Source organism: Pseudomonas indica NBRC 103045, from assembly GCF_002091635.1.
In the GTDB taxonomy this organism is placed as follows: Bacteria; Pseudomonadota; Gammaproteobacteria; order Pseudomonadales; family Pseudomonadaceae; genus Pseudomonas_M; species Pseudomonas_M indica.
The window spans coordinates 165,761-220,553 of the sequence record NZ_BDAC01000004.1; the positions used below are offsets into that span (position 1 = coordinate 165,761).

A 54,793-nucleotide genomic window follows, 5' to 3' on the forward strand; every position below is an offset into this window, starting at 1 on the left:
GTTCATCAGGCTGAGCAGCTCTTCCTCGCGCTCCTTCAGCTCGGCGGCGATCGCCTGGCGCTCGTTCATGCCCAGGGCGCCGTTGCCGGCCTGTACGGCCAGTTCGCGGACCCGGTCCATGACCACGCCGACGCTGTTCAGCACACTTTCTTCCTGGGTCAGACTGTTCTTCGCCGCCGTCAGGTTTCCGGCGTACTGGCCCAGTGCGGCCTGTTCCTGCTCCAGTTGCAGCAGGCGCACCGCCGCCACCGGGTCGTCCGCCGGGGTGAGAATCTTCTTGCCCGAACTGATCTGTTCCTGGGTCCGGGTGATGTTCGAATAGTTGCGCTGGATGCCGCTGACACCGTTGTTGAACGCCTGGATGGTCGAGATGCGCATGGCTGCTTACCGGAATGTACTGATCAGGGTATCGAACAAAGACCGCGCAACTTGAATGACCTGGGCCGAAGCGTTGTAGTACTGCTCGAACTGGATCAGCTTGGCCGCCTCTTCGTCCAGGCTCACGCCGGACAGCGAATCGCGGTTGTCCTGGGCCTGCTTGAGCAGCGCGGTGGTCGCTTCGCTGTCGACCCGCGATTGCGCGGTCAGGGTGCCGACCCGTTCGACCAGCTCGCCGTAGCCGTCGCTGAACGACGCCCCGGAGTTGGCGATCGGGTTGCCGGCGGTGTCGTAGCTCACGCCCACCACCGCCTTGTTCTGCAGGTCCACCAGTTTCAGGCCGTTGCGGTTGTCCGAGACCCCGCTCTGGTTGTAGGCCAGGGTGAAGGTGTCGCCGGTCGAGGGCACGCCGCTGACGGTGAATTCGTAGCTGTAGGTCTCGTTGCTCACCGGATCGGTGTAGTCCAGGCGCAGGTTGTTGGTCTGCCCGCTGGTCAGGCCGGTGGTCGAGGGCGACACGTAGCTGAGCGTGGCCCCCGCCGGCAGCGTGCCGGTCAGGGTGCCGCTGGTGCCGTCGTAGGTCAGGGTCAGGCCGCTGCTGCCGAACAGGCGGTCCAGGTCCGCCGTGAGAATCGGCGACGGGCCGCTGCTCAGGCTCGGCTGGCCGATGGCGCCGGTACCGCGGTTCTGGGTGTTGATGGCCGCGCGGGCCGAGGCGGCGAACGCCAGTTGGTCGGCCTGGTCGAGCACCTTCTCGATGCTCGCCGCGCCGCGCCGGGTGGGCATCAGGGTCACGCTGCTGCCGGCCGCCGGCGCAACGGCAAAGCTCACCGAGAAGCCCTCGTCGCCGATCACCAGCGGGTCCGCCGCGGTGCCGCTGCCGGTCACCGGGATCACTGCGTTGTCGGAAAGCCGGCGCACGCTGTAGTTGGTGCCGTCGTAATCCAGGCGGTAGTCGCTGGTGGTCAGCCGCGAAGTATCGTCGATGCGCACATCGGCGCCGGTGGGATAGCTGCGCAGGGCCATCAGGTCCGGCGAGTTGATGTCCTTGAACAGGTTGGTGCCGACGTTGCCCTTCAGATCGATGCCCTGGCCGAGCTGCTTGTTGACCTCATCGCTGATGGACAGCGCCAGGCGGCCGAGGGAGTTGAAGGTCGGGTCGAGGACTTCGCTGCGATAGCGCAGCAGACCGCCCATCTCGCCGCCGCTGATCTGCGAGGTGATCGACTGGCGCGAGCCGCCGCTGACGAACTCCACCTGCATGCGCAGCGGGTCCTGGGGGCTGGGGGTCACCGCCAGGGTGTTGGCCTTGGCGCCCACCACCAACGGCTGGCCGGTGCCGACGAAAACGTTCAGCGAGCCGCCATCCTGCTCCACCACCTGCACCCCGATCAGGGTGGACAACTGGCGCACCACCTCTTCACGGGCGTCGAGCAGGTCGTTGGGCTCCTGGCCGGTGGCCTTCATCGAGCTGATCGCATCGTTGTACTGGGCGACTGAGGTCGCCAGGCGGTTGACCTGGTCGGCGATCGAGCCCATTTGCTTGTTGATGTACTGGTTCTGCTGGTCGATGCGCTCGTAGACGGTGTTGAAGCGCTTGGCCAGACCCTCGGCCTCGGACAGCACCAGTTGCCGGGCCGGCACGTCGGCGGGCGACTCGACGGAGGTCTGCAGGGCGGCGAAGAATTTCTGCAGCGATGGGCTGATGCCGGTCACGCTGCCGGCCAGCAGCGCGTCCATCTGGTCGATCTGGCCCTTATAGGCGGCCACGTCGCTGGCCACCACGGTGTTGTTGCGCACCTGGGCGGTGAGGAATTCGCTGGCCAGGCGGCGCACGTCGTTCACCGTCGCGCCCGAGCCGATGTAGCCAGCACCGCTGAATTGCGGCACACGGGTGCCCTGGACGGTTTCCTGGCGCGAATAGCCGGCCGTGTTCACGTTACTGATGTTGTGACCGGTGACCGTCAGCGAGGTCTGGCTGGTACGCAGCCCGGACAGCCCGATGTTCAGCAAGTCAGCCATGATTCACTCAGCTCCTGGTGATGCCGCCGTCGGCAGCCGCGATGGTCTGGTAGGTCTGCATCTGCCGGGCGATCTGGGAAATCTTGCGGGCATACTGCGGGTCGGTGGCGTAACCGGCACGCTGCAGCTCACGCACGTACTGGTCGGAGTTGTCCGCGGCGTTCAGGGCCTTTTCGTAGCGGCCGTTGCTCTGCAGGAAGCTCACGTAATCGTTGAAGCTGTGCTCGAAGGAGTCGTAAGCGCGGAACGCCGCGACCTCCTTCACCGGCTTGCCGTTGTAGTACTCGCGGGTCACCACCCGTGCCGACTCGCCGTCCCAGCTGCCATGGGCCTTGATGCCGAACAGGTTGTGGCTGCTGGAACCATCCTGCTGGCGGATGATCGACTTGCCCCAGCCGGTTTCCAGCGCGGCCTGGGCCACCAGGTAGCGCGGGTCGACGCCGATCTTCGCGGCGGCCTTCTCCGCCATCGGCAGCATGGTGGCGACGAACTCCTCGGGCGAGGAGAACGCCGCCTTGCCGGGTGCCAGCGGCGGCTGGGCCAGGCGGCGGCCGGCGAAGGCATCGCTGCCGTTCACGCTCAGGCTCTTGTCCGCGGGCGCGGCGAATGCCTGGGCCGGAACCCAATCGGCGCCGGCCAGCGGCTGCCCTTCCGCGGCGGTGGCGGACGGCACGATGCCGGCCAGCAGGCGGTCGGTGAGCTTGCCCGGCAGCGCCAGGCGACGCTGGTTGAGCAGCGAGGAGTCGTCGCGCTTGCTGTCCACCGCCGGAAGGTTGACGTTCCTGGCCGAGGTGGCGGCCGTCGTCTCGCCGGTCTGGGCGAACGGATTGGGGCGTGCGTCGGCCTGCCGGGTCTTCGACAACTGGCGCACCAGCACGTCGGCCAGGCCGATGCCCTGTTCCTTGGACAGGGTCACGGCCAGCTGCTGGTCGTGCATGTCCTGGTAGGTCTTGGTCTCGCTGCTGTTCATGTAGTTGCCCTCGGCGAACACTTCGTTCGCCGAGCGCATGGCCTTGAGCATCTGGTTGAGGAACAGCGACTCGAACTCCTGGGCCACCTTGCGGATGTTGCCCTCGCTGTCACGGTCCTTCCCCACCTTCAACTGGTTGAGGCGGTTCAGGTCGGTGTAGGAGCCGCTGTCGGGCGTCGAGCCCGGGGCGAAGAGTCGAGTGTCCATGGCCGTTCCCTTAGATCACGATGAGGTCGGCCTGGAGGGCGCCGGCTTGCTTGAGCGCCTCGAGGATCGCCATCAGGTCGGACGGCGCGGCGCCTACCTGGTTCACGGCGCGGACGATCTCGTCGAGGGTGGTGCCCGGGCCGAACTTGAACATCGGCTTGGCCTCTTCCTCTGCACTCACGCGCGAACGCGGCACCACCGCCGTCTCGCCGCCGGACAGCGCTTCCGGCTGGCTGACGATGGGGTCTTCGGTGATGGTCACGGTCAGGCTGCCGTGGGTGACGGCGGCCGGCTGCACGCGCACGTTCTGGCCGATGACGATGGTCCCGGTGCGTGAGTTGATGATGACCTTGGCCACCGCCTGGCCGGCCTCGATCTCGAGGTTTTCCAGCACCGACAGGTAGTCCACGCGCTGGCTCGGGTCCAGCGGCGCGCTGACGCGCACCGAGCCGCCGTCGAGGGCCTGGGCCACGCCGGGGCCGAGCAGTTCGTTGAGCTTGTCGACGATGTTCTTCGCGGTGGTGAAGTCCGGGCGGTTGAGGTTCAGGGTCAGGTAGTTGCCCTGGTCGAAACCGCTCGGCACCGGCCGCTCGACGGTGGCACCGGAAGGAATGCGCCCGGCCGACGGGACGTTGACGGTGATCCGCGAGCCGTCGGCGCCCGAGGCATCGAAGCCGCCCACCACCAGGTTGCCCTGGGCGATGGCGTAGACGTTGCCGTCGATCCCCTTCAGCGGGGTCATCAGCAGGCTGCCGCCGCGCAGGCTCTTGGCGTTGCCGATGGAGGAAATGGTCACGTCGATGGTCTGGCCCGGCTTGGCGAACGGCGGCAGCTCGGCGTGCACGGACACCGCCGCGACGTTCTTCAACTGCACGTTGCCGGAACCGGCCGGCACCTTGATGCCGAACTGCGCCAGCATGTTGTTGAAGGTTTGCAGGGTGAACGGGGTCTGCGTGGTCTGGTCGCCGCTGCCGTTGAGGCCGACCACCAGGCCGTAGCCGATCAACTGGTTGGAGCGCACGCCCTGGATGCTCGCCAGGTCCTTCAGGCGCTCGGCCTGGGCCGGAACGGCGAAGGCCAGCGCCAGCAGCGCGGCGAAGGCCGCCACCGATTTCAGCAGGAGAGAAAATCCGGGCATTGTCATACTCCTGCTCAGAACGGCCACATCGGGCTCATGAAGAAGCGGTCCAGCCAGCCGGGCTGACTGGCGTCGGCGAAGGCGCCGGTACCGGAATAGGTGATGCGCGCGTCGGCGATGCGGGTCGACGGCACGGTGTTGTCGGTGCCGATGTCGTCGGCACGGACCAGGCCGGCGATGCGCACCAGCTCGTCGCCGGTGTTCAGGGTCATCCACTTCTCGCCGCGCACGGAGAGAATGCCGTTGGGCAGCACTTCGGCCACGGTAACGGTGATCGAACCCTGCAGGCTGTTGCTCTGCGCAGCCTGGCCGGAGCCATCGGTCTCGCGGGAGGCGTCGTATTCGGCGCCGAGGTTCATCGAGTTGCCGGTCAGCGGGTTGGCCATGGACACCGCGCCGCCGAGCAGCGAGGTCAGGCCGATGTTCGCGCTGCTGTCCTTCTGCAGCTTGGAGTTGGCGTTCTTGCTGGCCTGGGTCCGCTCGTTGAGGGTGATGGTGATGATGTCGCCCACCCGGTAAGCCTTGCGGTCGTCGTAGAGGTTGGTCTCGAAACCGGCCTGGTAGATGGCCCCGTTGTTCTGCGCAGCCGGCAGCGGCGTGCGCGGCAGCACCGGCGCGTAATAGGGGTCATTCGGCTTCGGCGGCGGCGACATGCAGCCGGTCAAGGCGGCACCGAGCAGCGGAAGGAGAATAATCAGCCGGTTCATCACCACGTACCTCACGGTGTTGCGTTGCATAAAGCGGGTAACCCGCCGAAATCCGATGGCCTTGTCAGGCCGGCCGGGCTTCACCCGGCAAAGGCGTTACAGGTTCTGCGAGACGAAGCCCAGCATCTGGTCGGCGGTGGAGATGACCTTGGAGTTCATCTCGTAGGCGCGCTGGGTGGTGATCATGTTCACCAGCTCCTCGACCACGCTGACGTTGGAGTTTTCCAGGGTGTTCTGCAGAGTGGTACCGAGGCCGTTGAGGCCCGGGGTACCGACCTGCGGCGCGCCGCTGGAGGCGGTCTCCAGGAACAGGTTGTTGCCGATCGCTTCCAGGCCCGCCGGGTTGATGAAGTCGGCGACCTGGATGTTGCCGAGAATCTGCGGCTGCGGGTTGCCGGTGGTGGTCACCGAGACGGTTCCGTCCTCGCCGACAGTGAAGGTCTTCACTTCGTTCGGCAGGACGATGGCCGGCTCCAGGGCGAACCCCTGGGAGGTGACGATCTGCCCGTCTGAGTTCAGGTGGAAGCTGCCGTCGCGGGTATAGGACACGGTGCCGTCCGGCATCAGGACCTGGAAGAAGCCGCGGCCGTTGATGGCCATGTCCAGCGGCTGCTCGGTGGTCTGCAGGCTGCCGGCGGTGAAGATCTTCTGGGTGCCGACGATGCGCACACCGGTACCCAACTGCAGGCCGGAGGGCAACTGGCTGTCCTGGCTGGACTGACCGCCCGGCTGGCGGCGGATCTGGTACAGCAGGTCCTCGAACTCGGCGCGGTCGCGCTTGAAGCCGGTGGTCGAGACGTTGGCCAGGTTGTTGGAAATGGTGGTCAGGTTCATGTCCTGGGCGGACAGACCGGTCTTGCTGACCCACAGTGCCGGAAGCATCGTCATTCTCCTCGGGCGCCGGAAACACGGCGCCTCGTGCTAGTCATCAGCTGATTTGCAAAACACGCGCCATGGCCGAGGAGTTGTCTTCGGCGGTACGCATCATCTTCACTTGCAGTTCGAATTGGCGGGACAGCGACAGGATCGCGGTCATCTCCTCGACGGCATTCACGTTGCTCGCCTCGAGGAAGCCGGAGGTCACCCGCACGTTGGCGTCGGCCTCCGCGGGCTGGCCGCCCTTGACCCGGATCAGGCCGTCGGTGCCCTTCTCCATCTGCTTGAGATCGGGATTGACCAGCTTCAGGCGGTCCACCTCGGCCATCACGTTCGGCGCTTCGCCGAGGGCACGGATGCTGATGGTGCCGTCCTGGCCGATCTCCACCTTCTGCTCCGGCGGCACGGCAATCGGCCCGGCATTGCCCATCACCGGCAAACCGTTGCCGGTGCGCAGCATGCCGAGGGCATCGATGCGCAGGCTGGCGGTACGCACATAGGCTTCGCCGCCGTCCGGCGCCTGTACCGCGAGCCAGCCTTCACCGCTGACCGCCACGTCGAGGTCGCGGCCGGTTTCCTGCAGGGTGCCGGGGGTGAAATCGGTTCCCGGCCGCTCGCTCATGGCGTACACGCGGGATGGATAGCTCTCGCCGAACACCGGCATCGAACGCGCCTGCTCGAAGTCGCGGCGGAATCCGTTGGTGGAAATGTTCGCCAGGTTGTTGGCGTGGGCCCGTTGGGCCAGGGTGTTCTGGCTGGCTCCGGTCATGGAGACGTACAGCATCTTGTCCATGGCAATCGCTCCGAGGGCTTTTTGACGCCCAACGTTTGGTTGCCATGGACAGAGCAAGCGCCGTGCCAATACCGAAATCAATCAACAAGTGATTGATAACAAAAGAAAAACAAAAAGAAGAAGGCCCCTGGCGAGGCCCTTTGAAAGGAGAGACGGCGGAGAACTGCCGCTTGCGGCAAAGGCGTTGCCGCCGGGTGCCATGCTGGCACTCCGGCGGCCCGGATCATCAACGCAGGTTGATGATGGTCTGGGTGATGGCGCTCTCGGTTTCGATGGTCTTGGCGTTGGCCTGGTAGTTGCGCTGGGCGACGATCAGGTTCACCAACTGGTCCGACAGCTCGACGTTGGAGTCTTCCAGCGCACCGGCCTGCAAGGCGCCCATGGTGCCGGAGCGCGGCGTGCCGATGACCGGCTCGCCGGACTGGAACGACTGCACCCAGGATGTCTTGCCCACCGGGGTCAGGCCCTGGACGTTGGCGAAGTTGGCCAGGACGATCTGCCCCTGCACCTTGGACTGGCCGTTGGTGTAACGGGCGAAGACCACGCCGGTGTCGTCGATTTCCAGGCCGGACAACTGGCCGGTGGTGTAGCCGTCCTGGCTGATGCTGCTGACCGCGAACGCACTGGCGAACTGGGTCGACTGGCGCATGTCCAGGCTGATCCCGCCGGCGTTGGCGGTGGCACCGTTGGCGCTCCAGACCGGCGGCGTCGCGCCGTTGGAAACGGCCGGCACCCAGTTGGTCAGGCTCAGCGTGCCGTCGGCATTCACCGTGAAATCGGTGGAACTCAGCGCGGTCAGGTCGAGCTGGCCGGCGGAGTTGAAGGTCAGGTCCACCGCGTAGGGCGTGGTGGAGGTCGGGTCGTTCGGATTGCGCCCGTCGATCAGCGTATTCATCGACCAGGTGTTGGCGCCGGTCTTGACGAAGTACTGGGTGAGCACGTGGGCGTTGCCCTGCGAGTCGTAGATATTCACCGAGGTCGACGAGTTGTAGGTGGTCGGGTCCGCCGGGTCGAACGGCGTGGTGGTCGGCACCGTGTTGGTGGAGTTCAGGTTGTAGGTCTGGGCGATCTGGGTGGTGGCCTTGGGCGCCTGGCTGCTGGTCTCGATGCGCAGGTCGCTGACCACGCCATTCTGCAGGTTGCCGTTGGCATCCACCGCATAGCCCTGCAGGCGGTAGCCGAAGTTGTTGACCACGTAACCTTCGCGGTCGGTTCCGAAGTAACCGGCGCGGGTATAGCTGACGTCGCCGTTGTTGCTGGTGACGAAGAAGCCGTTGCCGTTGATCGCCAGGTCCAGGGCGTTCTGGGTGTAGTTGATGTTGCCCTGGTTGAACAGTTGCGACACGTTGGACAGCAGCACGCCGCTGCCCTGCGGGTTGGAACCGGTCCCCAGCACCGACGCGGCATACACGTCGGAAAACTCGGCACGGGACTGCTTGAAGCCGGCGGTGCCCGCGTTGGAAATGTTGTTGCCGGTGACGTTAAGGTCACTGCTCGCCGCGCGCAGACCGCTCAGGCCGATGTTGAACGCCATGGAATGTCTCCTTGCCGGTACTGCCGGCGATTACTGACCGATGACCTGTACTTGGGAAAGTGCGACGCTGCCGAGCCCGGCGAGGTTGAGCATCAGCTCGCCGCCGTTCTGGCCCAGGGTGACGCTGTCGACGTTGGCCGGCAGCATGGTGTAGAGCCCCTTGGTCTCGTTGCCATACATCGCCTGCGCTTCGAACTTGTAGGTGCCGGGCGGCATCAGCTCGCCGCTGCTGTTCTTGCCGTCCCACATGAAGCTGACGTTGCCGGCGGCCTGCTCGCCGAGGTTGACCCGGTTCACCAGGGCGCCGCTGCTGTCGTAGACGTTGACGAACACGTTGCTGCTGCTCGTCGGCAGCACCAGGCTGGCCTTGAAGGTCTCGCTGGTGTCCACCACCGCTTTCTCGGTGGGCACGATCACCTTGCGACCAACCAGCGAGGACGCCTGCAGCGCCTGGGACGACTGGTAGCCGGAGAGGATCGACTCCATGCTGGTATTGAGTTTCTCCACCCCTTCCACGGTGCTGAACTGCGCCAGCTGGGCGATGAATTCGCCGTTTTCCTGGGGTTCGAGCGGGTTCTGGTTGTTCAACTGGGCCACCAACAGGTTGAGGAATTCGTTCTTGCCGAGTTCCTTGCTGGACGAGGTGTCGTTCTGGATCTGGTACTTGTCCAGAACCGAACTGGTCGCGCCGAGGCTGCTGCTTTCGATGCTCATCGTTTATCCCTCTCCGGCGCTCACTGACCCAGGGTCAGCACGCGCTGCATCATCTGCTTGGCGGTGTTCATCATTTCGACGTTGGTCTGGAAGGCACGGCTGGCGGAAATCATGTCCGCCATTTCCTCGACCACGTTGACGTTCGGGTAGTACACGTAGCCGTTGGCGTCGGCGGCCGGATGGTTCGGCTCGTAGCGCGGCGTGAGGCTGCTCTGGTCCTCGATCACGCCGAGCACCTGAACGCCGGCGCCGGACTGGTCCTGGTCGGCGAACAGCGAACCGCGATCACCACCCTCGGCGGCCTGCTGCTGGAACACGGTGGCAAACACCGGATGGCGGGCGCGGTAGGTCTGGTCGATGCTGGACGACACCGTCTCGGCGTTGGCGATGTTGCTGGAAATGGTGTTCAGGCGAGTGCTCTGGGCGCTCATGCCGGTACCGGCGATATGGAAAACACTGCTGAGTGACATGGCATGAATCTCCGTCATTCACCGCGAAGGGCGCTCATCAGCCCTTTGAACTTGCTGTTGAGAAAGGTGAAGCTGGCCTGGAACTGCACGGAGTTTTCCGCGTAGTTGGATTGTTCGAGCTGAAGGTCGACGGTGTTCTGGTCGATCGACGGCTGGGTCGGAATGCGATAGCGCAACGCCGGATCGCCCATGGGCACGCCTTCTGCAGCGATGTGCTGACTGTTGGTCCGGCTCAACCCGAGTGAGCCACCCTTGGCCTTGGCATTCTGCTCGGCGAGCACCGAGGCGAAGTCCAGGTCGCGCGCCTTGTAGTTCGGCGTATCGGCGTTGGCGATGTTGTTGGCCAGCACCTCGGCACGCTGCGAGCGGAAGCCGAGCGCTTTTTCATGGATGCCGAGGGCGTTGTCGAAGCTGATGCTCATGGTCGGGAACCTTGCCGGTGGGCGTCGTGGTTTTTCCTCGCCAACGAATTAGCAAGGCCCGTGCCATTTTTGTTTTTCTTTTAAAATCAGTGAATTAGACACTTATGGAAGTGGCTTGCCGGCAAAAGCGGCAAGGGCTTTCCGCTGTGGGAAGGGGGAGCGGCAAGGGGGTTTGCCGCTTTTGCCGCTGGATGGGGAGGGGTGTTGATCTGTAGGGGCGAATTCATTCGCCCAACGATCCTCCGGGTCCGCCTCCCGGTCTTGCTCACTTCACCTTGTAGATGATCCCCGGACTGCACTGGACCATCTGATACAGCTCCGGCAAGCCGTTGAGCGCCTCGGAAGCGCCGAGGAACAAGTAGCCGCCGGGCTTCAGGGTCGCGTGGATGCGGGTGAGGATGTCCTTCTTCACCTCGGCGGAGAAGTAGATCAGTACGTTGCGGCAGAACACGATGTCGAACTTGCCGAGGCTGGCATAGCTGTCCAGCAGGTTCAGCGCGCGGAACTCGACGCGGCTTTTGATCGGCGCCTTGACCGCCCAGCGGCCCGGCCCTTTCGGATCGAAATAACGCTGCAGGCGCTCCTGCGACAGACCGCGGCCCATCGCCAGGCTGTCGTATTCGCCGGCCTTGCAGGCATTGAGCATGGAGCCGGACAGGTCGGTGGCGACGATCTGTATACCGGCCCTGAGCTGGCCGAGGTTGCTCCGCTCGAACTCGTCGATGGCCATGGACAACGAATAGGGCTCCTGCCCCGACGAGCAGGCCGCCGACCAGATGCGCAAGCGCTGGCCGGGGCTGGCCTTGATCATTTCGGGCAGCACGCGGCTCTTGAGCACTTCGAACGGATAGGTATCGCGAAACCAGAGGGTCTCGTTGGTGGTCATGGCGTCCACCACCTGCTCGCGCAGTCCTCCGCGCGGCTGCCCCTGGACCCGCTGCACCAGTTCGCCCAGCGTCTTGATGCCGTGCTGCTCCATCAGCTTGTTGAGGCGGCTGGAAACCAGGTACTGCTTGTTGCTCCCCAGCAGAATGCCGCAACTCTTTTCCAGAAACGTCCGGAACTGCTCGAAATCCAAATTACCTGAAGACACTAATGCCGCCTCGCCGACCATAGAAACGCTGAAGGCCGAAGCCTTCAGCCCTCTTCCGTTGATTTGATGCGTTCGATCACCCGCGCGGCCAGATCGTCCGGACGGAACTTGGCGAGGAAGTCATCCGCGCCGACCTTCTTCACCATCGCCTGGTTGAACACACCCGACAGCGAAGTATGCAGGAGGATATGCAGTTTCTGCATGCGCGGATCGCCACGAACCTCGGCCGTGAGGGTGTAGCCATCCATCTCCGGCATCTCGATGTCGGAGATCATCATCAGCAACTCCTGCTCCGGATGACGCCCCTCCTCCACCATCTTGCGCAGGTAATCCAGCGCTTCGCGGCCGTCGTTCAAGGCGACCACTTCCACCCCTACCGTCTGCAGGCAGCGCGACACCTGCTTGCGTGCCACGGAGGAGTCGTCAACGATCAGCACGCGCTTGGACACCGCCTTGCTCTGGGTCTCGACATCGATGACACCCTCGGAGATGGCTTCCGACATCGGCGCCACCTCGGCGAGGATCTTCTCCACGTCGATGATCTCCACCAGCTGCTTGTCCACCCGCGTCACCGCCGTCAGGTAGTGCTCGCGACCGGTCCCCTTGGGTGGCGGATGGATCTCCTCCCAATTCATGTTGACGATGCGCTCGACCGACCGCACCAGGAATCCCTGCACCTTGGTGTTGTATTCGGTGATGATGACGAAGCTGTTCTTCAGATCGTCGAGACCCGACCGGCCCGTGGCCATGGACAGGTCAAGAATGGGAATGGTACCCCCACGGATATTGGCAACCCCGCGCACCACCGGACTGGCCTTGGGCATGATGGTGAGACGGGGGCATTGCAGCACCTCCTTCACCTTGAACACGTTGATCCCATAGAGCTGCTTGCCGTCCAGACGGAACAACAGCAGTTCGAGGCGGTTCTGCCCCACCAGTTGAGTACGCTGGTTAACCGAATCCAACACACCGGCCATGCCCAGACTCCTCTCGTTCGACCGGGACGCCCTGCTTAGCGTAGCAGGCGGCACGGCCCTTGCTTTTTACTTGTCATGAACGCAACAACGACGTTTTTCCGACACCAGGTGGCAAAGTATCGCCGGCTGCTCTGTGTTGTACCCGCAATCTGCGGGCTCTGCCACAGCGGCATGACAGCGGCGGCGACGATGACCCTGCCCGATGAGCTTATCGGCACCACCCAGCGCTTTCTTGAGCAGGCGGTGGACGAATACCTGCGCCGCAGCGAAATCCAGGGCCGCCACGAAGTCCAGGTCAACCGCCTCGACCCGCGCCTGCGCCTGCCGCAGTGCGACGAGCCGCTGACGGCCTCCCTGGAAAGCCCCGCGCAGCCGCTGGGACGGGTCACCGTGCGGGTTCGCTGCGAAGGCAGCGCGCCCTGGACGGTGTTCGTGCCGGCCCAGGTCCGCCTGTTCCGACAGGTGGTCGTCATCAGTCGACCGCTCAAGCGCGAAAACGTGCTGACGGAGCAGGACCTGTCCCTGGTCGAGCGCGACGTCGGGCTGCTCAACCAGGGCTATCTCACCGATCCCGGCCAGGCCATCGGCAAGAAACTGACGCGTCCCATGCTGCCCGACCAGATTCTGGCGCCCGTTCATCTGCAACAGGCCGAGGTGATCCGCAAGGGCGACCAAGTGGTGATCACCGCGCGCGGCGCCGCCGTGAGCGTGCGGATGCCGGGCGAGGCGCTGTCCGACGGCGCGCCGGGCCAGCAAATCCGCGTGAGGAACCAACGTTCCCAGCGGGTGATCAAAGCTCGAGTGGTGGGACCGGGCCAGGTGGAAGTCGCCATGTAGCCCTTCAATCCTGTATCGTGCGGTGTCTGACGATTCCGCAAGAGCGATTTGGCAGCGACGCGAAAAAAAGTCCTAAAGTTTTTCCGACAGTGGCCGAAAAGCTAGGCAAGCGTCCAACATCGTCCGAGGTTTGCATCATGGTCATCGATTTCAACCGGCCCAACAGCGCCGCTACGCCAGCCAACTCGGGGCGTGTCGGCAACACCCAATCCAGCCGTGGCGAAGCCGTTTCGGGCAACCCGTCCGCCCCGGCCCCGACATCCGCCGAAACCACCGCCAAGAGCGGCGAATCCGTGCAGCTCAGCCAGGAAGCCCAGCGCCTGCAGCAAGTGACGGACAGCCTGCGCGACCTGCCTGAAGTCGATCAGGAGCGTGTCGCGCGGATCAAGCAGGCCATCGCCGACGGCAGCTATCAAGTCGATAGCAAGCGCGTCGCCAGCAAGCTGCTCGACTTCGAATCCCAGCGCTAGTCCGACGGGCTGCGCTGGCGGTGTAGGACGCCCACTCCCCAGAGCCCATCATGCACGACACGACCCTGCTTCAGCTGTTCACCGACGATATCGGCCAGGCCGAACGCCTGCTTGAGCTGATCGACGAAGAATTCCAGGCACTCAACGACCGCGATCTGCCCCGCCTGGAAGGCATCCTGGCGGCCAAGCAGCCGCTGCTGGCGCAGCTCGACCAGCATGGCTCACAACGCAGCCAACTGCTCGCCAGCCAGCAGCTGAGCGCCGACAAGGCCGGTCTGCAGGCATTGGCGGCCCGTTCGCCGCAGGGCCCGGAACTGCTCGAACATGCCGACCGTCTGGGCGAGCTGCTGGAACGCTGCCAGGCCGCGAACCTGCGCAACGGCCGCCTGATCCGCGCCAACCAGGCCTCGGTGGGCAAGCTGCTCGGCATCCTCCGCGGCGGCGATACCCCAAGCCTTTACGACAGCCGCGGCAGCGCCGCGAGAACCGGGCAACAGCGACCACTCAGCCAGGCCTGAACCGCCCGGCAAAAAGCACAGGGACAGGCAGGCACAATGCCAGTATCCTAAAGGGATATCAGGAAAGCCCTCGCCAGGGCGAGGCGGAAGCGGGACAATCCAGCGACGACCCGCCCGATGCGGACAAGGCACTTTCCACGGCCTGGTGCGTAGTGACAGTTTGGAGACTAGTGGACCGTGTCCAACCCATTCATCCAAGAAGAAGGACCGCAACCACCCAAGGTGCTCAAGGCACCCCTGGAAGTGTTCGCCAACCTTCGCCAGTTGCAACAGAACCACGATCCCCTGGTCATCACCTTTCGCGACCGCAACCAGCGTTTCCAGAGCTACCTGGTCGAGATCGACCGCGAGCGCGGCCTGCTGGCCCTGGATGAGATGATCCCGAACGACGGCGAGCGCTTCCTGAAAGCCGGCGAGGCCTTCGCCATCGAAGGCTTCCATGAAGGCGTGCGGATCGCCTGGGAATGCACCCGTCCGGTCCAGATCGGCGAACTGGAAGGCGCCCGCTGCTACTGGACCGCCCTCCCCGGCGAAGTCACCTACCACCAGCGCCGCAATGCCTACCGCGCCTCGCTCAAGCAGACCCAACTGGTCAACATCCAGTTGGCCGGCGACAAGTTGAGCACACCGATCAAGGGGCAGTTGCTGGACATCTCGGCCACCGGCTGCAAGGTACGCTTCCCCGGCGACATCACCAGCCGTCTGCAACCCGGCCAGGTCTATGAACGCTTCACCGCGGAATTGCCGTTCGGCGCCATGACCACGCCGGTGGAATTGCGCCATCTGTATTTCGAGGAAAAGCTCGGCATGAGCTTCGCCGGCCTGCGCTTCTATCGGATGAACGGCCTGGAGCAGCGCCAGGTCGAGCGCTTCGTCTACCAGTTGCAGCGCGAAGCCCGTCGCTTCGAGAAAGACGACCCGTTCTGAGTCGCCAGGCTCAATGCATTCCCAGCCGGATTCCCAGGCTGGCCAGGCGCGGAAGGTCCTCGGGGCGATCCACATCCCATAGCACCGGCAGTAACCCGTAGGCCCAACCCAATTGCTGCAGACGCTCGCAGGTCAAGGCCAGGAGGCGATCGCTGCCCCAGGGCAAGGATTCGAATAGCAGCGGATCGATCCGGCGTAAACCCAGCAACACATAGCCGCCGTCTTCCGCCGGTCCCAACACCACTTCCTGCTCGCGCAGCGCCTCGCAGGCCGCCGCCAGGTAGTCGCCGTCGAGCGCCGGGCAATCGTTGCCGATCAGCACCACCCCATCGCTTTCCGCCAGCCCCAACGCAGCGATGCGCCGCATGCGTTCGCCGAGATCGCCGGCGGGCTGTTCCATCACCGTCCAGCCATGCGCCTCGGCGAGCTCGACGAGCGAGTCGTCCGGGCCATCGTCGAGCCAGAAAAAGCGTTCACTGAAGGTATCCGCGGGGAGTTCCAGCGCCCGTTCGACCAGCAGGCGCTGCAGATCGCAGGCCCCCTCGTCGCCCAGGGCCGGTATCAGACGGGTCTTGACCCTGCCGGGCTCCGGGGTGCGGGCCAGCAGGTGCAGCGAGATGGACTGAGTCATGACCGCGGTCCTCCGTAATACCGTTGCGCCAACCGTTCCGGGCTGGCGCCGAAGTAATAGGAAAGGCGCAAACGCCACATCAACCACACGGTACGCCAGATTCCCCGCTGTTCCCAGCGGCGGCTGGAGGTGACCAGCGGGGGCCGCAGGCAACGCGGAGGTGCCAGCCGCTTGAGCCGCCGACACAGTTCCAGGTCCTCCATCAGCGGCATGTCGGCATAGCCGCCCAGCTCCACGAACAGGTCGCGGGAGATGAAGATGCCCTGGTCGCCACTGGCCACACCGGTCAGCCGCGAGCGCAGGCTGATCATGCTGCCGATCAATCGTAGCGAAGGGCCATTACCGGAAAGGTGCACATCGAAGCGCCCCCAGGCGGGCTGGACGGCGAGAACATCCAGCAAACGCCGCCAGGACGTCGCCGGCACACGCGTGTCGGCATGCAGGAACCAGAGATAGCGACCCGAGGCGACCCGGGCCCCGGCATTCATCTGCCGCGCCCGCCCCGGCTCGCTGTGGATCACCCGGTCGACGCCCGCCTCCGCCAATTGCGGCGTGCCGTCGTGGCTGCCGCCGTCCACCAGGATCAGTTCCGCGCCCATCGCCCGCAACGGCGCCAAATCTTCCAGCAGCAGCGGCAAGGCCTGCGCCTCGTCGCGCGCCGGAATGACGACGCTGAGCGGTGGCGCGCTCATCGCGGCGTGTCAGGTTCCGGCACAGGCGGTTCCTGCGGCTCGGGAGCGCTCTGCATCTGCTCCTGCACCACCTGCTCGTCCACCCGCGGGTCGAGGGCCGCCACCAGCGGCGAGCTGGCGATGTCCGGCATGGGGATGTGATGCAGCGGTGCGTCCTCCACCTGATGCTGGTGGGTGACCTTGTCAGGACGGATGCGCCAGACCAGGATCAACGCGCAGAAGCTGAAGAACGCATAGAGCATGTTGGCGCCGAAGTACTTCATCAGCACCCCGGCCAGCAGCGGGCCGATACTCGCCCCCACGCCGAAGGTGACCAGCAGCATGGCGGTCAGCGACACCCGCCGCTCGCCTTCGACATGGTCGTTGGAGAAAGCCACCGCCAACGGATACAGGCTGAACTGCAACAGGCACACCAGGAAACCCAGGGGCAGCAGTAACGCCAGGGCCACCGACGGCATGATCGCCAGCGGCAGAGCGATCAGCGTCAGCAACAGCGCGCAGCCGCGAATCAGCACGGCGCGATCGCTGCGATCCGACAGCCAGCCCAGCGGCCATTGCACCACCAGGCCGGCGAGAATGCAGGCGCCCATGAACAGACCAACCTGCTCCGTCGACAGCCCCTGGCGGGTGGCATAGAGCGGTGCGAGGCCGTAGAAAGCGCCGATCAGCAGGCCGGAGACCAGGGTGGTGGTCAGCGATTGCGGCACCCGCTGGAGGAAGAAACGCGGCTCGAGCGGCGCGGGATGCAGCGGCGCGGGGTGGATCTTGCGAGTCACCGCCACCGGCACCAGGCACAGGGCGAAGCACAGCGCCACCAGCATCAGCAATTCCAGCCCGAGGGTCGGGTGGACCACCAGCACCAACTGGCCGAGGATCAGCCCCAGATACGACGCCGTCATGTAGCCGGCGAACACCTGGCCGCGCTGGCTGGCCGCGGCCTGCTCGTTCAGCCAACTCTCGATCACCATGTACTGGCACATCATGCCGAGGCCGACCAGCATGCGCAGGAACAGCCAGGCCGGCAGCCAGTCGATCAGGCCGTGGCCGAGCACCGCCGCCGTCACCGCACCGGCGCAGGCGACGTAGGCACGGATGTGCCCGACCCGGGCGATCAACCGGTGGCCCTGCTTGCCGCCGAGCACCAGGCCGATGTAGTTGGCGGCCATCAACGCACCGACCCAGAGACCGTCCACCTTGTCCGCAGCCAGACGCAACGCCAGATAGGTACTCAACAGGCCGGAGCCGAGCAGCATCAACAGGGTGGCGAAATACAACGCCCGAAAGGACTTCCAGATTCTGCGCATCGACTTCCGAGCGACTCCTTGAGGTGGGCCGGGCCGCCCATGCGGCCCGGTAGGACGTCACGCCTGCGCAGCGAGTATCCGGCGCTCCCAGGGCGTGATTTCTTCGAGGAAGCTGGTGAGCTCCATCGTCTTGCTGGCAATGTAGCCTTCGATGAACTCCGCATCGAACAGTTCCCGCGCCAGCCGGCTGCGCTTCAGACGCTCCAGGGCGGCATGCAAGGTACAGGGCAGACGCAATTCATCCGGGGTTTCGAACTCGCCCTGGATCGGCTCGCTCGGCTCCAGTTCGCGTTCCAGCCCATGCAGGCCCGCCGCCAGGCTGGCGGCGATGGCCAGGTACGGGTTGGCATCGGCCCCCGGCAATCGGTTCTCCACCCGCCGCGCCACTGGCGAGCTGGCCGGAATACGCAGGCCGGCCGCACGGTTGTCGTGGGACCAGCAGGCGTTGTTCGGCGAGGCGTAAGGATGGCACAAACGCTGGTAGGAATTGACGTTCGGTGCGAACAACAGGGTGAAATCCCCCAGCGCCGCCTGCTGCCCGCCGATGAAATGGCGGAACGCCGGAGTCGGCGCGCCCTGCTCGTCGCTGAAGATATTCCGGCCGCTGCTCTGCTCCACCACGCTCTGGTGGATGTGCATCGAGCTGCCCGGCGTCTTCGGCAGCGGCTTGGCCATGCACACCACGGTCAGGCCATGCTTGAGCGCCACTTCCTTGAGCAGGTGCTTGAACAGGAAGGTCTGGTCGGCGAGCAGCAAGGCATCGCCGTGCAACAGGTTGATCTCGAACTGGCTGACGCCCATCTCGTGCATGAAGGTGTCGCGCGGCAGGCCGAGCGTCGCCATGCAGGCATAAACCTCCTCGAAAAACGGCCGCAGCCCGTTGTTCGACGACACGCTGAAAGCCGAGAAACCCGCCTCGCGCCGGCCATCCAGGCCGACCGGCGGCTGGAACGGCTGGTGTGGATCGTTATTGGGTGCGAAGACGAAGAACTCCAGCTCGGTGGCCACCACCGGCTGCCAGCCGTGCTCGGCGTAGCGCGCCAGCACGCGCTTGAGCAAGGCGCGGGTGGAAAGACCGCAGTCGCGGCCGTCCAGCTCCTCGGCATCGCAGATCGCCAACGCACGAGGCCGCTCGCTCCACGGCAGGCGATGAATCTGCCGGGGATCGGCGCACAACGCCACGTCGCCGTCGTCGCTACCGTAGAAACGCGCCGGCGGATAGCCGCCCATGATGCATTGCAGCAACACGCCCCTGGCCAGTTGCAGACGCCGCCCTTCGAGGAAGCCCTCGGCGGTCATCACCTTCCCGCGCGGCACCCCGTTCAGGTCGGGGGTGACGCATTCGATTTCTTCGATGCCGGCCAGACGCTCAGCGAGTGGACTACGGCCGTTGCTGCTCATGACTGCTTATCCTTGTTGTGCCAGAAGCCGCGTTGCGGCGGTGTGCACAAAATACTCATCAGGCGTTCAAGATATCAAGCACAGCGGTATAGGTTCCGTTTTCAACGTGCACGAAAATCCTGAGCCAAACCGATTATTGAGTTCAGTAGACACTTCTTGTTTCGCCCCCCGGCGAGTTACTTCTGGCAGTCGCCCCAGAAGGTAACCAAGAGGGCTTGCCCCGGCATCCGGCCCCAGCTTCGCTGGGGTTCCCTCGCTCCATCGTCGTTCCGGGGGCACGCCTTGAAGGGCCATCCCTGGCCAATCAAGGCTCTCGCGGCATCCATGCCGCTCGTCCCCCTACACGACGATTCCGCTCGGCCTCCTGACGGGGCGTCGGAGTTGGTCCTACCTCTTCTACAAATCTTCAGCCAATGGCAAAGCATCAGGATCACTTCACTGCACCGGGCAGCACGAATCTCCCCTCTCCACTTCAGGAGAGAGGGGCCGGGAGAGAGGGATGCCACGCGCACGGTAGATGTAATAGCCAACACCCAATTGATCCCGATCAGTTCAATGCGAAATCCCCCGGTCCGTTGCTTGGAGGGACGCGCAGCCCTCTGCTAAGGTGCCAGCATTGAACTCCAGCGGTATCGCCATGCGACTGCGCCTGATCCTGTTCCTCATCCTGACCATCGCCTTCCCGGCGTACGCCAGCCTGCCGGCCGGCGAACCGCCGTGTCCGATGCTGGAGATGGACATGACCGCCGCCGCGGACGCCACCGACGAGAACCCCTGCTGCCAGGAAGATGGCAAGGGCAGCCAGTTGATGTCCTGCAAATCCGGCCAGGAATGCAAGACTGGCGGCACCCTGCGCAGCGCCTTCCCGCGCGGAGCCGTGATTCAGGCCGCCACCCGCCCCCTCGCCCTGCCGGACCCGGCGGCGATCCCTCCCGAGCCCGGCTCCGTCTGGCGCCCACCCCGTTTCCTCTGATGCCCTGACCTGAACGTCGCGTGCCCGCCGGTGCGCGGCAAGGCGTGCCCGTGCGCGGGCACGGATCATCCGCATTGGAGATTCGGAAGCATGATTGCCTTCCTCCCTCGACGGCGCTGCGCCGTCCTGCTGGCCGCCGCCTGGATCGCTGCCGGGCCGGCAGCCGCCGAACCCCTGACCTTTCAGCAGGCGCTGTCCATCGTCGAACGCTCGGCCCCGGAAAACCTGGCTCAGATCGCCCAGCTCGACGCCGCCCGCGCCGCGGTGATACCGGCCGATGCCCTGCCCGATCCGAAGCTCAGCCTGGGGGTGGACAACCTGCCCCTGGAAGGGCCGGACCGCTACCGCCTCGACCGCGATTTCATGACCATGCGCCGCATCGGCCTGATGCAGGAAATACCCAACGGCGACAAGCGCCAGGCCCGGCGCCAACTGGCCGAGGCCGGTGTGGTCCGTTCCGAGGCCGAGCAGGTGGCGATGAGCCTGGAAACCCGCCGGCAGACCGCCGTGGCTTGGCTGGAGGTGTTCCACCTCGAACGCAGCCTGCAGGTGCTGAGCGAACTGGACCGGGAGGTCGCGCGGTTGCGCGGGCTGGTCCAGGCACAGATCGCCGGGGGCGGCGCCCGCTCGGGCGATCTGCTGCTGGCCGACCGCGACGCCCTGGCCCTGGAAGAACGCCGCGACGAACTCGAACGCGACCGCCAGCAGGCCCGTGCCGGACTGCGCCGCTGGCTGGGCGACGCCGCCGATGCGCCCCTGGCCGGCGAACCGCCGCGTTTCGCCCTGGACAGCCAGCGTCTACACCAGCATTTGCTCGACCACCCCGAATTACAGACCGCCTCGGCGCGGATCGGCGAAGCCCAGGCCGAACTCGCCGAAGCCCTCGCCGAGAAGAAACCCGACTGGGGTGTGGAGGTCGCCTACAGCAACCGCGATAGCCGCTTCGGCGACATGCTCTCGCTGCAATTCAGCTTCGATCTGCCGCTGTTCACCGGCACCCGCCAGGGCCCGCGCATCGATGCCCGGCAGAAAGGCCTGGCCCAGCGCGAGGCAGAGCAGGAGGCCCTGCAACGCGCACATCGGGCGGAGCTAGAAAGCGGCCTGGCCAGCCTCGACCAATTGAGCCGCGCCCTGGAACGCAGCGAGCGCTCGCTGGTCCCCCTCGCCCGCCAGCGCGCCGACCTGGAACTGGCCGCCTATCGCGCCGGCACCGGTGAGTTGCCGGCGGTGATCGAGGCGCGTCGCGAATTGATCGAAGCCCGCCTGCGCCAGATCGAGCTGGCGAAGAAGCGCGACCAACTGGCCGCCAGTCTGCATTACGCCTATTCGGAGAACCGCCCATGAAAGGCTCCCCCTTCACCCCGGCCCTTCTGGCCCTGGCCGTGCTGGCCTCCGCCGCCGGCGGCTACTGGTTTGGCCAGCGGCAGGTCCATCCCCAATCCGCCCAGGCCGCCGCGACGCCGGCTACGGAACGCCCGGTGCTCTATTGGTACGACCCGATGTACCCGGACCAGCGCTTCGATCAGCCGGGCAAATCGCCGTTCATGGACATGGACCTGATCCCCAAGTACGCCGACCAGGGCGATGCCGGCAGTGGCCTGAGCATTCCCGCGCAGACCGTGCAAAACCTCGGCATGCGTACCGCCCCCGTGCTTCGCGGCGCGCTGCCGGCCAACCTCGACGCGGTCGGCAGCCTGGCCTACAACCAGCGCGAGATCGCCAACCTGCAAGCCCGCGCCGCCGGTTTCGTCGAGCGGGTCTACGGACGCGCGCCCGGCGATGTGTTGCCGGCCGGCGCTCCCTTGGTCGATCTGCTGATTCCCGAGTGGTCGGCGGCGCAGCTGGAATTCATCGCCGTCCTGGCCGACGGCGACCCACGCCTGATCGACGCCGGCCGCGAACGCCTGCGCCTGCTCGGCATGCCGGCCGCGCTGATCGAACAGGTCGCCCGCGAGCGCCGCGCCCGCCCGGTGCAGACCCTGCGCGCGCCGATTGCCGGCGAGCTGCTGGAACTGCCGGTGCGCGCCGGCATGACCGTCTCCGCTGGCCAGGACCTGGCGCGCATCAACGGCCTGTCCACGGTCTGGCTCGACCTCGCCATTCCCGAGGCCCAGGCGGCGCTGGCGCGGCCCGGCGCGAAGGTCCGGGTGCAGTTGAGCGCCTACCCCGGCGAGGAAATCCAGGGCAAGGTGATCGCCCTGCTGCCAAGCACCGACCCGCAGACCCGTACCCTCACCCTGCGCAGCGAACTGCCCAACCCCGACGGTCGCCTCAAGCCCGGCATGTTTGCCCGCGCACGGCTGAGCGACGCACCGAGCCAGTCCGCGTTGCTGATCCCCAACGAAGCCTTGATCCGCACCGGCAAGCGCAGCCTGGTGATGCTCGCCGACGGCGACGGCCGCTTCCAGCCGCAGGAAATCCGCACCGGCCGGGAAACCGCCAGTCAGGTCGAAGTGCTCGCCGGCTTGGAGGAAGGCCAGCAGGTGGTGGTGTCCGGCCAATTCCTGCTCGACTCCGAGGCCAGCCTGCGCTCGGTGCTGACCCGCGCCGTGCCGGCCGAAGAACCGCTGCACCGGTCCGAAGGCATCATCCGCACGCTCGAAGACGGCTACGTCACCCTGGAGCACGGCCCGTTCCCCAGTCTGGACATGCCGGGCATGACCATGGAATTCCCACTGGCCTCGGCCCAGGTCGCCGCCGGCCTGAAGGAAGGCGACAAGGTGCGCATCGCCGCGCGCCAGACCGATGACGGCCTGGTGATCGAGCAGTTGGAAAAGCAGGGAGACGCGCCATGATCGAGCGCCTGATCCACTGGTCGATCGGCAACCGCTTCCTGGTCCTGCTGGCCACCCTGTTCGTCACCGCCTGGGGTATCTGGTCGGTACGCAGCACGCCGCTGGATGCCCTGCCGGACCTCTCCGACACTCAGGTGATCATCCGCACCAGCTACCCCGGCCAGGCGCCGCAGATCGTCGAGAACCAGGTCACCTACCCGCTGGCCACCACCATGCTCTCGGTACCCGGCGCGAAGACGGTGCGCGGCTATTCATTCTTCGGCGACTCCTTCGTCTATGTGCTGTTCGAGGACGGCACCGACCTCTACTGGGCCCGCGCACGGGTGCTGGAATACCTCAACCAGGCCCAGGAGCGCCTGCCGGAAGGCGTCACCACCACCCTCGGCCCGGATGCCACCGGGGTCGGTTGGATCTACCAGTACGCCCTGGTCGACCGCAGCGGCCGACACGACCTCGCCCAGCTCCGTGCCTTGCAGGACTGGTTCCTGAAGTACGAACTGAAAAGCCTGGCGAACGTCGCCGAAGTCGCCAGCATCGGCGGCATGGTCAAGCAGTACCAGGTGCTGCTCGACCCGCTGAAACTGGTGTCCTACGGCGTCACCCAGCAGGACGTCATCGCCGCGCTACGCGCCGCCAACCAGGAGACCGGCGGCGCCATTCTCGAACTGGCCGAGCGCGAGTACATGGTCCGCGCCTCGGGCTACCTGCAAAGCCTCGACGATTTCCGTGCGGTGCCGCTGAAGGTTTCGCCGCGCGGGGTGCCGGTCACCCTCGGCGACATCGCCCAGGTTCAACTGGGGCCGGAAATGCGCCGCGGCATCGCCGAGCTGGATGGCGAAGGTGAGACGGTCGGCGGCGTGGTCATCCTGCGCTCGGGCAAGAACGCCCGCGACGCCATCGCCGCGGTCAAGGCGCGCCTCGACAGCCTGCGCGGCAGCCTGCCGCCGGGCGTCGAACTGGTGACCACCTACGACCGCTCGCAACTCATCGAACGCGCCATCGACAACCTCAGCTTCAAGCTGCTGGAAGAGTTCATCGTGGTCGCGCTGATCTGCCTGCTGTTCCTCGGCCACCTGCGCTCCTCGCTGGTCGCCATCATCACCCTGCCGCTGGGCGTGCTGATGGCCTTCATCGTCATGCGCCACCAGGGCATCAACGCCAACATCATGTCCCTCGGCGGGATCGCCATCGCCATCGGCGCCATGGTGGATGCCGCAGTGGTGATGATCGAGAACGCCCACAAGCGCCTGGAAGCCTGGCAACATCGGCATCCGGGCGAAACCCTGAAGGGCGAGGCACATTGGCGGGTCATCGGCGAAGCGGCCGCCGAGGTCGGACCGGCGCTGTTCTTCAGCCTGCTGATCATCACCCTGTCGTTCCTCCCGGTGTTCACCCTGGAAGCCCAGGAAGGCCGCCTGTTCGGCCCGCTGGCGTTCACTAAGACCTACGCCATGGCGGCGGCGGCCGGCCTGTCGGTGACCCTGGTGCCAGTGTTGATGGGCTACTGGATTCGCGGCCGGATTCCCAGCGAGGAACGCAACCCGCTCAACCGCTGGCTGATCGCCGCCTACCGGCCGCTGCTGGAAGCCGTGCTGGCCTGGCCGAAGACGACGCTGGCGGTGGCGGCACTGGTGTTCCTCACCAGCCTCTGGCCGCTGAGCCGGCTGGGCGGCGAATTCATGCCGCCGCTGGACGAAGGCGACCTCCTCTATATGCCCTCGGCCCTGCCCGGCCTGACCGCCACCAGCGCCTCGCACCTGTTGCAGCAGACCAACCGGATGATCCGCAGCGTGCCGGAAGTGGCGCGGGTATTCGGCAAGGCCGGCCGCGCGGAAAGCGCCACCGATCCGGCGCCGCTGGAGATGTTCGAGACCACCATCCAGTTCAAGCCGCGCGACCAGTGGCGGCCCGGCATGACGCCGGACAAGCTGGTGGAAGAACTCGACCGCGCCGTACAGGTGCCGGGGCTGGCCAACCTCTGGGTGCCACCGATCCGCAACCGCATCGACATGCTCGCCACCGGCATCAAGAGCCCCATCGGGGTGAAGGTTTCGGGCACTTCGCTGGCCGATATCGAGCGGGTCGCGCGGGACGTCGAGAAGGTGGCCAAGCAAGTCCCCGGCGTCAGCTCGGCCCTGGCCGAACGCCTCAGTGGCGGCCGTTACCTGGACATCGACATCGACCGCCGCGCCGCTGCCCGCTACGGGCTGAACATCGCCGACGTGCAGGACGTGGTGGCCAGTGCCATCGGCGGGCGCAACATCGGCGAGACGGTGGAAGGGCTGGCGCGCTTCCCGATCAACCTGCGCTACCCGCGCGAATGGCGCGACAGCCCCGAAGCCCTGCGCCAGTTGCCGATCTTCACCCCGGCCGGCCAGCAACTCACCCTGGGCGATGTCGCCGCCATCCGCCTGAACGATGGGCCGCCGATGCTGCGCAGCGAGAACGGTAGGTTGTCCGGCTGGGTCTACGTGGACGTGCGCGGCCGCGATCTGGCCTCCACCGTGCGCGAACTGCAACGGCAGGTGGCGGAACAGGTGCAACTGACCCCGGGCATGACCCTGGCCTACTCCGGCCAGTTCGAATACCTGGAGCGCGCCAATGCCCGCCTGGCCTGGGTAGTGCCCGCAACCTTGCTGATCATCTTCGTGCTGCTCTACCTGACCTTCGGCCGTGTCGGCGAAGCCCTGCTGATCATGGCCACCCTGCCCTTCGCGCTCACCGGCGGGGTCTGGATGCTGCATGGGTTCGGCTTCAACCTCTCGGTGGCCACCGGCGTCGGCTTCATCGCCCTGGCCGGGGTGTCGGCGGAGTTCGGCGTGATCATGCTGATCTACCTGAAGAACGCCTGGCTCGACCGCCAGCGCAATGGCCACGGCGACGCCGCCGCCCTAGGCGACGCCATCCGCGAAGGCGCGGTACTGCGGGTACGGCCGAAGGTGATGACGGTGGCGGTGATCGTCGCCGGCCTGCTGCCGATCCTCTGGGACAGCGGCACCGGCTCGGAAGTGATGCAGCGCATCGCCGTCCCCATGGTCGGCGGCATGCTCACCGCACCTCTGCTGTCCATGCTGGTCCTGCCGGCGGCGTATTGGTTGATGCGGCGGCGGGAGGCCAAGGTGTAAGGCTCTGTAGGGGAAAATTCATTCGCCCGGCGGAGTTCGGCCGCACCAAAGCGGGCGAATAAATTCGCCCCTACACCTCCGTAGCCCGGATAAGCGCAGCGCAATCCGGGCTACAAAACCGTGTCCCCATAGAGAAGCCACCGTAGGAGCGAATTCATTCGCGATAGGAGGCACGTCGATGTTGCGCCATCGTGAATGAATTCGCTCCCACAAATTTCCTCGTCGTTACGACGCTGCCTCGTCGCGCAACAATTGGCTCAACACGGCGCGCAGCTTGCCGGGCTTCACCGGCTTGTTGAGCAGCGGCATACCGAGGCTCTGGAGTTGCCGGCGGCAGTCGTCGCTGCGGTCGGCGGTGATCATCACGCAGGGAATCTCACGGCCGAAATGGCCACGTAGATCGCGGACCACCTCGCAGCCGAGCACGCCATCGTCCAGGTGGTAGTCGGCGAGGATGAGTTCCGGCGCCCGGCCCTGCAGCACGTCCAACGCCATGGCGTGGTCGGTGGCGGTAAGCACCTGGCAACCCCACTGGCCGAGCAACGCGGCCATGCTGTCGAGGATGCTCACCTCGTTATCCAGCACCAGCAGGCGGCGCCCCGGCAGCGGGTCGCCGGTGACCGGCAGGCTCGCCGGCACCTCTTCCAAAGCCACCGGCATGTCCGCCGCCATCGGCACCTCGATGCTGAACACCGAGCCGCGCCCCAGTTGCGAGCGGACCCGTACCGGATAGCCGAGCATCGCGGCAATGCGATCGACGATGGCCAGCCCCAGGCCAACACCCTTGCGCTCCGCGGCACGACCCGCGCTGAGCTGGTTGAACTCGAGGAAGATCGCATCGAGCTTGTCGGCCGGAATGCCGCGCCCAGTGTCCCACACCTCGAGGCGCAGGGTGTTCCCCTGCCGACGGCAACCGAGCAGGATGCGGCCCCGCTCGGTGTAGCGGCAGGCATTACTGAGGAAGTTGCGCAGGATGCGGCTGAGCAGACGTGCGTCGGTGCGGATCGCCAGCTGCGGGATATGCGCCCGCAGCTCCAGGCCGGCTGCCTGGGCCACCGGCTGGAATTCCGAGGCCAGCGGCGCGAGCAGGTCGTCCAGGCGGTAGACATCGATATCCGGCTTGATCGCCGCTTGGTCCAGCTTGGAGATTTCCAGCAGATCGGTGAGCAGGTCCTCGGCGCCTTCCAGCGCCTGGTGGGTGCGTTCCACCAACGTGTGCTCGGCGCCCGGCAGGTTGCGCTCGCGCAAGGTCGAGACCAGCAGGCGTGCGGCGTTCAACGGTTGCAGCAGGTCATGGCTCGCGGCGGCGAGGTACTTGTCCTTGCTCAGGTTGGCGGCTTCGGCGGCGTCACGGGCCTCGCGCAACTGGCACTCGATGCGCTCGCGCTCGGCGATCTGCAATTGCAGGTCCCGGTTCAGCGCCTGCAACTCTCGGGTCCGCGCCTCGACGCGCTGCTCCAGTTCGTCGTTCAACTGTTGCAGGCGGACGCGGGCCAGCTTGCGTTCGGTGATGTCGGCAACGAAGCCCTCGATCAGGCCATCCTCTTCCCCTGGCTTGAGCAACAGGTTGACCAGCACGTCGATGACCTGCCCATCCTGCCGGCGCAACTGGGTTTCATAGCCGAACAGGCCGGTCTGCCGGCGCAGCACCTCACGGATGCGCTGCAACTCGGCCAGGCCGCCGACGAACAACTGCTCGGCGCGTTCGGTAAGCGAGCCGAGCAGCTCCTGCGGGTCGCTGTAGCCGAGCATCCGCGCCAGCGCCGGGTTGGCCGCGCGCAGCCCTTCGTCCAGGCTGGCCTGGAAGATGCCATAGACGGCGTGCTCGAACAGCCATTTGTAGCGGTTGCGCTCGGCCTCCAGCTCCTCCAGGCGCGCGATCAGTTCGGGATAGTGACTCTTGCGGGCGGAGTGGGAGCCCAGGCCGAGCAGCTCGGCAACGGCCTGGCCGGGGTCTTCATAGGGCTTCTGCATACACGACTTCGACGTCTCGCACCGTGGATTCGCGCGGATTGGTAAGGATGCAGGGATCTTCCATGGCGTGGCGCGAGAGGAAAGGGATGTCCGACGTACCGACGCCATGCGGGCCGAGGGTTTCGCGGAAACCCACCGACTGCTTGAAGCGGATCAGGTAGTCCACCAGGCGCTGGCGGATTTGCGCATGATTGAGGCCGCGTACGTCGATGCCGAGAGTCTCGGCGACCATCCGGAAGCGCTCCGGCGCGGCACTGTAGTTGAACGCCACCACGTGCTCGATCAGCACCGCATTGCACAAGCCATGGGGCAGGTCGAGGAAACCGCCGAGGCTGTGGGACATGGCGTGCACCGCGCCGAGGATGGCGTTGGAGAACGCCAGGCCGGCCTCCATGCTGCCGAGCATGACCCGCTCGCGCAGCAGCATGTCGTTGGGATTGGCGATCATGTCCACCAGATTGCCGTTGATCAGGCGTATGGCCTCCAGCGCATGGGAGTCGGTGAGCGGCCCGCTGCCGGTGGAAACGAACGCCTCGATGGCATGCACCAGGGCATCGATCCCGGTACAGGCGGAGAGGAACGGGTCCATGCTCAGGGTGGTTTCCGGGTCGATCAGCGACACGTCCGGCACCACCGCCTTGCTGACGATGGAAAACTTCACCCGCTCGAGCTGGTTGGAAATGATCACGAACTGCGAGACGTCCGCCGAGGTGCCGGCGGTGGTGGGAATCAGGATCAGCGGCGGGCTGGGCACGCGCAGCTTGTCCACCCCCTCGAACTCGAGAATGCTGCGGCCATGGGCAACCACGATGCCGATGCCCTTGGCGCAGTCCATCGGGCTACCGCCGCCCACCGCGACGATCAGGTTGCAGCCCTGCTCGCGGTAGAACTCCGCGCCCTGCATCACCTCTTCCGAGCGCGGATTGGGCGAGACGTTGGTATAGAGGCAGTAGTCCAGGCCCTGGGCCTGCAGGCTGGCCTCAACGTCGGCCACCCAACCGGCGGCCTGCACGCCGGGGTCGGAAACCACCAGCACCTTGCGCGCACCGAAGGTGGTGGCGTAATTGCCGACGGCATGCCGGGAACCGGCGCCGAAGATGATTTCCGGTGAGACGAACTTGCGCAGTTGGCTGATATCGTGGCGCATACAACGGCCTGATTCTTGTAGTTATGGGATATGCCGTCAGCCTACTGCATTCCCCCGGCAATGCAATCCGACAAGGGTCGCAGGCGATGGGAGGAGCGGCTGCGCTTCGCCGCCTGCCCTCATGGGAGCGAACTCATTCGCGAGGGTACTGCTCCATCGCCAACCTCACGCCTGCTGCGATTCAGCTTCCTCATGGGCCTGGCGCAGCCGCTCGCGGCTGTTGGTCAGGTGCAGGCGCATAGCCGCGCGGGCGGCATCGGAATCCTGACGGGCGATGGCCTCGTAGATTTCCTCGTGCTCGCGGGTCAGACGCGCCAGGTAGCTCGGCTGGTCGTCGTGGCTGATGCGCGCCGAATTGACCCGGGTCCGCGGAATGATGCTGGTACCCAGGTGGGTCATGATGTCGGTGAAATAGCGGTTGCCGGTGGACTTGGCGATCTGCAGGTGGAACTGGAAGTCTGACGACACCGCATCGCTGGCATGGGCTGCGCTCTGCTTCATCGCGTCCAGCGCGGCTCGCATGGCCGCCAGTTGCTCGTCGGTGCGGCGCTGCGCGGCGAGGCCGGCCGACTCCACTTCGAGGCTGATGCGCAGTTCGAGAATGGCCAGCACGTCGCGCAGCGTGACGATAGTCGCCGGGTCGATGCGAAAGCCGCTGGGGCTCGGCGTGTCCAGCACGAAGGTGCCGATGCCGTGGCGGGTTTCCACCAGCCCCGCGGCCTGCAGGCGGGAGATCGCCTCGCGCACCACAGTCCGGCTGACGCCCTGGGCCTCCATGATCGCCGACTCGGTGGGTAACTTCTGTCCGCGCTTGATCACGCCGTCGCTGATCTGCTGGGAAAGCTCCGCCACCAGTTCCTGCGCCAGACTACGATGTTTACGGCGGGGACGCGGCTGACTGCTCTGATTGTCCATCTCGAACCCTTAAATCCACATTGACGGCATGGTTGCCATCATAGCCCAAGGAGGTTGTACGATGACACCTCTCTTGGCAGTCTTGCCGCGGCCCGACAACAATTTCAAGAAAAAACGGTGATGCCCCGATGAGCTTGCAACTGCTGACCCTGGAAGACGAGCTGAGCCGCGTGGCCCTAGCCCCGGAAATCGGCGGCAGCCTGGTCAACTGGACCCTGCGCGCCAATGGCCGGCCGCTGTTGCGGCCGAGCGTGGAAGATCGGCTGGACGGCGTCACGCCAAGGCAACTGGCCTGCTACCCGCTGGCCCCCTGGTCCAACCGCATCGCCGAGGGGGGATTCGACAATCCCGACGGCTGGCTGGCGCTGGCACCCAACACCCCCCACGATCCCTACCCGATCCATGGCAGCGCCTGGCAGCAACCCTGGCGCGCCATCGAATGCCTGTCGCGCCAGGCCCTGCTGCGGTTGGATAGCCACGAGCCGTTCCCCTATCGGGCGGAGCTGCGCGTGCAACTGATCGACGGCAGCCTGAACCTTACCCTGAGCGTCACCCACCAGGGCGAACATCCCGCCTGGTATGGCCTCGGCCTGCATCCATATTTCCCGCGCGGTGCACAGACCCAGTTGCAGGCCAGCGCGCAGCAGGTCTGGATCGGCTCAGCGGATCGTCTGCCCGACCACCAGGAAGACGTTCCTCCGACCTGGCGCTTCGACCAACCACGCGCCCTGCCCGACGAACGCATCGACCACGCCTTCTCCGGCTGGGACGGCCGCTTCCGCCTGCTGGAACCCGAAGCGGGCTACCAGCTCGAAGGCCGCGCCAGCGGCTGCGACCACTTCCTGCTCTACACCCCGCCGCAGCAGGACTTCTTCTGCATCGAACCGGTGACCCACCCGATCAACGCCCACCACTTGCCCGGCCGACCGGGACTGAAGCTGTTGGCCAGGGGCGAAACGATGAAGATGGGATTGACGTTGACGTATCGGGAGGTGGGATAGGAGTGAGGGGTGGAGAGTGAGGAGTCGATCCACAGCGATACCATTCGTTCTCCTCACCCCTCACGCTTTTCCTTCTTCACGCCTCACCATTCCAACCGCAACCGGCTTTCGAAACAACGTGCCTCGCCGGTCACGGGATCGTCGAAGGCCAAACTGCGGGCCAGCAGCTTCAGCGGGCGGCTGTAATCGTCCTGGCTACGCGGGACGCGCTCGGTCAGTTCCGGGTAGAAGGGGTCGTTGCATAGCCCGGCACCGAGGGCGGCCATGTGCAGGCGCAGTTGGTGCTTTTTCCCGCTGATCGGATGCAGCGCATAACGCCACAGCGCACCGTTGCGTTCGAGCACGTCGATGTGGGTCTCGCTGTTGGCCGGCCCCTCCTCCGCTTCGCGCATACGGAAGAAAGGCTCGCCGGCGACCATCCGGCTGCGGTGCACCCGAGGGAAGTCGAGGGCGGGTAGCGCCGGGGCGATGGCTTCATAGGTCTTGTCGATCCGCCGGTCGCGGAACAGTGCCTGATAAGCCGCGCGGCTCGCCGGGTTGGCGGAGAACAGCACCAGCCCGGCAGTCAGCCGGTCGATGCGATGCAGCGGCGACAGCTGCGGGTTGCCGAGCCGGCGAATCAAGCGCGCCAACAGGGTTTCCTCGACGTATTCGCCGGAGGGCATCACCGGCAGGAAGTGCGGTTTGTCCGCCACCACCAGATGTTCGTCGACGAACAACACCTGCTCCTCGAAGGGGATCGGCGTTTCCGTCGACACCTCGCGGAAATAGTGCACACGCAGCCCCACCCGGTAGGGATGGTCGGGACCGATCGGTTGCCCGTCACTATCCAGCACCCGCCCACGGGCCATGCGATCGAGCCAGACGTCACGGCCGATGGCATGGAAGTGTGCGCACAGGCAATCCAGCACCGTCGCCCACGGGCCTTGTGGCAGGTGCAGGGTGCTGGGGCGGAGGCCATTGGCGGGGTGAAGGCGATCGGTCATGGCGCGGGTCGGTCGGGAAAGACGCGCATTAGGCCGCAGCCATACGGCCCCGTCAAAGCCTGGCGGACCGGGGGCGCAACTGTTGCGACGGATACGAGTCCACCTGAGGTGAACCTGTCGAAGAAGCCGGGCGGCGGCCCGGACGGAGGTACTTATGCATACCGCCTTCATCGGTCTGGACTACATCGTCGACATCATGCACCCGAACGGCAAGATCGCCCGCGCCGCCAGCCAGGCGAGCGAGCGCGACGTCGTCGGCAAGGCCAACCGCGTGCTGGCCATTGCCCGGGAGAGGGATTGGCTGCGGGTGCTGGTCAAGGTCGGTTTCGCGCTCAGCTACCTGGACCAGCCGAAAGCCTCGCCGATGTTCGGCAAGGCCCATGAGGTCGGTGCCCTGGCGCTGGGTGCCAAAGGCACAGAGTTCCACCCGCAGCTGGATGTCGGCAACGATTGCCTGGTCGTGATCAAGCCGCGCGTCAGCGGCTTCTATGGCACCTCGCTGGACGCGATCCTGCGCGCCAACCACATCCAGCGCTTGGTGATCGCCGGGGTCAGCAGCACTTGGGCAGTACAGAGCACCGTGCGCGACGGACATGACCGCGATTACGAAGTCATCGTGGTGGAGGATGCCTGCGCTGCGGCCAGCGAGGAGGAACACGACGCGTCGATGCAGATGCTCGGCACCATCGCCAGAGTGGTGACAAGCGAAGCGCTGGTGGAGTTGATGTAGCGGATTCCGGCAGGAGCGAGCGCTGCTCGCGAATCGGCGGTTGTCGGAGGCACGGTTCGCCAGCAGAGCTGGCTCCTACACGAGCGGTTAACAAGCGGACGAAATTCGTCTGTCAGACGTGAACGCCGCTCTCGCGCTCCCAGGCGCAACGGACCCGCAGGTCGCCCTCACGCGGGCTGTGGAAACCGCTCTCCGACTCCCAGCGGAAGATGTGGCTGCCGTTCAGTTCGGTTTCCAGATGCACCACCGCACTGGCCCAGTAGAGCTGCTTGAGCAGCGCCTCGAACTCCTGCACCCAGAGCTTCCACTCGTATTCCACCGTCTGGTAGCTGGCGCCGAAGTGGATCACCTGGGTCCGGTAGAGACCCGCGCCGGGGAGGTCGCAGAAGGAGAACATTTCCCGACCGAGGAACGGCCAGGCTTCGCCACCGGGCAGGCTGGCCAGTATCCGATGGTTGGTTTCGCGGCGCAGGATGCGCTGGTCCGGGTTATCGGACGGCCAGTCACGGATGCAGCCATAGACAATGGATTCGGACTCCACGCGGGCACTCCTGGAAATGGACGCAGCCTTCTAACACAGGGCAAGGCCAAGGCCAAGGAACTGGCGCTCGGCTTGAACAGGTCGTGACCGGAGCGTCGCCGTCCGGCGTTATGGGGTGGACGAACGGCTCGCCCGCGGATGCAGCCGCCAGGCGAGCACACACATCAGCAGCGCCAGCAGGGTGAGCACCAGGAACGGCAGGCGGTAGGTGCCGGAGAGGTCGCGGCCGAGGCCGGCGAGCACCGGTGTCAGGCAGCCCAGGCTGTAGCCGGCGCAGAGCATCATCGCCGTCCAGCGGCTGACCGCCAGGGGCGTCTTCACTTCGTACATCGGCAGTACCAGGGACAGGGCGAAGGAGCCGCTGAGACCGAAGCCCATGAGCAGCGCCCAGCACTCCGGCACGAAGGTCGGGAAGAAGGTGATCATGCCCAGGCACAGCGACGACGACAGGCCGCAGGCCAGCAGGAGCTGGTAGCGCTTGTCAAAACGCTGGGCCAGCCAAGGCACCAGATAGGCGCTGGCCAAACCGATCAACATGAACAGACTGAACAGGCTGTTGGCCCGCAGCAGGCTCATACCGGCTTCGTGGTAGCGCGCCACCAGCCAGGTGGTCAGGGCGTAGAACAGCCCCGCCTGGATGGCGAAGAACCCGGTGATCAGCCAGGCACGCGGCTCGCGCCAGGGCAACCCGCCCGCTTCGGCGCCTTCCTGCGCGGTTTCCCGCACATTCGGCAGACGCGCCCACAGCACCAGTGCAACGGCCGCCGGCAGAGCCCAAATGGCCAGGCCGTAGGTCCAGTCATCGCCCAGCAGCGCCACGGTCGGCGCCGTCAGCACCGCGCCACCGGCACCGCCGATGGCCATGCTGAACGAATACCAGCCCACCACGCGGCCGATATGACCAACGAAATAGCGCTTGATGAAACCGGACAGCAACGGCCCGGCGACGGCGATACCGGCCCCCAGCAGCACGGCGCTGCCGATCAGCACGGCACTGGCATGGCCCAGCAGACGCAGCAGGAGTGCTCCGAGGATCATCCCCAGGCAGACAGTGATGGTGCGTTCCAGGCCAAAACGCAACGCCAGGCGCGGGGCCAACGGCGCGAGCAGGCCCATGCAAAGTACCGGCAGCGCGGTGGTCAGGCTGATCAGGCCACGGCTGAGCGCCAGCTCATCGGCGATCCGTTCGATCAGAGGGGCAAAGGAGGTGATGCCGGGGCGCAGGTTGATCGCCGCCAGCACCAGGGCCAGCATCAGCATGGCCCGGGATACGGCTTTCACAGGGGTTTCCAACGATTTGCGGCAGGCAGGCCGGAAGCGGAAACCCTACCCGGACAGACTGTTCCAGGCAAGGGAAAGCTGACCATAAGGACAACTTGAAAGTAAGCGGATGGACTTGTGGGCGGATGAAGTCGCTCTGTCTTCGTCAAGCGTTGCTGGACAGTCCTGAGCCCAACCGACTACTGAGTTCAATAGGCACTTCTTGTTTCTCCCCCCGGCGAGTTACTTCTGGCAGTCGCCCCAGAAGGTAACCAAGAGGGCTTGCTCCTACATACGGCCCCGGCTTCGCCGGGGTTCCCTCTCCACTTTAGGGGAGAGGGGTTTGCTCGCACATGGCAAAGATCATGCGCCATCCGGGACAACCACCTCCCAACTCAGCCCTGGCGAGCCTTGGCGCGCATCTTGGCCGCCATGCTGGCCATCTCGTCATAGAGCGCCTGCGGATTCTGCCGCTTGAGCTGCCAGGCCATGCGGCCCATTTCGTGGGGCAGGATCATGAACTCGCCCTTCTCCACCTCGCGGTAGATATAGTCGGCGATATCCGCGGCACTGATCGGCGAACTCTCCAGCAGCTTGCCGACCTGGGCCTTCATTTCCGGCGTCGGGCCGCGAAAGGAGTCCAGCAGGTTGGTCTGGAAGAACGACGGGCAGACCACATGGACACCGATCTCCTGCTGGCGCAGCTCCGCCAGCAGGCTTTCCGACAGCGCCACCACCCCGGCCTTGGCCACGTTGTAGTTGCTCATCGCCGGGCCCTGCATCAACGCGGCCATGGAGGCGATGTTGATAATCCGGCCACGGCTGCGCTCCAGCAGCGGCAGGAAGGCCTTGCAGCCCTTGACCACGCCCATCAGGTTAATCGCGATCTGCCAGTCCCAGTCTTCCAGCGACAGCTCGCTGAAGAAGCCGCCGGAGGCCACGCCGGCGTTGTTGACGATGACGTCGATGCCGCCGAACTGCTCGTCGCAGGCCTGGGCCAGGGCGGTGAGCTGGCTGTAGTCGCGCACGTCGCAACGGCGGGTGAACCCGTCGCCGCCGGCTTCGCGGACCAGTCGCAGGGTTTCCTGCAGGCCGGCGTCGTTGACGTCGGACAGAGCCAGCCACCAGCCTTCACGCGCCCAGCGCAGGGCGATCTCGCGACCGAGGCCGGAACCGGCGCCGGTAATCATCATGCGGTTTTGCATAGGGAGGTTTGCCTGTTGTTCTAGGGAGTTGGCCGCAGTGTAGCGAAGCCCGACGGGGCGCCGAGCCACCATCAGGCTGCTGAATGACCAGGGCAAACCCGCCGGCTAGCGAGGGTTGATCCGACGCAACAAGAGAGTCCCATAGACCAGCCCGTTGACCAACAACACCACCCCGCCCAGCCAAAGTTGCATCTGCGGGGTCAGCCCGCTCGGGTAGATCAGCGGGATCAGGTAATGCTCGATGAAACCGCCGTCGTAACCCTGCTCGCCAGCCGCGCGCCGCAAGGCATTTTCCCAGGGGGTCAGCGGGCAGTACAGGTGGAACAGTTCGACGGCCGCGCCCCAGGCTGCCGCCGGCAGGTGCAGCCAGGCCAGCCAGTGCCACTTCAGCACCAGCAACCCGCCGAGCAGAACGAAGAGAATGAAGCCTAGATGCAGGAGAACCAACGCATCGGCGGCCAGCCGGTAGACCATGACAAGCCCCTCCTGGATAGCGGAACCGTATGTCCCCTGGGCAGGAATCTTGCTCCGGCCAACGAGTCGGAATCAGTAAGCGCGGCGTTTTTCCGACCCGAAGCCACGCGTCCCGTTCCGACGAGAGGAGTCACCCTATGACGCTCACCACTCTTCTGATCGTGATCCTGTTGATCCTACTGATTGGCGGCCTGCCGGTCTTTCCCCACTCGAGCACCTGGGGCTATGGCCCATCCGGTGCCATCGGCGTTCTGCTGGTCGTGGTGGTGGTGCTGTTACTGCTCGGTGTGATCTGACCGATCCGCTCAGTCGACCACGAACAGCTTCGCCCCGATGGGTGTAGAGGAACGGTGCGCCTCCGCGTGGTCGGCCACCTGATAGCTCATGCCGGGCTGGAGGACGAACTGGCGTCCGTCCGCCAGTTCGGTGTGCAGCTCACCTTCCAGGCACAGCAGGATGTGGCCTTTCTCGCACCAGTGATCCGCCAGATAACCCGGCGTGTATTCCACCATGCGTACCCGTAGCTCGCCGAACCGGCAGGTGCGCCAGTAGGCCGTGCCGGTTTCACCGGGATGTTCGCTGCGCTCGACGCTGGACCACTCGGTGACGCCGAAGGGAATGTCGCTGATTTTCATGGAGAGACCCTCGGGAATGTCCGAGGATCATTCCCGAGGGTTCGGTGGCTGTCCACTCTGCGGGGCGAATGCGTTCGCCCTGCGGTTTCACGCTGTCACTGCAGCCATTCCTGGACCCGTTGCGGGTTCTCGCTGACCCACTTCTGGGCGGCGGCGGCAGGCTTGGCGCCTTCTTCGATAGCCAGCATCACCTGGCCGATCTCGTCCGGCTTCCAGGAGAATTTCTTGAGGAAGGCGACCACCTGCGGTGCCTTTTTCTCCAGGCCCGGGTTGACGATGTTGTCCACATGCTCGGCATCGCCGTAGACACCTTTCGGGTCTTCCAGGAAGCGCAGCTTCCACTTGGCGAACATCCAGTGCGGAATCCAGCCGGTCACGGCCACGGGCTTGTTGGCATTGATCGAGCGCGCCAATTCGGCGGTCATGGCGCTGCCGGAGCTGGCCTGCAGCTTATAGTCCAGGCCGTAGTCCTTGATTGCCTGGTCGGTCTTCAGCATCACGCCGGAGCCGGCGTCAATGCCGACGATGCGACCACGAAAGGCGTCCTTCTGTGCCTGCAGGTCGCCGATGCTCTTCGCCGTAACGTATTCCGGCACGATCAGGCCGATCTTGGCGTCGTTGAAGTTCGGCCCCAGATCGACGACTTCGTCCTTGAGCTTTTCGTAGTACGAACCGTGGGTCACCGGCAGCCAGGCGGACAGCATGGCGTCGAGTTGTCCCTTGGCCACGCCCTGCCACATGATGCCGGTAGCGACAGGCATCAACTGGACGTCGTAGCCCAGCTTCTGCTTGATCACCTCGGCCGCCACATGGGTGGTCGCCACGCTGTCCGACCAGCCGTCCACATAGCCGATCTTCAGGGTTGCCTTCTCGGCGGCGCCCGCCATGCCGGCACCGAGTGCGAGCAGCAGACCCGCCCCCACTCCCATCAAACGTCGAATATTCATAGTCGCTCCCCGTGTGCGCATGTTGCGCTCAAGCCTGGAATGTTTGTTCTGGTTCGGGTGCGCCCCCTTCACGCCCCACCGCCTTGGCCATTCGCCAGCGGAGTACTGGCCGCTTGATCATCGGCGCGGTGCGGCGGGAAAAATGCTCTGACAGCGACACGCAACCCAACAAGAAACGACAAGCCGGGTGCAGTCGGCGGAGCCTCGCCTTTCCTGCCCCGTGGCAGTGCATCGGCGCACCTCATCCCAAGCATTCAATTCATCTATCGATCCAATAATGTCTGAACATTTCCTCTATTCGCCCCTTCGCTCTACTCTGAGCACAACGAAGAATGATTCTTATTAGAGGTGTGCCATGCTCAAGACCGTAACCTTCACCGTGATGCACTTCTGTATCGCTTTCAGCGTGGCCTACGTGCTGACCGGCAGCGTGACCGTCGGGGGTCTGGTGGCTGCGGTGGAGCCGTTGTGCAACTCGGTAGGGTTCTACTTCCACGAAAAAATCTGGTCGAAGCTGGAATCGAAAAAGAAAGACGCGGCATCGGCATCGATTCCCAGACATGCCTGGCTGCACCACCACGCCTGAGCGGGAGGAAACCAATCGGCGCCGGATGCAGTCCATAGCGCTGTCAGCCCTCCCATTCCGGTGGAAATACGGCAAGATGCGCACCTTCGCATCCATGCCAGCCAAACCATGTCTTCCCGTAACCGACTGCTGCTACCGACCTACCTGCTCTCGACCCTGCTCGCCCTGCTGGCGCTGGCCGCCTTCTGGTACTGGCAGGGGCGGCCCATCCCTCTGCCCGATGCCGCGACGCCAACGCACAAGCTGCAGTGCGTGTCCTATAGCCCGTTCGATAAGGACCAGTCGCCCTTCGACAAACCCTTCGTCCTGCGCCCCGAGCGGATGGACGCCGACCTCGCCCTGCTCGCCACCCGCTTCAATTGCGTGCGCACCTACTCCATGTTCGGCCTCGAAGGGATTCCCGCCCTCGCCCGCAAGCACGGCCTGAAGTTGATGCTCGGGGCCTGGGTCAACGCCGACCCGGTGGAGACCGAGATGGAGATCAAGGCGCTGATCGAAGCGGCCAAGGCCAACCCCGATATCGTCACGGCCCTGATCGTCGGCAACGAGACCCTGTTGCGCAAGGAAGTCACCGGCGCCCGGCTGGCCGGCCTGATCGAGCGGGTGAAACGCGAGACCACACAGCCGGTGACCTACGCCGATGTCTGGGAATTCTGGCTCAAGCACCCCGAGGTGGCGCCGGCGGTGGACTTCCTGACCATCCACCTGCTGCCCTACTGGGAAGACGATCCGACCGGGATCGACAAGGCGCTGGGCCATGTCGCGGATATCCGCCGGGTGTTCGGCAACCGCTTCGCGCCGAAGGACATCCTGATCGGCGAGACCGGCTGGCCGAGCGAGGGTCGCCAGCGCGAAACCGCCGTGCCGAGCCGGGTCAACCAAGCCAAGTTCATCCGCGGCTTCGTCGCCATGGCCGAAGAGAACGGCTGGCGCTACAACCTGATCGAAGCCTTCGACCAACCCTGGAAACGCGCCAGCGAAGGCGCGGTGGGCGGTTACTGGGGGCTGTTCGACGCCGACCGCCAGGACAAGACGATCCTCGCCGGCCCGGTCTCCAACCTGCCGCACTGGCCCCTCTGGCTGGGCGCCGGCGTGGTCCTGACGATCGCTACCCTGCTGCTCGCCGGCCGCCCCGTTTCGCTGGCCTCCGCCTGCCTGCTGCCGCCGCTCGCGGCCCTGGGAGCGGGCTGCATCGGTCAATGGGCCGAGCTGGCGCGGGTCACCAGCCGCTTCCCCGGCGAATGGCTGTGGGCCGCGCTGCTGGTGGGCCTGAACCTGCTGGTATTGATGCACGCGGCACTCGCGTTGTCGGCCCGCGGCAATGGCCGGGAACGCCTGTTCGGCTGGCTGGAACGGCGCGGCGGCTGGTGGCTGGTCGCCAGTGGCTTCGCCGGCGCGGTGATGATGCTGGCGCTGGTCTTCGATGCCCGTTACCGCAGCTTCCCCAGCGCGGCCCTGCTGTTGCCGGCGCTGGTCTACCTGTGCCGGCCGGTGTCCGGTCCGCGGCGGGAAATCGCCCTGCTGGCGGTGCTGATCGCTGCCGGGCTGGTGCCGCAGCTGTACCAGGAGAAGCTGGTCAACCTCCAGGCCCTCGGTTGGGCGCTGGTCAGCGCCTTGCTGGTCGCCGCGCTCTGGCGCAGCCTGCGTGCGGAGCGAGCTCTAAACCGAGAGACGGCCCTTGCCGCGAGCGAGCCGGCAGCGTCCGTCCCGGCACAGAGCTGAGAGAACGACGGGGTGGAAGAAGCTCTTCCACCCCGTCGATGTTCAAGCAGTTGCCGGCCCGCTACCCCGCACCAGGCGCAGGGCGGCGATCACCACCGCGAAGACGGCAAGACTGGCGCTATACAACACCAGCGCCGGCAGGCCGAAGACCAACCCAAGCACCGCCAGCCCACGCCCCGCCCGACCGGGCAGGAAGAACGCCAGCGCCGCCGTCCCCAGCGCCGTCAGGGCGATCACCTTGAAATGGATCAGCAGCCCGATGCCGGCGCGCAACTGGCACTCCCAGCGGGCGGCCTCCTCCACGCAGAGCCCGACCCAGCGGTCGTCCTCCATCAGCGCGAAACGCAGGCCATAGCTGGCGGCCAGCCAGAGAGGCAGAAAAATCAGCAGGAGGATCAGGGACGCACGGCGAGACATGGGGAAGCTCCAGGAAAATCGCGACAGGATAACGGGCCTTCCGGCCGCCGCAAGGGCTGACTGGACGGCAAGGCTGCCCATCGGACAGCGATTGGCGGCGAACGGCACTACTACATCCCGGAACGGGAGTGAAATCGCCCGAATAATGGCACTCGCTACGTTTACAGCTGTCATAGCCTGCGCATACGCTCGTGCGCGATAGCTTCTCATCGAAAGGGAAAACCATGCCCCGCCTCGCCCGTTTTGCCGCACTCTTGGGCGGCCTCATCCTCAGTGCGCCGCTGTTGGCGCAGGATATCGACCCCGCCGGGTATGGCTATCCGCTGGAAAATCCCTTCGAAGCGACCATCGCCACCACGCCGCCGGAACTACGCCCACCGTTGCCAACGGACGAAGATATAGACCAGTCCGACTACAGCCTCAAACTGCGCCCGGAGCGCGAATTCGAGCTGCCGAGCAACTTCTGGCCGGTGAAGACACTCCGCTATCGCCTGGCCCGGCAGGACAAGCCCGCACCGCTGATCTTCATCATTGCCGGCACTGGCGCGCACTATTCCAACAGCACCATGGAATTCCTCAAGAAGCTGTTCTATGGCGCCGGCTTCCACGTGGTGCAACTGTCCTCGCCGAGCAGTTGGGACTTCATGGCCGCTGCCTCGCGCTTCGCCACGCCAGGGCTGTCGACGGACGACGCCGACGATCTCTACCGGGTCATGCAGGCGGTGCGCGCCCAGCATCCGAAGCTGCCGATCACCGAGTTCTACCTCACCGGCTACAGCCTGGGCGGCCTGCACGCCGCCTTCGTCAGCCAGCTCGACGAAACCCGCCGCAGCTTCAATTTCAAGCGCGTGCTGCTGCTCAACCCGCCGGTGAACCTCTATACCTCGGTGACCAACCTCGACCGCTTGGTGCAGACCCGCGTCAAAGGCATCGACGACGACAACACCTTCTACGAGGTCGTCCTCGCCAAGCTCACCCGCTACTTCCAGCAGCGCGGCTACATCGACCTCAACGACGCGCTGCTCTACGACTTCCAACAGTCCCGCCAGCGCCTGTCGAACGAAGAAATGGCCATGCTGATCGGCACCTCGTTCCGATTCTCCTCGGCCGACATCGCCTTCACCTCGGACCTGATCAACCGACGTGGCCTGATCACCCCGACCAAGTACCCGATCGACGAGGGCACCGATCTCTCGCCGTTCTTCAAGCGCGCCCTGCAATGCGACTTCGACTGCTACATCACCGAGCAACTGATCCCGATGTGGCGCGCCCGCTACGACGGCGGCAGCCTCACCCAGATGGTCAACCAGGTCAGCCTCTATGCCCTCGAGGAGTATCTGAAGACCAGTGACAAGATCGCCGTCATGCACAACGCCGACGACGTGATCCTCGGCCCCGGCGACCTCGGCTTCCTCCGCCGTACCCTGGGCGACCGGCTGACCCTGTATCCGCTGGGCGGGCATTGCGGCAACCTCAACTACCGCGTCAACACCAAGGCCATGCTGGAGTATTTCCGTGGTTAGACACTGCCGCTTCCTCGCCTTCGCCCTGCTGTTCGGCCATGGCCTGGTCATGGCCGAAACCGATGAGGACGGCTTCAAGCGTCCCCTCGACCAGTTGAAGATCAATCCGGCACTGGACCAACGTGAGTTCGAACGCGCTACGCTGCAGGCGCTGAACGTCTACGACCCCTGGGATTCGTGGAACCGCCGCGTGTACCACTTCAACTACCGTTTCGACGAGTGGGTGTTCCTGCCGGTGGTGCGCGGCTACGAATTCGTCACACCGCGCTTCGTGCGCAGCGGCGTGAGCAACTTCTTCGGCAACCTGGGCGACGTGCCCAACCTGCTCAACAGCCTGCTGCAGTTCAAGGGCAAGCGGGCCATGCAGACCACCGGGCGCCTGCTGATCAACACCACCATCGGCGTTGCCGGCCTGTGGGACCCGGCGACCCGCATGGGCCTGCCCAAGCAGCGCGAGGACTTCGGCCAGACCCTCGGCTTCTATGGCGTGCCGGACGGCCCCTACCTGGTGCTGCCGATCCTCGGTCCGTCCAACCTACGCGACACCGGCGGTCTGGTGGTGGACTTCACCGCCGAGAGCCAGATCAACTTCCTGAACGTTTCCGAGGTCAGCAGCGATCACCCGGAGATTCTTGGCCTGCGCGTGATCGACCAGCGCTACACCACCAACTTCCGCTACGGCCAGGTGAACTCACCGTTCGAATATGAAAAGGTGCGCTACGTCTACACCCGCGCCCGCGAGTTGCAGATCGCCGAATGACCTCCTGAAACGCGCCTGGCCGGCAAACTCGCCGGCCGCACCTCGCCGGCCGCACCTATAATGCGCGGCTCAGGAGGAATGACCATGCGCGTAACCCAACTGGCCAAGGCCGCCGGCGTCAGCGGCGAGACCGTCCGCCATTACACCGATCTCGGCCTGCTGCGGCCGACCCGCAACCCGCTCAACGGTTACCAGGAATACGCTGGCGAAGACCTGCACCGGCTGCGCTTCATCGCCCGCGCCCGACGCCTCGGCTTCAGCCTGAAGGACGTGCAGGCCATCCTCGCCCGCGCCGACAGCGGCACCGCGCCCTGCGGCGAGGTCCGCGACCTGCTGAGCGAGCGCCTCGGCACCCTCGAAGCCCATATTGCCGAATGCCAGCGCCTGGCCCAGGTCATGCGCGAGGCACTGACCCAATGGGAAGGCAAACCCGAGTGCGCCCCGGACGGCCAGGCCATCTGCCGATTGATCGAGGACTTCGACCTGCCGGGCGAAACCCGCTCGCCGACGCCCTGCCCGGCGCATTGAAATATCGAATTACTCGATTCTTTCATCGCGATATTCGCAACCATCAATCTGATTCATCGGCATACCATGGGCGCCATTCCCACTTGAGGAGGTCCCTGATGAGCCTGTTCCGTACCCTGCAATCCGTACACCTTGGCCATCCCGCATCCGATGGCGCCGGGGTGCGCCTGACCCGAGTCTTCGGTGGCACCGGCGTCGAGCGCTTCGATCCTTTCCTCATGCTCGACGAGTTCGGCTCGGAGAACCCCGACGATTACATCGCCGGCTTCCCGCCGCACCCGCACCGGGGCTTCGAAACCATCACCTACATGCTCGAGGGGCGCATGCGTCACGAAGACCACCTGGGCAATGTCGGCCGGCTGGAAAGCGGTGGCGTGCAATGGATGACCGCCGCGCGCGGCATCATCCACAGCGAGATGCCCGAGCAGGAACAAGGTGTAATGCGTGGCTTCCAGCTCTGGCTGAACCTGCCGGGCAAGGACAAGCTGGGCGAGCCCGGCTATCGTGACTTCGCGCCCGGCGAGATTCCGTCCGTACGAACCGCCGCTGGCGTCGAGGCTCGGGTGATCGCCGGCCGCTTCGAGGAAGGCGAGCTGAGCCAGGACGGCGCCGTGCAACGTCCGCACAGCGAACCCTACCTGTTCGACCTGCACCTGCCGGCCGGCAGCCAGGTCGCCCCTCGCCTGCCGGATGGGCACCGGGTCATGCTCTACGTCTATGAGGGAGAGGTGCAGCTCGATGGCGATGCACCAAAGGCGCTTTCGACCCGCCAACTGGCCCGCCTGTCCGAACAGGGCGAACTGCGCCTGAGCAGCGCAGCCGGCGCCCGCGTATTGCTGATTGCCGGCAAGCCGCTGGGCGAACCCATCGTCCAGTACGGCCCCTTCGTCATGAACAGCCGCGAGGAAATCGAACAGGCCTTGCGGGATTACCGGGACGGTACGTTGGCGTAGGAAGGCAGCCGGATTCCCGGATTGCGCTGGCGCTTTTCGGTTTGTATGTACGGACTCTGCGAATTGCGAATGGATTCGCTCCCGCAGGAAGATTCGAAGGCCTTGCAGGAGCCAGCTCTGCTGGCGAAATGGATCAATACAAGAGCATCGCCAGCAAAGCTGGCTCCTACGAGCACTACTCTAGGGGCGAACTCATTCGCCCAAGGCGACCTCGACGGGCGGCGGAACCCGTGCCAGGCCGAGGAAGCCGATCAACGCCTCCTTCTGGCTCATCGCGTCCTGGTAACCCAACTCGATCAACTCGTTGCAGTAACCCGACTCGAACAGCAGGTAGCTGAGCACACTGGCGCCGCTGGCCTTGGTTGCGCCGGGGCCACGCAGGAACAGGCGCAGGGCGCGGGGCAGCTCGTGATGGTGGCGGGCGGCGATCTGGTCCAGCGGCTGGCTCGGCGAAATCACCAGCACCTCGACCGGCTTCAACCCCAGCCCCCGTGGATGCAGCCCGCTCGGCACCAGCCGGCTCATGTGGTTGAGCCGTTCGAGCAGTTCGATGTCGCCTTCCAGACTGTCGATGAAGGTGCTGTTGAGCATATGCCCGCCGATCTGCGCCAGGGTCGGCGGCCGGCCACTCTGTGGGCGCGGCAGCACGCTGTTGGCGTCCCGCCCCAGCGGATTGCCGCTGACGCCCACCACCAGCACCCGGTTGGCCCCGAGATGCAGGGCCGGGCTGATCGGCGCCGACTGGCGCACCGCACCGTCGCCGAAATACTCGCGGTTTAGCTTCACCGGCGGAAACAGCAGCGGGATCGCCGCGCTGGCCATCAGGTGTTCCGCCGTCAGCCGGGTCGGCACCCCGACCCGACGATGACGGAACCAGGGATCGATGGTCGCCCGCCCTTGGTAGAAGGTCACCGCCTGGCCCGACTCGTAACCGAACGCCGTCACCGCCACCGCACGCAACTGACGACGCGCCACGGCCGCAGCGATGCCGCTGAAATCGATCTCCCGCTCCAGCAGGTCACGCAGCGGGGCGTTGTTCAGCAGCGCCACCGGCACCTGCGAACCCAGGCCGAGCAGACTATGGCCAATGAACCGGCTGGCCTGGCGCAATACGCCGGGCCAGTCGCTGCGGTACACCTGATGGGTGCGGAAGCCCTGCCAGACGGCGGTCAGCCGGCGGATCGCCTCGGTGAAGTGCAAGGCCCCGCAGGCCAACCCCACCGCATTGATAGCACCGGCCGAGGTGCCGACGATCACCGGGAACGGATTATGCGCGGCGTCCGGCAGCAGGTCGGCGATGGCCGACAACACCCCCACCTGATAGGCAGCCCGCGATCCACCACCGGAAAGGATCAGCCCGGTAACGGATTTGGCGGATTCGTCGACTGCACTCATGGCGGATTCCGGACCTTGTTGTTTCGAGTATAGGAGTGCTAGCGGTCGCGCTTGTCATACAGCTTCGGCTCGCCCGGCGGCCGCGTCTTGAAGCGCCGGTGCGCCCACAGGTACTGCTCCGGCTGCTCGCGCAACACCGTTTCGATCCACTGGTTGATGCGCAGGCAATCGGCTTCTTCGCTCTCGCCGGGGAAATCGGCCAGGGGCGGATGGACCACCAGCCGGTAGCCGGAACCGTCGGCCAGCCGCGTCTGGGTGAACGGCACGACGCGGGCCTTGCCCAGGCGGGCGAACTTGGTGGTGGCGGTCACGGTGGCGGCGGGAATGCCGAACAGCGGGACGAACAGGCTCTGCTTGGCGCCGTAGTCCTGGTCGGGCGCATACCAGATGGCACGCCCGGCGCGCAGCACCTTAAGCATGGCGCGCACGTCCTCGCGCTCGATGGCGGTCGCATCCGGGTTATGCCGCTCGCGGCCGCGCCGCTGGATGAAATCGAACACCGGATTCTTGTGCTCGCGGTACATGCCGTCGATGGTATGCCGTTGGCCGAGCAGCGCAGCGCCGATCTCCAGGGTAGTGAAGTGCAGGGACATGAGGATCACCCCCTGCCCTTCGGCCTGGGCCTGCTTCAGATGCTCCAGCCCCTCGACATGGGCCAGCCGCGCCAGACGCGCCCGCGGCCACCACCAGCTCATGGCCATTTCGAAGAAGGCGATGCCGGTGGAGGCGAAGTTTTCCCGCAGCAGGCGCTCACGCTCCGCCGGAGCCTTTTCCGGGAAGCAGAGTTCCAGATTCTTTGCCGCGATCCGTCGCCGCGAACCGGCCACCCGGTACATCAGCGCGCCGAGCAAGCGTCCGAGCAGGAGCAATACCCGGTAGGGCAACTGCGACACCAGCCAGAGCAGCCCGAAGCCGATCCACAGCAGCCAGAAGCGCGGATGGAGGAACGAAGCGCGGAAAGAAGGACGATCCATGGACGAAACCGGACGAACGACAAAGCCGGGCATTCTACAGGACTGCATCCGGCTTGCGGCCCATCGGTGTTCTGGTTATAAGTCCTCGCCATTCATTGCAGTGGGCCGACCATGAGCCAAGCCGATCTCCTCGACCAAGACCCCGTCTTCCAGCTCAAAGGCAGCATGCTGGCCATCACCGTGATGGAGCTGGCGCACAACGACCTCGAGCGCCTCGACCGGCAACTCACCGCCAAGGTCGCCCAGGCCCCCAACTTCTTCCAGAACACCCCGCTGGTGCTGGCGCTGGACAAGCTGCCGCTGGGCGAAGGCGCCCTCGAACTGCCGGCCCTGATGGACGTCTGCCGCCGTCACGGCCTGCGCACCCTGGCGGTGCGCGCCAGCCGCGAGGAAGACATCGCCGCCGCCAACGCCCTCGACCTGCCGGTGCTGCCGCCCTCCGGCGCCCGCGAAAAGCCCCTCGACCCGCTCGAAGGCGCTCCCAGGAAGCCGGAAAAACCGGAAAAACCCGCCGAACCCGAATTCCGCCCGAGCAAGGTGATCACCACCCCGATCCGCGGCGGCCAGCAGGTCTACGCCCAGGGCGGCGACCTGATCGTCCTGGCGCCGGTAAGCGCCGGTGCGGAACTTCTCGCCGATGGCAACATCCATGTCTACGCGCCGATGAGAGGGCGCGCCCTGGCAGGCATCAAGGGCAACGCCCAGGCCCGGATCTTCTGCCAGCAGCTCGCCGCCGAACTGGTCTCCGTAGCCGGCCAGTACAAGGTCGCCGAGGACCTCAGACGCGACCCGCTGTGGGGCAGAGCGGTACAGGTCAGCCTGTCGGGAGACGTGTTGAACATCACCCGCCTTTAACGGATACTGCCGCGAATTTTCAAGGACCTGAATGGGAACCGGAGCCGTAAATTTCGCTCGTAAGTTCCTGCTTTTCTTTACTTTGGGGTGAATCACCTTGGCCAAGATCCTCGTAGTCACTTCCGGCAAGGGTGGCGTCGGTAAAACCACCACCAGCGCCGCCATCGGTACCGGCCTCGCCCTGCGTGGGCACAAGACCGTCATCGTCGACTTCGACGTCGGCCTGCGTAATCTCGACCTGATCATGGGCTGCGAGCGCCGCGTGGTGTATGACTTCGTCAACGTGATCAACGGCGAAGCCACCCTCACCCAGGCCCTGATCAAGGACAAGCGCCTCGAAAACCTGTACGTACTGGCCGCCAGCCAGACACGCGACAAGGACGCGCTGACCCAGGAAGGCGTCGAGAAAGTCATCAACGAACTGCGGGAAAACTTCGAATACGTCGTCTGCGACTCGCCGGCCGGTATCGAAAAAGGCGCCCACCTGGCCATGTACTTCGCCGACGAGGCGATCGTCGTGACCAACCCGGAAGTCTCCTCCGTGCGCGACTCCGACCGTATGCTCGGCCTGCTGGCCAGTAAGTCGCGCCGCGCCGAGAAAGGCGAAGAACCGATCAAGGAACACCTGCTGCTCACCCGCTACCACCCCGAGCGCGTGACCAAGGGCGAGATGCTCGGCGTGGAAGACGTCGAAGAAATCCTCGCCATCCGCCTGCTCGGCGTGATCCCGGAATCCCAGGCCGTGCTCAAGGCCTCCAACCAGGGTATCCCGGTGATCCTCGACGAACAGAGCGACGCCGGCCAGGCGTACAGCGACGCGGTCGACCGACTGCTCGGCAAGGAAAAGCCGCATCGCTTCCTCGACGTACAGAAGAAAGGACTCTTGCAACGGCTGTTTGGAGGACGTGAATGAACATTTTCGACTTCTTTCGTGAGCGCAAGAAGGAATCCACGGCGTCCATCGCGAAAGAGCGTCTGCAGATCATCGTCGCCCACGAGCGCGGCCAGCGCAGCCAGCCGGATTACCTGCCCGCCTTGCAGAAGGAACTGGTCGAGGTCATCCGCAAGTACGTCAACATCAACCAGCAGGACGTGCACGTCGCCCTGGAAAACCAGGGAAGCTGCTCGATCCTCGAACTTAACATCACCCTGCCGGATCGCTGATCCCCGCAGGTGACACGACGGCGGCCCCTGGCCGCCGTCGCCGTTTCCGGGCCAATCATGCCGCTGTCGAACATCCAGATCCTCCACCAGGACGCCGCGCTCCTGGTGATCAACAAACCGACCCTGCTGCTCTCTGTCCCCGGCCGCGCCGAAGACAACCGCGACTGCCTGGTGACCCGCCTGCAGGAAAACGGCTACCCGGAAGCACGCATCGTCCACCGCCTGGACTGGGAAACCTCCGGCCTCATCGTCCTCGCCCGCGATGCCGACAGCCACCGCGAACTGTCGCGCCAGTTCCACGACCGCGAGACCGAAAAGGCCTACACCGCCCTCTGCTGGGGCGAGCCCGAACTGGACAGCGGGCGCATCGAACTGCCGCTGCGCTACGACCCGCCGACCAAGCCACGCCACGTGGTCGACCACGAACTGGGCCGCCATGCCCTCACCTTCTGGCGCGTGCTGGAACGCTGCGGCCACTACAGCCGCGTCGAACTCACCCCCATCACCGGCCGCTCCCACCAGTTGCGCGTGCACATGCTCGCCATCGGCCATCCCCTGCTGGGCGACCGCCTCTACGCCCACGAACAGGCCCTGGCCGCCCACGACCGCCTCTGCCTGCACGCCAGCCTGCTCGCCTTCACCCACCCGCAGAGCGGCGAGCGTTTGCGCTTCGAGTGTCCGGCGCCGTTTTGATCCCAGGCGAGGCCTGGCGCTCACGCTGCTCCAACCTGAGCACCTGCTCCTGCAACCCCCGGCGCAATCCGATAAACTCGCCGGCATTGCTGCCTGGAGCCCGTTATGCGCGAAAAGCTGAACCAAGGCCTGATCGATTTCCTCAAGGCCTCGCCCACGCCCTTCCATGCCACCGACAGCCTGGCCATGCGCCTCGAGGCGGCCGGTTACAAGCATCTGGACGAGCGCGAGCCGTGGGTCGCCGAGCCCGGCGGCCGCTATTACGTCACCCGCAATGATTCTTCCATCGTCGCCGTGAAGCTCGGCCGGCGCCCGCCCGTCGAAGGCGGCATGCGCCTGATCGGCGCCCACACCGATAGCCCCTGCCTGCGCGTCAAGCCGCAGCCGGAGCTGCAGCGCCAGGGCTTCTGGCAACTCGGCGTGGAGGTGTACGGCGGTGCCTTGCTGGCGCCCTGGTTCGACCGCGACCTGTCCCTCGCCGGTCGGGTGACCTTCCGCCATGCCGGCAAGGTGGAAAGCCAGCTCATCGACTTCAAGAACCCCATCGCGATCATTCCCAACCTGGCCATCCACCTCAACCGCGAGGCCAACCAGGGTTGGGCGATCAACGCGCAAACCGAATTGCCACCGATCCTCGCCCAGGTGGTGGGTGACGAGGGCGCCGATTTCCGCGATCTGCTCGCCGACCAGTTGACCCTGGAGCACGGCCTCAGTGCCGACACGGTGCTGGATTACGAACTGAGCTTCTACGACACCCAGAGCGCCGCGGTGATCGGCCTCAACGGCGACTTCATCGCCGGCGCGCGGCTGGACAATCTGCTCTCCTGCTATGCCGGTTTGCAGGCATTGCTGGCCGCCGAAGGCGACGAGACCTGCGTGCTGGTGTGCAACGACCACGAGGAAGTAGGCTCCTGCTCCGCCTGCGGCGCCGACGGCCCCATGCTGGAACAGGTGCTGCGCCGCCTGTTGCCGGAATGCGATGCCTTCACCCGCATCATCCAGAAGTCCCTGCTGGTCTCCGCCGACAACGCCCATGGCGTGCACCCCAACTATGCCGACAAGCACGACGGCAACCACGGCCCGAAGCTCAACGCCGGCCCGGTAATCAAGGTGAACAGCAACCAGCGCTACGCCACCAGCAGCGAAACCGCCGGTTTCTTCCGCCACCTGTGCCTGGAAAACGAAGTGCCGGTGCAGAGCTTCGTGGTGCGCAGCGACATGGCCTGCGGCTCCACCATCGGCCCGATCACCGCCAGCCAGCTCGGCGTGCGCACCGTCGATATCGGCCTGCCGACCTTCGCCATGCACTCCATCCGCGAACTGGCCGGCAGCCACGACCTGGCGCATCTGGTGAAGGTACTCACGGCGTTCTATTCCTGCCCGGATTTGCCGTGAGCAGGTAAGGGAGAAGCGTGAGGAGTGAGGGGTAAAACGCACCCGCTCCTCACCCCTCCGGCACCTCCACCTGCACATGAATGGCGTCGTGCCGCCAGAACTCCAGATCGCAATCGATGATGCGCCCGTGCTGGTCGCGGTTGATCCGGGTAATGCGCAAGGCCGGGCTGCCGGCGGCCACCCGCAGGGCCGCGGCCGCTTCCGGTTGGAGCGCGGTCGGCACCATGTCGAAGCGCACCCGGCCGTAATGGATGCCGTACTCGCTGGCATACAGCTCGGTGAGCGAGCGCGTCAGGTCGAAGTCGAGAATGCCGGGAAAGTAGGCCGGGTTCAGGTAGTGCTCGACGTAGAGCACCAACCGTCCGTCGATACGCCGGGCACGACGGATCTGGATCACCCGGGATAGCGCCGGCAACCCCAGCACATCGCAGATATCCGCGCTGGCCGGCTGCAGGCGGGCGGACAGCACGTCGGTGGCCGGCACCCGCCCCTGCTCGCCGACCATGGCGTGGAAGTGGCTGCGCACCAGGGGGTTGTAGGCCACCCGTGGCGGCGAGACGAACCAGCCGCGGCGCTCCTCGCGGTAGATCAACCCCTGCGCTTCCAGTTGCCCCAGGGCCTCGCGCAGAGTGATCCGCGTGGTATCGAACAGCTCGCTGAGCTTGCGCTCGGCCGGCAGCTTGCTGCCCGGCGCCAGCAGGCCGTGGCCGATCTGCTCCTCCAGCGCACGGCAGATGGCGGTAACAGTACGCGGCGCTTCCTCGCGCATCGATGTTCCTCTTTTGGACTAGTCCAGCTCCAGAAAGGAGCGTTCCAACGGGTCCTGAAAAGCTCCGAAGCCCGCCGACATGCTAGGAAGCCTAGATGACCGATACATGACAGCAGGGTTTCTAGCACGCCATATGCCAGGCCCATTCCTGCGGCGACCCCTTGCGGATCGGCCGTTACAGCCATGGTCTACGCTTCATGGGCGCACCGGCACGGTTCCCGAACGAGAAGGCCCCGGCCCGTGGCGCGACATCAAACTGTCATCCAACGGGCCTAGATTGGCCTGGGTCTTGCTGATCTAGACCACATAAAACACAACTGCGCGAAAGGAGCTTCGAATGAAACGCCTGCTGCTGGCTTCACTGTTGGGATCGGCCATTGCCATGGGTACCTCGGCGATGGCAGCGGAAGGAGATGTACAGGCCCTGGAAAAAGCGGCCCGTGCCGAAGGCGAAGTGAACAGCGTCGGCATGCCCGACAGCTGGGCCAACTGGAAGGACACCTGGGCCGACCTGGCGAAGCAATACGGCCTCAAGCACATGGACACGGACATGAGCTCGGCGCAGGAAATCGCCAAATTCGCCGCCGAGAAAGACAACGCCACCGCCGACATCGGCGACGTCGGTGCCGCCTTCGGCCCCATCGCCGTGCAACAGGACGTGACCCAGCCCTACAAGCCGACCACCTGGGAACAGATTCCCGACTGGGCCAAGGACAAGGACGGCCACTGGATGCTGGCCTACACCGGCTCCATCGCCTTCATCGTCAACAAGCAACTGGTCAAGGACATCCCCACCTCCTGGGCCGAGTTGAAGAAAGGCAAGTACAAGGTCGCCATCGGGGACGTCAGCGCCGCCGCCCAGGCGGTGAACGGCGTGCTGGCCGCCGCCATCGCCAATGGCGGCGACGAGAAGAACATCCAGCCGGGCCTGGACTTCTTCGCCGAGATCGCCGAGCAGGGCCGCCTGTCGCTGTCCAACCCGACCATCCAGACCCTGGAGAAGGGCGAAGTGGAAGTCGGCGTGGTCTGGGACTTCAACGGTCTTTCCTACCGCGACCAGATCGACCCCAGCCGCTTTGAAGTGCTGATCCCGTCCGACGGCTCGGTGATCTCCGGCTACACCACCATCATCAACAAGTACGCCAAGCACCCGAACGCCGCCAAGCTGGCCCGCGAGTACATCCTCTCCGACGCCGGCCAGATCAACCTGGCCAAGGGCAATGCCCGACCGATCCGCGCCGAGCACCTGACCCTGCCGGAGGACGTGAAGGCCAAGCTGCTGCCCAACGCGCAGTACGCCAAGGTCCAGCCGATCAAGGACGCCGCCGCCTGGGAAGCGACCTCCAAAGCCCTGCCGCAACTGTGGCAGGAAAACGTGATCATCAACATGCAGTAAGCGGACACGGGCGGGCGCGGCGCATGCCGCCTCCGCCCTGCCCCACGGGAATCCGATGAAACGCAAAGTCATCCTGGTACTGCTGGATGGTCTGAACCACGACGTGGCCCGCCACGCCATGGGCCACCTCCTGGCCTGGTGCGAAGCCGGCCGCGCGGCGCTGTACGGGCTCGTCTGCGAGCTGCCCTCGCTGTCCCGCCCGCTCTATGAATGCATCCTCACCGGCGTACGGCCGATCGACAGCGGCATCGTCCATAACGACGTGGTGCGGCTGTCCAGCCAACGCAGCATCTTCCATTACGCCCACGATGCCGGCCTGACCACCGCCGCCGCGGCCTATCACTGGATCAGCGAGCTGTACAACCGCGCGCCCTTCCAGGCTGCCCGCGACCGCCACACCGAGGCGCCGGGCCTGCCGATCCAGCATGGCCACTTTTACTACGCCGACCACTACCCGGATTCGCACCTGTTCGCCGACGCGGAAAGCCTGCGCCTGCGCCATGCGCCCGATTTCCTCCTGGTGCATCCGATGAACATCGACGACGCCGGTCACCACCACGGCCTCGACTCACCGCAGTACCGCAACAGCGCGCGACGTGCCGACATCCTGCTGGCCGAGTACCTGCAGGCCTGGCTCGACGCCGGCTACCAGGTCCTGGTAACCGCCGACCATGGAATGAACAACGACCGCTCCCACAACGGCCTGCTCGCCGAGGAACGCGACGTGCCGCTGTTCGTGATCGGCGATGCCTTCAGCCTGGACCCCGGCGCGCAGCCGGAGCAGACCGAGCTGTGCGGCACCGTCTGCGAGCTGCTCGGCGTGCCCCACGACAAACCCTCCTGCCGGGAACTGCTGAGATGAGCGCCACCCTCGAACAGAGCCCGAAGATTCCCGGCGAAGCCGAGCCTGCCGCCGTCCGCGCACGCACCACCCCGCGTCTGCGCGGCAAATGGCTCGCGGCGCTGTGCCTGCTGCCATTCGCCGTGTTCTTCTTCGTTTTCCAGATCGCGCCCCTGCTGTGGGTCGCGATCCACAGCCTGAACACCGCCGACGGCTGGGGACTGGGTAATTTCCAGAAGATCTTCGCTTCGAAGTTCTACCTCCAGGCGATCAAGCACAGCCTGCAGATTTCCTTCTGGTCGAGCCTGTTCGGCATCCTCATCGCCATCCTCGGCAGCTATTCGCTGAGGCAAGTGGACTCGAAGCTGCGTGACTTCGTCATGGCCTTTTCCAACATGACCAGCAACTTCGCCGGCGTGCCGCTGGCCTTCGCCTTCATCATCCTGCTCGGCTTCAATGGCGCGCTGACCCTGCTGCTGAAGAAGCTGGGGGTGATCGAGGACTTCAACCTCTATTCGAAGACCGGCCTGATCGTGCTCTACACCTACTTCCAGATTCCCCTCGGCGTGCTGCTGCTCTACCCGGCCTTCGACGCCCTGCGCGAGGACTGGCGCGAATCGGCCGCGCTGCTCGGCGCCGGCACCTGGCAGTTCTGGCGCCACATCGGCCTGCCGGTGCTGACCCCGGCGCTGCTCGGAACCTTCGTCATCCTGCTGGCCAACGCCCTCGGTGCCTACGCCACGGTCTATTACCTCACCACCGGCAACTTCAACGTGCTGCCGATCCGCATCGCCGGGCTGGTGGCCGGCGACATCTCTCTCGACCCGAACCTGGCCAGCGCCCTGGCCATGGTGCTGGTGGGCCTGATGGCGCTGATCACCGTGGTCCATCAGCTGTTGCTGAAGAGGAGCTACCATGTCGCGCGCTGAGGCCAAACCGGCGGCGCTCTACCACCGCACGGTGGTCTACGTGCTGTTCCTGATCCTGCTCCTGCCGCTGGCCGGTACCCTGCTCTATTCGCTGTCCACCAGTT

57 protein-coding genes (2 of these 57 cut by a window edge) are annotated in these 54,793 nt (G+C 65.4%); 26 read left to right on the forward strand and 31 right to left on the reverse strand.

What is annotated here, in order from left to right; genetic code table 11:
* From PIN01S_RS07060 to PIN01S_RS07120, 13 genes are all read right to left on the reverse strand, one after another.
* Positions 1 to 378, reverse strand: partial view of a flagellar hook-associated protein 3 gene (locus PIN01S_RS07060; protein ID WP_084334754.1) — the 5' portion only. The gene continues 1,167 nt to the left of window position 1, outside the view; the window shows 378 of its 1,545 coding nt (coding positions 1–378); its start codon is at positions 376 to 378; its stop codon lies beyond the left edge, outside the window.
* A 6-nt stretch (positions 379 to 384) separates the two neighbouring features.
* Positions 385 to 2,400, reverse strand: coding sequence for a flagellar hook-associated protein FlgK (gene flgK, locus PIN01S_RS07065; protein WP_084334756.1), 2,016 nt, complete (start codon positions 2,398 to 2,400; stop codon positions 385 to 387).
* Between the two features lie 7 nt (positions 2,401 to 2,407).
* Positions 2,408 to 3,577, reverse strand: coding sequence for a flagellar assembly peptidoglycan hydrolase FlgJ (gene flgJ, locus PIN01S_RS07070; RefSeq protein WP_084334758.1), 1,170 nt, complete (start codon positions 3,575 to 3,577; stop codon positions 2,408 to 2,410).
* A gap of 10 nt (positions 3,578 to 3,587) precedes the next feature.
* Entirely contained in the window at positions 3,588 to 4,715 is a 1,128-nt protein-coding gene (locus PIN01S_RS07075) for a flagellar basal body P-ring protein FlgI (protein WP_244505937.1), read from the reverse strand.
* Between the two features lie 14 nt (positions 4,716 to 4,729).
* Positions 4,730 to 5,422 carry a flagellar basal body L-ring protein FlgH gene (gene flgH / locus PIN01S_RS07080; RefSeq protein WP_084334760.1) on the reverse strand — a complete coding sequence of 231 codons (693 nt, stop codon included), beginning with the start codon at positions 5,420 to 5,422 and terminating at the stop codon, positions 4,730 to 4,732.
* A 96-nt stretch (positions 5,423 to 5,518) separates the two neighbouring features.
* On the reverse strand, positions 5,519 to 6,304 hold the full coding sequence (gene flgG / locus PIN01S_RS07085) for a flagellar basal-body rod protein FlgG (RefSeq protein WP_084334762.1): 786 nt from the start codon (positions 6,302 to 6,304) through the stop codon (positions 5,519 to 5,521).
* Between the two features lie 46 nt (positions 6,305 to 6,350).
* Complete coding sequence (locus PIN01S_RS07090) at positions 6,351 to 7,091, reverse strand: flagellar basal body rod protein FlgF (protein WP_084334764.1); 741 nt, start codon at positions 7,089 to 7,091, stop codon at positions 6,351 to 6,353.
* 226 nt (positions 7,092 to 7,317) lie between these two features.
* The gene (gene flgE, locus PIN01S_RS07095) at positions 7,318 to 8,625 is read right to left on the reverse strand and encodes a flagellar hook protein FlgE (RefSeq protein WP_084334766.1); all 1,308 of its coding nucleotides are present in this window, start codon (positions 8,623 to 8,625) and stop codon (positions 7,318 to 7,320) included.
* Positions 8,626 to 8,655: 30 nt separating this feature from the next.
* On the reverse strand, positions 8,656 to 9,339 hold the full coding sequence (flgD, locus tag PIN01S_RS07100) for a flagellar hook assembly protein FlgD (RefSeq protein WP_084334768.1): 684 nt from the start codon (positions 9,337 to 9,339) through the stop codon (positions 8,656 to 8,658).
* 20 nt (positions 9,340 to 9,359) lie between these two features.
* Positions 9,360 to 9,809, reverse strand: coding sequence for a flagellar basal body rod protein FlgC (gene flgC, locus PIN01S_RS07105; RefSeq protein ID WP_084334770.1), 450 nt, complete (start codon positions 9,807 to 9,809; stop codon positions 9,360 to 9,362).
* A gap of 14 nt (positions 9,810 to 9,823) precedes the next feature.
* On the reverse strand, positions 9,824 to 10,231 hold the full coding sequence (gene flgB, locus PIN01S_RS07110) for a flagellar basal body rod protein FlgB (RefSeq protein ID WP_084334772.1): 408 nt from the start codon (positions 10,229 to 10,231) through the stop codon (positions 9,824 to 9,826).
* Between the two features lie 265 nt (positions 10,232 to 10,496).
* The gene (gene cheR, locus PIN01S_RS07115) at positions 10,497 to 11,324 is read right to left on the reverse strand and encodes a protein-glutamate O-methyltransferase CheR (protein ID WP_084335031.1); all 828 of its coding nucleotides are present in this window, start codon (positions 11,322 to 11,324) and stop codon (positions 10,497 to 10,499) included.
* 44 nt (positions 11,325 to 11,368) lie between these two features.
* Positions 11,369 to 12,301 (reverse strand): chemotaxis protein CheV, encoded by a 933-nt coding sequence (locus PIN01S_RS07120; RefSeq protein ID WP_084334774.1) that lies wholly within the window; start codon positions 12,299 to 12,301, stop codon positions 11,369 to 11,371.
* 75 nt (positions 12,302 to 12,376) lie between these two features.
* Between PIN01S_RS07120 and flgA the strand changes: the two genes are divergently transcribed.
* From flgA to PIN01S_RS07140, 4 genes are all read left to right on the forward strand, one after another.
* Entirely contained in the window at positions 12,377 to 13,138 is a 762-nt protein-coding gene (flgA, locus tag PIN01S_RS07125; RefSeq protein ID WP_084334776.1) for a flagellar basal body P-ring formation chaperone FlgA, read from the forward strand.
* A gap of 137 nt (positions 13,139 to 13,275) precedes the next feature.
* On the forward strand, positions 13,276 to 13,608 hold the full coding sequence (flgM, locus tag PIN01S_RS07130; RefSeq protein WP_084334778.1) for a flagellar biosynthesis anti-sigma factor FlgM: 333 nt from the start codon (positions 13,276 to 13,278) through the stop codon (positions 13,606 to 13,608).
* 50 nt (positions 13,609 to 13,658) lie between these two features.
* Positions 13,659 to 14,126 (forward strand): flagella synthesis protein FlgN, encoded by a 468-nt coding sequence (locus PIN01S_RS07135; protein ID WP_084334780.1) that lies wholly within the window; start codon positions 13,659 to 13,661, stop codon positions 14,124 to 14,126.
* 177 nt (positions 14,127 to 14,303) lie between these two features.
* The gene (locus PIN01S_RS07140; RefSeq protein WP_084334782.1) at positions 14,304 to 15,053 is read left to right on the forward strand and encodes a flagellar brake protein; all 750 of its coding nucleotides are present in this window, start codon (positions 14,304 to 14,306) and stop codon (positions 15,051 to 15,053) included.
* A gap of 10 nt (positions 15,054 to 15,063) precedes the next feature.
* On the opposite strand, the gene PIN01S_RS07145 is transcribed toward PIN01S_RS07140, so the two are convergent.
* Genes PIN01S_RS07145 through PIN01S_RS07160 form a run of 4 tightly spaced genes read right to left on the reverse strand, consistent with a single transcriptional unit; the run spans position 15,064 to position 18,979 of the window.
* Positions 15,064 to 15,684 carry a TIGR04282 family arsenosugar biosynthesis glycosyltransferase gene (locus PIN01S_RS07145; RefSeq protein ID WP_084334784.1) on the reverse strand — a complete coding sequence of 207 codons (621 nt, stop codon included), beginning with the start codon at positions 15,682 to 15,684 and terminating at the stop codon, positions 15,064 to 15,066.
* Complete coding sequence (locus PIN01S_RS07150) at positions 15,681 to 16,376, reverse strand: TIGR04283 family arsenosugar biosynthesis glycosyltransferase (RefSeq protein WP_084334786.1); 696 nt, start codon at positions 16,374 to 16,376, stop codon at positions 15,681 to 15,683. Before PIN01S_RS07150 ends, PIN01S_RS07145 begins: the two co-directional genes overlap by 4 nt.
* A complete protein-coding gene (locus PIN01S_RS07155) occupies positions 16,373 to 17,680 on the reverse strand; it encodes an MFS transporter (protein WP_084334788.1) in 1,308 nt (435 codons plus the stop codon). Before PIN01S_RS07155 ends, PIN01S_RS07150 begins: the two co-directional genes overlap by 4 nt.
* 57 nt (positions 17,681 to 17,737) lie before the next feature.
* Positions 17,738 to 18,979 carry a glutamine synthetase family protein gene (locus PIN01S_RS07160; RefSeq protein ID WP_170837178.1) on the reverse strand — a complete coding sequence of 414 codons (1,242 nt, stop codon included), beginning with the start codon at positions 18,977 to 18,979 and terminating at the stop codon, positions 17,738 to 17,740.
* Positions 18,980 to 19,697: 718 nt separating this feature from the next.
* Here PIN01S_RS07160 and PIN01S_RS07165 point away from each other — a divergent pair.
* The 4 genes from PIN01S_RS07165 (at position 19,698) to PIN01S_RS07180 (ending at position 25,974) form a co-directional block, all read left to right on the forward strand.
* The gene (locus tag PIN01S_RS07165) at positions 19,698 to 20,054 is read left to right on the forward strand and encodes a hypothetical protein (RefSeq protein ID WP_084334792.1); all 357 of its coding nucleotides are present in this window, start codon (positions 19,698 to 19,700) and stop codon (positions 20,052 to 20,054) included.
* A 90-nt stretch (positions 20,055 to 20,144) separates the two neighbouring features.
* Entirely contained in the window at positions 20,145 to 21,398 is a 1,254-nt protein-coding gene (locus tag PIN01S_RS07170; RefSeq protein WP_084334794.1) for a TolC family protein, read from the forward strand.
* Positions 21,395 to 22,849 (forward strand): efflux RND transporter periplasmic adaptor subunit, encoded by a 1,455-nt coding sequence (locus tag PIN01S_RS07175; protein WP_084334796.1) that lies wholly within the window; start codon positions 21,395 to 21,397, stop codon positions 22,847 to 22,849. Before PIN01S_RS07170 ends, PIN01S_RS07175 begins: the two co-directional genes overlap by 4 nt.
* Positions 22,846 to 25,974, forward strand: a complete 3,129-nt coding sequence (locus PIN01S_RS07180; protein WP_084334798.1) for an efflux RND transporter permease subunit — start codon at positions 22,846 to 22,848, stop codon at positions 25,972 to 25,974. The genes PIN01S_RS07175 and PIN01S_RS07180 overlap by 4 nt, the downstream gene beginning before the upstream one ends.
* A 225-nt stretch (positions 25,975 to 26,199) precedes the next feature.
* On the opposite strand, the gene PIN01S_RS07185 is transcribed toward PIN01S_RS07180, so the two are convergent.
* From PIN01S_RS07185 to PIN01S_RS07195, 3 genes are all read right to left on the reverse strand, one after another.
* Positions 26,200 to 27,948 (reverse strand): hybrid sensor histidine kinase/response regulator, encoded by a 1,749-nt coding sequence (locus PIN01S_RS07185; RefSeq protein WP_084334799.1) that lies wholly within the window; start codon positions 27,946 to 27,948, stop codon positions 26,200 to 26,202.
* Positions 27,932 to 29,095, reverse strand: a complete 1,164-nt coding sequence (gene ercA, locus PIN01S_RS07190; protein WP_084334801.1) for an alcohol dehydrogenase-like regulatory protein ErcA — start codon at positions 29,093 to 29,095, stop codon at positions 27,932 to 27,934. Before ercA ends, PIN01S_RS07185 begins: the two co-directional genes overlap by 17 nt.
* A 165-nt stretch (positions 29,096 to 29,260) precedes the next feature.
* On the reverse strand, positions 29,261 to 30,010 hold the full coding sequence (locus PIN01S_RS07195; protein ID WP_084334803.1) for a FadR/GntR family transcriptional regulator: 750 nt from the start codon (positions 30,008 to 30,010) through the stop codon (positions 29,261 to 29,263).
* Between the two features lie 128 nt (positions 30,011 to 30,138).
* Between PIN01S_RS07195 and PIN01S_RS07200 the strand changes: the two genes are divergently transcribed.
* Positions 30,139 to 31,011, forward strand: a complete 873-nt coding sequence (locus tag PIN01S_RS07200) for an aldose 1-epimerase (RefSeq protein WP_084334805.1) — start codon at positions 30,139 to 30,141, stop codon at positions 31,009 to 31,011.
* An 83-nt stretch (positions 31,012 to 31,094) separates the two neighbouring features.
* Here the strand turns inward: PIN01S_RS07200 and PIN01S_RS07205 are convergent, their stop codons facing one another.
* Positions 31,095 to 31,997 carry an RluA family pseudouridine synthase gene (locus tag PIN01S_RS07205; RefSeq protein WP_084334806.1) on the reverse strand — a complete coding sequence of 301 codons (903 nt, stop codon included), beginning with the start codon at positions 31,995 to 31,997 and terminating at the stop codon, positions 31,095 to 31,097.
* A 154-nt stretch (positions 31,998 to 32,151) separates the two neighbouring features.
* Here PIN01S_RS07205 and PIN01S_RS07210 point away from each other — a divergent pair, with 154 nt between their 5' ends.
* On the forward strand, positions 32,152 to 32,727 hold the full coding sequence (locus tag PIN01S_RS07210; protein WP_084334807.1) for a cysteine hydrolase family protein: 576 nt from the start codon (positions 32,152 to 32,154) through the stop codon (positions 32,725 to 32,727).
* Positions 32,728 to 32,839: 112 nt separating this feature from the next.
* On the opposite strand, the gene PIN01S_RS07215 is transcribed toward PIN01S_RS07210, so the two are convergent.
* The 4 genes from PIN01S_RS07215 to PIN01S_RS07230 all read right to left on the reverse strand — a co-directional run bounded on the left by PIN01S_RS07215 (position 32,840) and on the right by PIN01S_RS07230 (position 36,207).
* Positions 32,840 to 33,268 (reverse strand): hypothetical protein, encoded by a 429-nt coding sequence (locus PIN01S_RS07215; protein WP_084334809.1) that lies wholly within the window; start codon positions 33,266 to 33,268, stop codon positions 32,840 to 32,842.
* A gap of 108 nt (positions 33,269 to 33,376) precedes the next feature.
* Positions 33,377 to 34,549 carry an MFS transporter gene (locus tag PIN01S_RS07220; protein WP_244505936.1) on the reverse strand — a complete coding sequence of 391 codons (1,173 nt, stop codon included), beginning with the start codon at positions 34,547 to 34,549 and terminating at the stop codon, positions 33,377 to 33,379.
* A gap of 374 nt (positions 34,550 to 34,923) precedes the next feature.
* Positions 34,924 to 35,733: an SDR family oxidoreductase gene (locus PIN01S_RS07225; RefSeq protein WP_084334812.1), complete on the reverse strand. Its 810-nt coding sequence runs from the start codon at positions 35,731 to 35,733 to the stop codon at positions 34,924 to 34,926.
* Positions 35,734 to 35,838: 105 nt separating this feature from the next.
* Positions 35,839 to 36,207: a DUF2784 domain-containing protein gene (locus tag PIN01S_RS07230; protein WP_084334813.1), complete on the reverse strand. Its 369-nt coding sequence runs from the start codon at positions 36,205 to 36,207 to the stop codon at positions 35,839 to 35,841.
* A 137-nt stretch (positions 36,208 to 36,344) separates the two neighbouring features.
* On the opposite strand from PIN01S_RS07230, the gene PIN01S_RS07235 reads away from it, so the two are divergent.
* A complete protein-coding gene (locus PIN01S_RS07235; protein WP_084334814.1) occupies positions 36,345 to 36,503 on the forward strand; it encodes a DUF3309 family protein in 159 nt (52 codons plus the stop codon).
* A gap of 9 nt (positions 36,504 to 36,512) precedes the next feature.
* On the opposite strand, the gene PIN01S_RS07240 is transcribed toward PIN01S_RS07235, so the two are convergent.
* On the reverse strand, positions 36,513 to 36,842 hold the full coding sequence (locus tag PIN01S_RS07240; RefSeq protein WP_084334816.1) for a DHCW motif cupin fold protein: 330 nt from the start codon (positions 36,840 to 36,842) through the stop codon (positions 36,513 to 36,515).
* 95 nt (positions 36,843 to 36,937) lie between these two features.
* Positions 36,938 to 37,789, reverse strand: coding sequence for a glycine betaine ABC transporter substrate-binding protein (locus PIN01S_RS07245; protein WP_084334818.1), 852 nt, complete (start codon positions 37,787 to 37,789; stop codon positions 36,938 to 36,940).
* A gap of 355 nt (positions 37,790 to 38,144) precedes the next feature.
* Here PIN01S_RS07245 and PIN01S_RS07250 point away from each other — a divergent pair, with 355 nt between their 5' ends.
* The gene (locus tag PIN01S_RS07250; RefSeq protein ID WP_084334820.1) at positions 38,145 to 38,375 is read left to right on the forward strand and encodes a DUF2061 domain-containing protein; all 231 of its coding nucleotides are present in this window, start codon (positions 38,145 to 38,147) and stop codon (positions 38,373 to 38,375) included.
* A gap of 108 nt (positions 38,376 to 38,483) precedes the next feature.
* On the forward strand, positions 38,484 to 40,097 hold the full coding sequence (locus PIN01S_RS07255; protein ID WP_244505935.1) for a glycoside hydrolase family 17 protein: 1,614 nt from the start codon (positions 38,484 to 38,486) through the stop codon (positions 40,095 to 40,097).
* 42 nt (positions 40,098 to 40,139) lie between these two features.
* On the opposite strand, the gene PIN01S_RS07260 is transcribed toward PIN01S_RS07255, so the two are convergent.
* Positions 40,140 to 40,514: a hypothetical protein gene (locus PIN01S_RS07260; protein WP_084334821.1), complete on the reverse strand. Its 375-nt coding sequence runs from the start codon at positions 40,512 to 40,514 to the stop codon at positions 40,140 to 40,142.
* Between the two features lie 224 nt (positions 40,515 to 40,738).
* Here PIN01S_RS07260 and PIN01S_RS07265 point away from each other — a divergent pair, with 224 nt between their 5' ends.
* The 4 genes from PIN01S_RS07265 to PIN01S_RS07280 all read left to right on the forward strand — a co-directional run bounded on the left by PIN01S_RS07265 (position 40,739) and on the right by PIN01S_RS07280 (position 44,278).
* Positions 40,739 to 42,037 carry an alpha/beta fold hydrolase gene (locus PIN01S_RS07265; RefSeq protein WP_084334822.1) on the forward strand — a complete coding sequence of 433 codons (1,299 nt, stop codon included), beginning with the start codon at positions 40,739 to 40,741 and terminating at the stop codon, positions 42,035 to 42,037.
* Positions 42,038 to 42,086: 49 nt separating this feature from the next.
* Positions 42,087 to 42,797 (forward strand): MlaA family lipoprotein, encoded by a 711-nt coding sequence (locus tag PIN01S_RS07270; RefSeq protein ID WP_084335033.1) that lies wholly within the window; start codon positions 42,087 to 42,089, stop codon positions 42,795 to 42,797.
* Between the two features lie 84 nt (positions 42,798 to 42,881).
* Entirely contained in the window at positions 42,882 to 43,325 is a 444-nt protein-coding gene (locus tag PIN01S_RS07275) for a MerR family DNA-binding protein (RefSeq protein ID WP_084334824.1), read from the forward strand.
* Positions 43,326 to 43,423: 98 nt separating this feature from the next.
* Complete coding sequence (locus PIN01S_RS07280) at positions 43,424 to 44,278, forward strand: pirin family protein (RefSeq protein WP_084334826.1); 855 nt, start codon at positions 43,424 to 43,426, stop codon at positions 44,276 to 44,278.
* Positions 44,279 to 44,470: 192 nt separating this feature from the next.
* On the opposite strand, the gene PIN01S_RS07285 is transcribed toward PIN01S_RS07280, so the two are convergent.
* Together PIN01S_RS07285 and PIN01S_RS07290 are read right to left on the reverse strand one after the other, a co-directional pair.
* Complete coding sequence (locus PIN01S_RS07285; RefSeq protein WP_084334828.1) at positions 44,471 to 45,673, reverse strand: patatin-like phospholipase family protein; 1,203 nt, start codon at positions 45,671 to 45,673, stop codon at positions 44,471 to 44,473.
* A 38-nt stretch (positions 45,674 to 45,711) separates the two neighbouring features.
* Complete coding sequence (locus tag PIN01S_RS07290) at positions 45,712 to 46,647, reverse strand: lipid A biosynthesis lauroyl acyltransferase (protein ID WP_084334830.1); 936 nt, start codon at positions 46,645 to 46,647, stop codon at positions 45,712 to 45,714.
* A 111-nt stretch (positions 46,648 to 46,758) separates the two neighbouring features.
* On the opposite strand from PIN01S_RS07290, the gene minC reads away from it, so the two are divergent.
* From minC to PIN01S_RS07315, 5 genes are all read left to right on the forward strand, one after another.
* On the forward strand, positions 46,759 to 47,502 hold the full coding sequence (minC, locus tag PIN01S_RS07295; RefSeq protein ID WP_084334832.1) for a septum site-determining protein MinC: 744 nt from the start codon (positions 46,759 to 46,761) through the stop codon (positions 47,500 to 47,502).
* Between the two features lie 97 nt (positions 47,503 to 47,599).
* Entirely contained in the window at positions 47,600 to 48,415 is an 816-nt protein-coding gene (gene minD, locus PIN01S_RS07300; protein WP_084334834.1) for a septum site-determining protein MinD, read from the forward strand.
* On the forward strand, positions 48,412 to 48,666 hold the full coding sequence (gene minE / locus PIN01S_RS07305; protein ID WP_084334836.1) for a cell division topological specificity factor MinE: 255 nt from the start codon (positions 48,412 to 48,414) through the stop codon (positions 48,664 to 48,666). The genes minD and minE overlap by 4 nt, the downstream gene beginning before the upstream one ends.
* A gap of 57 nt (positions 48,667 to 48,723) precedes the next feature.
* Entirely contained in the window at positions 48,724 to 49,359 is a 636-nt protein-coding gene (locus PIN01S_RS07310; RefSeq protein WP_084334838.1) for an RluA family pseudouridine synthase, read from the forward strand.
* Positions 49,360 to 49,464: 105 nt separating this feature from the next.
* The gene (locus PIN01S_RS07315) at positions 49,465 to 50,754 is read left to right on the forward strand and encodes a M18 family aminopeptidase (RefSeq protein WP_084334840.1); all 1,290 of its coding nucleotides are present in this window, start codon (positions 49,465 to 49,467) and stop codon (positions 50,752 to 50,754) included.
* Between the two features lie 49 nt (positions 50,755 to 50,803).
* Here PIN01S_RS07315 and PIN01S_RS07320 read toward each other — a convergent pair whose 3' ends face one another.
* A complete protein-coding gene (locus tag PIN01S_RS07320; protein ID WP_084334842.1) occupies positions 50,804 to 51,523 on the reverse strand; it encodes a UTRA domain-containing protein in 720 nt (239 codons plus the stop codon).
* Positions 51,524 to 51,860: 337 nt separating this feature from the next.
* Here PIN01S_RS07320 and PIN01S_RS07325 point away from each other — a divergent pair, with 337 nt between their 5' ends.
* The 4 genes in view from PIN01S_RS07325 to PIN01S_RS07340 are tightly spaced (at most 55 nt apart) and all read left to right on the forward strand, a layout consistent with a single transcriptional unit that may run on beyond the window.
* Entirely contained in the window at positions 51,861 to 52,919 is a 1,059-nt protein-coding gene (locus PIN01S_RS07325) for an ABC transporter substrate-binding protein (protein ID WP_084334844.1), read from the forward strand.
* 55 nt (positions 52,920 to 52,974) lie between these two features.
* Complete coding sequence (locus PIN01S_RS07330; RefSeq protein ID WP_084334846.1) at positions 52,975 to 53,781, forward strand: alkaline phosphatase family protein; 807 nt, start codon at positions 52,975 to 52,977, stop codon at positions 53,779 to 53,781.
* A complete protein-coding gene (locus tag PIN01S_RS07335) occupies positions 53,778 to 54,689 on the forward strand; it encodes an ABC transporter permease (protein WP_084334848.1) in 912 nt (303 codons plus the stop codon). The genes PIN01S_RS07330 and PIN01S_RS07335 overlap by 4 nt, the downstream gene beginning before the upstream one ends.
* A protein-coding gene (locus PIN01S_RS07340) for an ABC transporter permease (protein WP_084334849.1) crosses the window boundary here: on the forward strand, positions 54,676 to 54,793 show its 5' portion. The gene runs 680 nt beyond the window's last position; only the first 118 of its 798 coding nucleotides appear in the window; its start codon is at positions 54,676 to 54,678; its stop codon lies off the right edge, out of view. Before PIN01S_RS07335 ends, PIN01S_RS07340 begins: the two co-directional genes overlap by 14 nt.

Bases quoted from the DNA above. Each gene is read 5' to 3' on its own strand.
- PIN01S_RS07160 (WP_170837178.1), bottom strand. From the start codon at position 18,979: ATGACCGCCGAGGGCTTCCTCGAAGGGCGGCGTCTGCAACTGGCCAGG.
- PIN01S_RS07240 (WP_084334816.1), bottom strand. From the start codon at position 36,842: ATGAAAATCAGCGACATTCCCTTCGGCGTCACCGAGTGGTCCAGCGTC.
- PIN01S_RS07290 (WP_084334830.1), bottom strand. From the start codon at position 46,647: ATGGATCGTCCTTCTTTCCGCGCTTCGTTCCTCCATCCGCGCTTCTGG.
- flgE (WP_084334766.1), bottom strand. From the start codon at position 8,625: ATGGCGTTCAACATCGGCCTGAGCGGTCTGCGCGCGGCGAGCAGTGAC.
- PIN01S_RS07175 (WP_084334796.1), top strand. From the start codon at position 21,395: ATGAAAGGCTCCCCCTTCACCCCGGCCCTTCTGGCCCTGGCCGTGCTG.
- flgB (WP_084334772.1), bottom strand. From the start codon at position 10,231: ATGAGCATCAGCTTCGACAACGCCCTCGGCATCCATGAAAAAGCGCTC.
- PIN01S_RS07075 (WP_244505937.1), bottom strand. From the start codon at position 4,715: ATGCCCGGATTTTCTCTCCTGCTGAAATCGGTGGCGGCCTTCGCCGCG.
- PIN01S_RS07270 (WP_084335033.1), top strand. From the start codon at position 42,087: ATGGCCGAAACCGATGAGGACGGCTTCAAGCGTCCCCTCGACCAGTTG.
- PIN01S_RS07205 (WP_084334806.1), bottom strand. From the start codon at position 31,997: ATGACCGATCGCCTTCACCCCGCCAATGGCCTCCGCCCCAGCACCCTG.
- flgA (WP_084334776.1), top strand. From the start codon at position 12,377: ATGAACGCAACAACGACGTTTTTCCGACACCAGGTGGCAAAGTATCGC.
- PIN01S_RS07210 (WP_084334807.1), top strand. From the start codon at position 32,152: ATGCATACCGCCTTCATCGGTCTGGACTACATCGTCGACATCATGCAC.
- PIN01S_RS07250 (WP_084334820.1), top strand. From the start codon at position 38,145: ATGCTCAAGACCGTAACCTTCACCGTGATGCACTTCTGTATCGCTTTC.
- PIN01S_RS07265 (WP_084334822.1), top strand. From the start codon at position 40,739: ATGCCCCGCCTCGCCCGTTTTGCCGCACTCTTGGGCGGCCTCATCCTC.
- PIN01S_RS07280 (WP_084334826.1), top strand. From the start codon at position 43,424: ATGAGCCTGTTCCGTACCCTGCAATCCGTACACCTTGGCCATCCCGCA.
- PIN01S_RS07145 (WP_084334784.1), bottom strand. From the start codon at position 15,684: ATGACTCAGTCCATCTCGCTGCACCTGCTGGCCCGCACCCCGGAGCCC.
- PIN01S_RS07200 (WP_084334805.1), top strand. From the start codon at position 30,139: ATGAGCTTGCAACTGCTGACCCTGGAAGACGAGCTGAGCCGCGTGGCC.
- PIN01S_RS07230 (WP_084334813.1), bottom strand. From the start codon at position 36,207: ATGGTCTACCGGCTGGCCGCCGATGCGTTGGTTCTCCTGCATCTAGGC.
- PIN01S_RS07245 (WP_084334818.1), bottom strand. From the start codon at position 37,789: ATGAATATTCGACGTTTGATGGGAGTGGGGGCGGGTCTGCTGCTCGCA.
- PIN01S_RS07325 (WP_084334844.1), top strand. From the start codon at position 51,861: ATGAAACGCCTGCTGCTGGCTTCACTGTTGGGATCGGCCATTGCCATG.
- PIN01S_RS07330 (WP_084334846.1), top strand. From the start codon at position 52,975: ATGAAACGCAAAGTCATCCTGGTACTGCTGGATGGTCTGAACCACGAC.
- minC (WP_084334832.1), top strand. From the start codon at position 46,759: ATGAGCCAAGCCGATCTCCTCGACCAAGACCCCGTCTTCCAGCTCAAA.
- PIN01S_RS07275 (WP_084334824.1), top strand. From the start codon at position 42,882: ATGCGCGTAACCCAACTGGCCAAGGCCGCCGGCGTCAGCGGCGAGACC.
- PIN01S_RS07315 (WP_084334840.1), top strand. From the start codon at position 49,465: ATGCGCGAAAAGCTGAACCAAGGCCTGATCGATTTCCTCAAGGCCTCG.
- flgD (WP_084334768.1), bottom strand. From the start codon at position 9,339: ATGAGCATCGAAAGCAGCAGCCTCGGCGCGACCAGTTCGGTTCTGGAC.
- minE (WP_084334836.1), top strand. From the start codon at position 48,412: ATGAACATTTTCGACTTCTTTCGTGAGCGCAAGAAGGAATCCACGGCG.
- PIN01S_RS07090 (WP_084334764.1), bottom strand. From the start codon at position 7,091: ATGGACAAGATGCTGTACGTCTCCATGACCGGAGCCAGCCAGAACACC.
- PIN01S_RS07155 (WP_084334788.1), bottom strand. From the start codon at position 17,680: ATGCGCAGAATCTGGAAGTCCTTTCGGGCGTTGTATTTCGCCACCCTG.
- PIN01S_RS07120 (WP_084334774.1), bottom strand. From the start codon at position 12,301: ATGGCCGGTGTGTTGGATTCGGTTAACCAGCGTACTCAACTGGTGGGG.
- ercA (WP_084334801.1), bottom strand. From the start codon at position 29,095: ATGCGCCACGATATCAGCCAACTGCGCAAGTTCGTCTCACCGGAAATC.
- flgK (WP_084334756.1), bottom strand. From the start codon at position 2,400: ATGGCTGACTTGCTGAACATCGGGCTGTCCGGGCTGCGTACCAGCCAG.
- flgC (WP_084334770.1), bottom strand. From the start codon at position 9,809: ATGTCACTCAGCAGTGTTTTCCATATCGCCGGTACCGGCATGAGCGCC.
- PIN01S_RS07170 (WP_084334794.1), top strand. From the start codon at position 20,145: ATGATTGCCTTCCTCCCTCGACGGCGCTGCGCCGTCCTGCTGGCCGCC.
- PIN01S_RS07320 (WP_084334842.1), bottom strand. From the start codon at position 51,523: ATGCGCGAGGAAGCGCCGCGTACTGTTACCGCCATCTGCCGTGCGCTG.
- PIN01S_RS07180 (WP_084334798.1), top strand. From the start codon at position 22,846: ATGATCGAGCGCCTGATCCACTGGTCGATCGGCAACCGCTTCCTGGTC.
- PIN01S_RS07260 (WP_084334821.1), bottom strand. From the start codon at position 40,514: ATGTCTCGCCGTGCGTCCCTGATCCTCCTGCTGATTTTTCTGCCTCTC.
- PIN01S_RS07235 (WP_084334814.1), top strand. From the start codon at position 36,345: ATGACGCTCACCACTCTTCTGATCGTGATCCTGTTGATCCTACTGATT.
- PIN01S_RS07310 (WP_084334838.1), top strand. From the start codon at position 48,724: ATGCCGCTGTCGAACATCCAGATCCTCCACCAGGACGCCGCGCTCCTG.
- PIN01S_RS07225 (WP_084334812.1), bottom strand. From the start codon at position 35,733: ATGCAAAACCGCATGATGATTACCGGCGCCGGTTCCGGCCTCGGTCGC.
- PIN01S_RS07285 (WP_084334828.1), bottom strand. From the start codon at position 45,673: ATGAGTGCAGTCGACGAATCCGCCAAATCCGTTACCGGGCTGATCCTT.
- PIN01S_RS07335 (WP_084334848.1), top strand. From the start codon at position 53,778: ATGAGCGCCACCCTCGAACAGAGCCCGAAGATTCCCGGCGAAGCCGAG.
- PIN01S_RS07195 (WP_084334803.1), bottom strand. From the start codon at position 30,010: ATGGACAATCAGAGCAGTCAGCCGCGTCCCCGCCGTAAACATCGTAGT.
- PIN01S_RS07185 (WP_084334799.1), bottom strand. From the start codon at position 27,948: ATGCAGAAGCCCTATGAAGACCCCGGCCAGGCCGTTGCCGAGCTGCTC.
- flgJ (WP_084334758.1), bottom strand. From the start codon at position 3,577: ATGGACACTCGACTCTTCGCCCCGGGCTCGACGCCCGACAGCGGCTCC.
- PIN01S_RS07255 (WP_244505935.1), top strand. From the start codon at position 38,484: ATGTCTTCCCGTAACCGACTGCTGCTACCGACCTACCTGCTCTCGACC.
- flgM (WP_084334778.1), top strand. From the start codon at position 13,276: ATGGTCATCGATTTCAACCGGCCCAACAGCGCCGCTACGCCAGCCAAC.
- PIN01S_RS07135 (WP_084334780.1), top strand. From the start codon at position 13,659: ATGCACGACACGACCCTGCTTCAGCTGTTCACCGACGATATCGGCCAG.
- PIN01S_RS07150 (WP_084334786.1), bottom strand. From the start codon at position 16,376: ATGAGCGCGCCACCGCTCAGCGTCGTCATTCCGGCGCGCGACGAGGCG.
- flgH (WP_084334760.1), bottom strand. From the start codon at position 5,422: ATGAACCGGCTGATTATTCTCCTTCCGCTGCTCGGTGCCGCCTTGACC.
- flgG (WP_084334762.1), bottom strand. From the start codon at position 6,304: ATGCTTCCGGCACTGTGGGTCAGCAAGACCGGTCTGTCCGCCCAGGAC.